Source organism: Thermococcus celericrescens (assembly GCF_001484195.1).
GTDB classification, from domain to species: Archaea; Methanobacteriota_B; Thermococci; order Thermococcales; family Thermococcaceae; genus Thermococcus; species Thermococcus celericrescens.
Genome location: NZ_LLYW01000015.1, coordinates 1 through 48,905, shown reverse-complemented (window position 1 = coordinate 48,905; position 48,905 = coordinate 1). Strand labels below are relative to the sequence as shown.

The 48,905-nt window shown below is 51.2% G+C and carries 44 protein-coding genes and 1 pseudogene; 20 read left to right on the top strand and 25 right to left on the bottom strand.

Features of this window, described 5'->3' with window-relative positions:
* The 7 genes from APY94_RS04655 to APY94_RS04625 all read left to right on the top strand — a co-directional run.
* Window positions 1-791, top strand: a 791-nt coding sequence (locus tag APY94_RS04655) for a DUF4855 domain-containing protein (RefSeq protein WP_083500616.1), incomplete at its 5' end; no start/stop codon positions are given.
* Entirely contained in the window at window positions 776-1,798 is a 1,023-nt protein-coding gene (locus APY94_RS04650; protein ID WP_058938529.1) for a CGP-CTERM sorting domain-containing protein, read from the top strand. The genes APY94_RS04655 and APY94_RS04650, both read left to right, overlap by 16 nt.
* Before the next feature lie 30 nt (window positions 1,799-1,828).
* Window positions 1,829-3,676 carry a CGP-CTERM sorting domain-containing protein gene (locus APY94_RS04645; RefSeq protein WP_058938528.1) on the top strand — a complete coding sequence of 616 codons (1,848 nt, stop codon included), beginning with the start codon at window positions 1,829-1,831 and terminating at the stop codon, window positions 3,674-3,676.
* 87 nt (window positions 3,677-3,763) lie between these two features.
* A complete protein-coding gene (locus tag APY94_RS04640) occupies window positions 3,764-5,263 on the top strand; it encodes a carboxypeptidase M32 (protein WP_058938527.1) in 1,500 nt (499 codons plus the stop codon).
* A gap of 112 nt (window positions 5,264-5,375) precedes the next feature.
* On the top strand, window positions 5,376-10,115 hold the full coding sequence (locus APY94_RS04635) for an NHL repeat-containing protein (protein ID WP_058938526.1): 4,740 nt from the start codon (window positions 5,376-5,378) through the stop codon (window positions 10,113-10,115).
* Between the two features lie 128 nt (window positions 10,116-10,243).
* Entirely contained in the window at window positions 10,244-10,480 is a 237-nt protein-coding gene (locus APY94_RS04630; RefSeq protein WP_058938525.1) for an antitoxin VapB family protein, read from the top strand.
* Window positions 10,453-10,824, top strand: coding sequence for a type II toxin-antitoxin system VapC family toxin (locus tag APY94_RS04625; protein ID WP_058938524.1), 372 nt, complete (start codon window positions 10,453-10,455; stop codon window positions 10,822-10,824). The genes APY94_RS04630 and APY94_RS04625 overlap by 28 nt, the downstream gene beginning before the upstream one ends.
* Window positions 10,825-10,853: 29 nt before the next feature.
* Here the strand turns inward: APY94_RS04625 and APY94_RS04620 are convergent, their stop codons facing one another.
* The 4 genes from APY94_RS04620 to APY94_RS04605 form a co-directional block, all read right to left on the bottom strand.
* Window positions 10,854-11,669, bottom strand: coding sequence for a hypothetical protein (locus tag APY94_RS04620; protein WP_058938523.1), 816 nt, complete (start codon window positions 11,667-11,669; stop codon window positions 10,854-10,856).
* 81 nt (window positions 11,670-11,750) lie between these two features.
* Window positions 11,751-12,419 (bottom strand): prenyltransferase/squalene oxidase repeat-containing protein, encoded by a 669-nt coding sequence (locus APY94_RS04615; protein ID WP_157065472.1) that lies wholly within the window; start codon window positions 12,417-12,419, stop codon window positions 11,751-11,753.
* Between the two features lie 49 nt (window positions 12,420-12,468).
* A complete protein-coding gene (locus APY94_RS04610) occupies window positions 12,469-12,828 on the bottom strand; it encodes an ASCH domain-containing protein (RefSeq protein ID WP_157065471.1) in 360 nt (119 codons plus the stop codon).
* 12 nt (window positions 12,829-12,840) lie between these two features.
* Window positions 12,841-13,953 carry a geranylgeranyl reductase family protein gene (locus APY94_RS04605; RefSeq protein ID WP_058938521.1) on the bottom strand — a complete coding sequence of 371 codons (1,113 nt, stop codon included), beginning with the start codon at window positions 13,951-13,953 and terminating at the stop codon, window positions 12,841-12,843.
* A gap of 61 nt (window positions 13,954-14,014) precedes the next feature.
* Here APY94_RS04605 and pcp point away from each other — a divergent pair, with 61 nt between their 5' ends.
* On the top strand, window positions 14,015-14,617 hold the full coding sequence (pcp, locus tag APY94_RS04600) for a pyroglutamyl-peptidase I (RefSeq protein ID WP_058938520.1): 603 nt from the start codon (window positions 14,015-14,017) through the stop codon (window positions 14,615-14,617).
* A gap of 39 nt (window positions 14,618-14,656) precedes the next feature.
* Window positions 14,657-16,666 carry a DUF460 domain-containing protein gene (locus tag APY94_RS04595; protein WP_058938519.1) on the top strand — a complete coding sequence of 670 codons (2,010 nt, stop codon included), beginning with the start codon at window positions 14,657-14,659 and terminating at the stop codon, window positions 16,664-16,666.
* Between the two features lie 73 nt (window positions 16,667-16,739).
* Here APY94_RS04595 and APY94_RS04590 read toward each other — a convergent pair whose 3' ends face one another.
* From APY94_RS04590 to APY94_RS04580, 3 genes are all read right to left on the bottom strand, one after another.
* Window positions 16,740-18,044, bottom strand: a complete 1,305-nt coding sequence (locus tag APY94_RS04590) for an RNA-guided endonuclease InsQ/TnpB family protein (RefSeq protein ID WP_058938518.1) — start codon at window positions 18,042-18,044, stop codon at window positions 16,740-16,742.
* Window positions 18,045-18,175: 131 nt separating this feature from the next.
* Window positions 18,176-18,484 carry a transcriptional regulator gene (locus APY94_RS04585; RefSeq protein ID WP_058938517.1) on the bottom strand — a complete coding sequence of 103 codons (309 nt, stop codon included), beginning with the start codon at window positions 18,482-18,484 and terminating at the stop codon, window positions 18,176-18,178.
* A 4-nt stretch (window positions 18,485-18,488) separates the two neighbouring features.
* Window positions 18,489-19,103, bottom strand: coding sequence for a hypothetical protein (locus APY94_RS04580; RefSeq protein WP_058938516.1), 615 nt, complete (start codon window positions 19,101-19,103; stop codon window positions 18,489-18,491).
* Window positions 19,104-19,267: 164 nt separating this feature from the next.
* On the opposite strand from APY94_RS04580, the gene APY94_RS04575 reads away from it, so the two are divergent.
* Window positions 19,268-20,026, top strand: a complete 759-nt coding sequence (locus APY94_RS04575; RefSeq protein WP_058938515.1) for a P-loop NTPase family protein — start codon at window positions 19,268-19,270, stop codon at window positions 20,024-20,026.
* Between the two features lie 129 nt (window positions 20,027-20,155).
* On the opposite strand, the gene APY94_RS04570 is transcribed toward APY94_RS04575, so the two are convergent.
* From APY94_RS04570 to APY94_RS04545, 6 genes are all read right to left on the bottom strand, one after another.
* Complete coding sequence (locus tag APY94_RS04570) at window positions 20,156-20,353, bottom strand: TIGR04140 family protein (protein ID WP_058938514.1); 198 nt, start codon at window positions 20,351-20,353, stop codon at window positions 20,156-20,158.
* A complete protein-coding gene (locus APY94_RS04565; RefSeq protein ID WP_058938513.1) occupies window positions 20,340-20,558 on the bottom strand; it encodes a hypothetical protein in 219 nt (72 codons plus the stop codon). Before APY94_RS04565 ends, APY94_RS04570 begins: the two co-directional genes overlap by 14 nt.
* Window positions 20,559-20,631: 73 nt before the next feature.
* Entirely contained in the window at window positions 20,632-21,603 is a 972-nt protein-coding gene (locus tag APY94_RS04560; protein ID WP_058938512.1) for a TIGR00269 family protein, read from the bottom strand.
* A gap of 58 nt (window positions 21,604-21,661) precedes the next feature.
* A complete protein-coding gene (locus tag APY94_RS04555; protein WP_058938511.1) occupies window positions 21,662-22,795 on the bottom strand; it encodes a site-2 protease family protein in 1,134 nt (377 codons plus the stop codon).
* Between the two features lie 50 nt (window positions 22,796-22,845).
* Complete coding sequence (locus APY94_RS04550) at window positions 22,846-23,730, bottom strand: glycosyltransferase (protein ID WP_058938510.1); 885 nt, start codon at window positions 23,728-23,730, stop codon at window positions 22,846-22,848.
* Window positions 23,727-25,010, bottom strand: a complete 1,284-nt coding sequence (locus tag APY94_RS04545; RefSeq protein WP_245610413.1) for a sulfatase-like hydrolase/transferase — start codon at window positions 25,008-25,010, stop codon at window positions 23,727-23,729. Before APY94_RS04545 ends, APY94_RS04550 begins: the two co-directional genes overlap by 4 nt.
* A 95-nt stretch (window positions 25,011-25,105) precedes the next feature.
* Between APY94_RS04545 and APY94_RS04540 the strand changes: the two genes are divergently transcribed.
* The 6 genes from APY94_RS04540 (at window position 25,106) to APY94_RS04515 (ending at window position 30,977) form a co-directional block, all read left to right on the top strand.
* Entirely contained in the window at window positions 25,106-26,188 is a 1,083-nt protein-coding gene (locus tag APY94_RS04540) for a glycosyltransferase family 4 protein (RefSeq protein ID WP_058938508.1), read from the top strand.
* A 94-nt stretch (window positions 26,189-26,282) separates the two neighbouring features.
* Entirely contained in the window at window positions 26,283-27,443 is a 1,161-nt protein-coding gene (locus tag APY94_RS04535; RefSeq protein WP_058938507.1) for a glycosyltransferase, read from the top strand.
* The gene (locus tag APY94_RS04530; RefSeq protein ID WP_058938506.1) at window positions 27,433-27,870 is read left to right on the top strand and encodes an acyltransferase; all 438 of its coding nucleotides are present in this window, start codon (window positions 27,433-27,435) and stop codon (window positions 27,868-27,870) included. The genes APY94_RS04535 and APY94_RS04530 overlap by 11 nt, the downstream gene beginning before the upstream one ends.
* Complete coding sequence (locus APY94_RS04525; protein WP_058938505.1) at window positions 27,867-29,000, top strand: DegT/DnrJ/EryC1/StrS family aminotransferase; 1,134 nt, start codon at window positions 27,867-27,869, stop codon at window positions 28,998-29,000. The genes APY94_RS04530 and APY94_RS04525 overlap by 4 nt, the downstream gene beginning before the upstream one ends.
* Window positions 29,000-30,025, top strand: a complete 1,026-nt coding sequence (locus tag APY94_RS04520; protein ID WP_058938504.1) for an SDR family NAD(P)-dependent oxidoreductase — start codon at window positions 29,000-29,002, stop codon at window positions 30,023-30,025. Before APY94_RS04525 ends, APY94_RS04520 begins: the two co-directional genes overlap by 1 nt.
* The gene (locus APY94_RS04515) at window positions 30,012-30,977 is read left to right on the top strand and encodes a sulfotransferase domain-containing protein (protein WP_058938503.1); all 966 of its coding nucleotides are present in this window, start codon (window positions 30,012-30,014) and stop codon (window positions 30,975-30,977) included. Before APY94_RS04520 ends, APY94_RS04515 begins: the two co-directional genes overlap by 14 nt.
* A gap of 7 nt (window positions 30,978-30,984) precedes the next feature.
* Here APY94_RS04515 and APY94_RS04510 read toward each other — a convergent pair whose 3' ends face one another.
* Window positions 30,985-32,235: a flippase gene (locus APY94_RS04510; RefSeq protein ID WP_058938502.1), complete on the bottom strand. Its 1,251-nt coding sequence runs from the start codon at window positions 32,233-32,235 to the stop codon at window positions 30,985-30,987.
* Between the two features lie 360 nt (window positions 32,236-32,595).
* On the opposite strand from APY94_RS04510, the gene APY94_RS04505 reads away from it, so the two are divergent.
* Window positions 32,596-33,456: a cation diffusion facilitator family transporter gene (locus APY94_RS04505; RefSeq protein WP_058938501.1), complete on the top strand. Its 861-nt coding sequence runs from the start codon at window positions 32,596-32,598 to the stop codon at window positions 33,454-33,456.
* 27 nt (window positions 33,457-33,483) lie between these two features.
* Here APY94_RS04505 and mfnA read toward each other — a convergent pair whose 3' ends face one another.
* From mfnA to APY94_RS04490, 3 genes are read right to left on the bottom strand one after another with little or no spacing between them, the layout of a single operon-like run.
* Window positions 33,484-34,635 (bottom strand): tyrosine decarboxylase MfnA, encoded by a 1,152-nt coding sequence (mfnA, locus tag APY94_RS04500; protein ID WP_058938500.1) that lies wholly within the window; start codon window positions 34,633-34,635, stop codon window positions 33,484-33,486.
* A gap of 37 nt (window positions 34,636-34,672) precedes the next feature.
* Window positions 34,673-35,848, bottom strand: a complete 1,176-nt coding sequence (locus APY94_RS04495; RefSeq protein ID WP_058938499.1) for a cation:proton antiporter — start codon at window positions 35,846-35,848, stop codon at window positions 34,673-34,675.
* A 1-nt stretch (window position 35,849) separates the two neighbouring features.
* Window positions 35,850-36,098 (bottom strand): TIGR00304 family membrane protein, encoded by a 249-nt coding sequence (locus tag APY94_RS04490; protein WP_058938498.1) that lies wholly within the window; start codon window positions 36,096-36,098, stop codon window positions 35,850-35,852.
* Window positions 36,099-36,178: 80 nt separating this feature from the next.
* On the opposite strand from APY94_RS04490, the gene APY94_RS04485 reads away from it, so the two are divergent.
* Both APY94_RS04485 and APY94_RS04480 read left to right on the top strand, forming a co-directional pair.
* Window positions 36,179-36,874: an HAD family hydrolase gene (locus APY94_RS04485; protein ID WP_058938497.1), complete on the top strand. Its 696-nt coding sequence runs from the start codon at window positions 36,179-36,181 to the stop codon at window positions 36,872-36,874.
* The gene (locus tag APY94_RS04480) at window positions 36,846-37,472 is read left to right on the top strand and encodes a diacylglycerol/polyprenol kinase family protein (protein ID WP_058938496.1); all 627 of its coding nucleotides are present in this window, start codon (window positions 36,846-36,848) and stop codon (window positions 37,470-37,472) included. The genes APY94_RS04485 and APY94_RS04480 overlap by 29 nt, the downstream gene beginning before the upstream one ends.
* Before the next feature lie 59 nt (window positions 37,473-37,531).
* Here the strand turns inward: APY94_RS04480 and APY94_RS04475 are convergent, their stop codons facing one another.
* Window positions 37,532-40,963, bottom strand: coding sequence for a CARDB domain-containing protein (locus tag APY94_RS04475; RefSeq protein WP_058938495.1), 3,432 nt, complete (start codon window positions 40,961-40,963; stop codon window positions 37,532-37,534).
* Between the two features lie 129 nt (window positions 40,964-41,092).
* Between APY94_RS04475 and APY94_RS04470 the strand changes: the two are divergent.
* Window positions 41,093-43,058 (top strand): annotated as a pseudogene (locus APY94_RS04470) (alpha-amylase/4-alpha-glucanotransferase domain-containing protein).
* A 3-nt stretch (window positions 43,059-43,061) separates the two neighbouring features.
* Here APY94_RS04470 and APY94_RS04465 read toward each other — a convergent pair.
* The 7 genes from APY94_RS04465 to APY94_RS04435 form a co-directional block, all read right to left on the bottom strand.
* Window positions 43,062-43,604 carry a DUF257 family protein gene (locus APY94_RS04465; protein WP_245610412.1) on the bottom strand — a complete coding sequence of 181 codons (543 nt, stop codon included), beginning with the start codon at window positions 43,602-43,604 and terminating at the stop codon, window positions 43,062-43,064.
* Window positions 43,605-43,639: 35 nt separating this feature from the next.
* Window positions 43,640-44,821: an RNA-guided endonuclease InsQ/TnpB family protein gene (locus APY94_RS04460; protein WP_058938494.1), complete on the bottom strand. Its 1,182-nt coding sequence runs from the start codon at window positions 44,819-44,821 to the stop codon at window positions 43,640-43,642.
* Window positions 44,802-45,410 carry an IS607 family transposase gene (locus APY94_RS04455; protein WP_058938493.1) on the bottom strand — a complete coding sequence of 203 codons (609 nt, stop codon included), beginning with the start codon at window positions 45,408-45,410 and terminating at the stop codon, window positions 44,802-44,804. The genes APY94_RS04460 and APY94_RS04455 overlap by 20 nt, the downstream gene beginning before the upstream one ends.
* A 681-nt stretch (window positions 45,411-46,091) precedes the next feature.
* Entirely contained in the window at window positions 46,092-47,000 is a 909-nt protein-coding gene (gene ttuA, locus APY94_RS04450) for a tRNA-5-methyluridine(54) 2-sulfurtransferase (protein WP_058938531.1), read from the bottom strand.
* 156 nt (window positions 47,001-47,156) lie between these two features.
* Window positions 47,157-47,768: a DUF257 family protein gene (locus APY94_RS04445; protein WP_058938492.1), complete on the bottom strand. Its 612-nt coding sequence runs from the start codon at window positions 47,766-47,768 to the stop codon at window positions 47,157-47,159.
* 2 nt (window positions 47,769-47,770) lie between these two features.
* Window positions 47,771-48,364: a DUF257 family protein gene (locus tag APY94_RS04440; RefSeq protein WP_058938491.1), complete on the bottom strand. Its 594-nt coding sequence runs from the start codon at window positions 48,362-48,364 to the stop codon at window positions 47,771-47,773.
* 110 nt (window positions 48,365-48,474) lie between these two features.
* A partial coding sequence (locus APY94_RS04435; RefSeq protein ID WP_211259699.1) for an FAD-dependent oxidoreductase occupies window positions 48,475-48,905 on the bottom strand: 431 nt, incomplete at its 5' end.

Below are 48,905 nucleotides of genomic sequence, written 5' to 3'. Positions count from 1 at the left end.
GTTATGATGATGGGCTTCGCATGGCTTTGTGGCTCTCATCAAGGGTAGGCAGTATGAATTACTACGTGCCGATTCCGTTCTACAAGTACGGGAGTAAAAAACCGAGGGATAACCCGTCCAAGGGATTCAATAATTCCTACTGGAAGGACTGGATTGACGGTGTCCTTAGTGTCGTTGACAGCAACAGGCTCGGCTTCTACTGGAGCTACGAGAGTTGCCTTCAGGCAACTCCCAATGATGCCGCCGGTGTGTCTGTGGAATTCATTCAAAAGATGTCCAACTACGTTCACAACCACGGACAGGAGCTGATTTGGATTCCTACGATTGGGAACAGGGCTATGAAGTGGATAACGAACTCTGACTATGTTACTATTCCCGCTCTTGCGGAGTATTTTGACCACGTGTTCGTTCAGCCCTACTACTATCAGACTACCAAATTAGACGATGGAAATGATTATACTTTTCAGGATTTGGTATCCCGCGTGGAGTGGATGCTGAACCATGGGCTTTCCATTGAGATGGAAGCCGACAACAGCATAATTGGAGAACCGAGCAACTGTGCGTACTGTAAAAGCACTCAAGGATGGTGGGAGAACGGCACTTTTCATGAAAAAGTCGGCTGTGATGAAACACCCACTCCAGAAACAGAAAGACAGTGCATTAACCGTGCCTGTGACTACTATAAAGCCCTCCTCGAAGTAAGCCCCAGTGCATTCTCAACCAGGGCCTACTACTTCGGTACAGACCTAAGAGTCGTTGACAAGGTGAGGGGAAGATGTCAAGACTGGTAATCCCCATCCTCCTCCTCCTCCTTTTCCTCGCCTCCCCGGTTTCGGCAATCTATAATGTGGACCTCGGCGGTTTTCTCTACGAGGTGAGATACTCGGCCATCTCGAACGGAACGAGCGCCCTGATTAACGTTGATGTTGATAATTACGGCGTTTACTGCGGTATGGACAGTTGCTCGGCCGAAGTTTACCAAGATTATCAGTATTTGCTGTTCTTCAACGGTTCCCGACTTTATCTCCTGAACCTCACTTCCCTTGTGCTCTCAACCCTTCCTTCTTATGCTCCGGCACCTGTAAGTGAAGTGGGTTTCTTTTTCGATGAAATACATTACATAAACGATTCCTGGCATGTTAACATGAATGTTTTTGTCTACTCAAAGGAAATGGGGGATGGCGTGAGTTTAAGCTACATCTACAAACTTGATACAAAAAACTTCTGTGCTGAGAGTGTCAATGTAAGTTTGGCGGAGTCTCCGATAATAAGAAGGTTTTCTCCTCTAAGAGACACTATTAATGGCTGGAGGATTGAAATTCCAGAGAAGTTCAGGGCCAAGTACGTCTTCATCAACGGCACATGGGTTCAGGTTGGCAATAAGACTGAAGTGAGGATACCTCCTTCAGCAGATTTCTTCCTCATTGCAAACTCGAGCGTTGCCAACGGGTCATACTCAGTTCCTTGGCTTCTGTCAAATCAACGCCCAGTAATTGCAAACTGGACCCAGTTTCCGGTTTATTTTGTGCTTAAAAAGGACGGTCAGGTAAAGAACGTTACCATCCTCTACATCAACACCACGAACACGATAAACGGCTACTGGTTCCCGGACAGTGTTAGGATTGTGAACGTGACGATTTGCAAAAGGGCAACCAACACCCCAACCAGCACGACCACTGGGATAGAAACGACCCCAAGAAGCAACGCAACGAAAACCAAAACCAAGGGCATCTGCGGGCCAGGACTCATAGTTCTCGCGACTTCGGTTGTCCTCCTTCTGAGACGCCACCGGAATTAACATTAATTTGTCTATGCAGGAGGGAACTCAATGAACCGTACGTTTAGGCTTGGTCTTTTTCTTGTTCTCCTGCTTTTAATCCTCCACATTCCATCTCAGGAGGTCTCTGCCTCTGCCACTCAAACCTTTCACGCCTATCAAATCACAATTAAGGGATCGAGACCTCACAGTATTGGAATCTTACCATACTTCATTATCACAGTAAAACCTTACTGGCGGGTGAACGGCTCGTCTCCCGGAGATTATCGTCTTCTTTACCGGGCATGCCACTCGTATTACAACATTACGAACTGGACTTTCAAATATGTGAACCTGACAAACCTCCCGGGAGTCACCCACAAACTCGGAAACGTAACCCTTCCCTGGCCAACAAACAGCTTTGATATATTCGCATACAATGGCGCTCCCCTTTTACATTGGCAGGCAAAAAATGGCACAACCTACGACTATCTAACATGCAATTACGCAGTACCCGTGGTTGTCACACACTATACCATGAACTCCCAGTTGGTTGGACACGTGAAAGGCGAATACGTCGTGTTCAACGGCTCAAACACGACCTTCAAAGTTCCGGTGAAAGGGCTTTTAAAATACTACCCAAAACAGCTCCTGAACGACCTTGGGGGAGTAGTGTACTCTGACGTGGTTTACATCTGGAACTCCACAACCGCCTCTTACAAAACCATCCACCGGAAATGCTTCCTCGTTTACCCCCTACATTTGAGCTACTGGAAATCCGACGGAAAAGTTTACGCGGGCGTTAACTTTTCGAAAGGCGTTGAGTTAAAAGCCAACCAGTCAATTCCAATCCTCCTGTACTTGAAGGGAAGGTTAAAACCCCTCGTGGATGTTCTAAGGCTAATCACACCTCAAGGCGACCCCCTCAGAAACCTGAAAAATCCCGTCATCGCAGAAATGCCGCAAACATGGATAACCCCGCTCCCAGCCCGTGAATTTTTCTTTGAGTTTTTTGGAGGCAGGTACTCGCGCTATGTCTCGCTCTCATACTCCATGGTTTCAAACGGTAGTTCCGCAATCCTCGTTGTCACGATGGCAGGGTGGATTCCCTACCGCTACCCCTATCTCGTCGTGAATGGTGTTCCGAGGTTTTTCAACATCTCCCCAACGTGGGGGAACGCTAAGGAACCCTGCTGGTGGCATTACGAGTTCAGGTTTGGCGTCTGGAGAAAGCGTTACGAACTCCTCTGGGAGGAGTTTTCCCCGGTTCTAAACTCTTCAACCTCTTACATTCTTAATGGGACCTGCTGGCGGTTGATTAACAACTTCCACAACTCCAGCGGTTTTGTTGCCAATGGAACCGTTGAGGGGAATTACATGGTTTTCCGGTTTAATGGGACGACCCTCAGGATTCCCCTGAGTGAGCTGGCTGAGTATTACCCTCCAGAGGTGTGGGAGTGGCATCTCGCCGCGGCAAAAGACGGGAAGGGTTATTTAATAATCCCCACGGCAGGGTTCGACTACGGAAACTATTATTATGCGGGCGGGCCCAGTTTCGGGTTAGTCCTCGGTCCAGGGGACTACCTCTTTCCGGTTGATAATTCTTCCGGCGTTTACGCGCTGTATTACGTGAATGGAACTTTAAAGCCTGCTTTCGATTTGCTCAGGCTCATGAGTCCCCAAGGGGATTGGATTAGGAATCTACCTAACTTTAGGATTCTGCCCAACCTGTATTTCAATTCGAGCGTGAGTTTTGGGATTTGTAGGGGTGAAAAGGGGCCTCAAGTGGGGAACGTAACGGTTACGCGAACTTCGGGAACCGGTGCGAAAGAGAGCCACAAAATCTGCGGGCCGGGGCTTGTAACCTTGCTTGCCGTGATCCCGGTGCTCAGGGGGAGGTTAAAAAGACGGGTGGAGTGAATCATTCCAGCTCTCGTTTAGATGGACGTCGAAAAGATTAAAAGAACTGCCTTCGAAAATTCTTCAAAGTGATACGGGGTGATTGCCATGGAGAGCGTCTTCCAAAACGAGATGATTAAGGAGATTCTGACCAGGTACAGGAGGATATGGGCCATAGGACATGCCCAGAGCGTCCTCGGATGGGACATGGAGGTCAACATGCCTGGGGAGGGAATCCTCGAGCGTTCCGTGGCCCAGGGTGAGCTTTCCGTGCTTTCCCAGGAGTTTCTGCTCAAACCGGACTTCGTCGAACTCGTTGAGAAGGCCAAAGGTTTGGAGAACCTCAACGAGTACGAGCACGGTGTTGTTCGCGTTCTGGACAGGAACATACGGATAAGCCGCTCCTTCCCGCCCGAGTTCCTCAGGGAGATGAGCGAGGTCACGAGTCAGGCCACCAAGGCCTGGGAGGAGGCCAAGAAGAAAGATGACTACTCCAAGTTCGAGCCCTGGCTGGACAGGATTATAGACCTCGCCAAGCGCGCCGCCGAGTACCTCGGCTATGAGAACGAGCCCTACGATGCACTGCTCGACCTCTTCGAGGAGGGAACCACCACCAAGGACGTCGAGAAGATGTTCGACAGGCTGGAGAAGGAGCTGAAACCGCTAGTTGAGAAGATAATGGAGGAGGGCAGGGTTCCCCAGAGCCACCCGCTCGAGAACGAGCACTATGAGCAGGCCCAGATGGAGAAGGTGAACCGCTGGATCCTCGAGAAGTTCGGCTTCCCGCTCGGCGTCCGCTCCCGCCTGGACGTCTCTGCCCACCCCTTCACAACAGAGTTTGGAATAAGGGACGTCAGGATAACCACCCGCTACGAGGGCTACGACTTCAGGAGGACGATTCTGAGCACCGTTCACGAGTTCGGGCATGCCCTCTACGAGCTCCAGCAGGACGAGAGGTTTATGTTCAGCCCGATAGTCGGTGGCGTCAGCCTTGGAATCCACGAGAGCCAGAGCCGCTTCTGGGAGAACATCATCGGCCGCTCAAGGGAGTTCGCGGGACTCATTTACCCGGTCCTGAAGGAGAACCTGCCCTTCATGGCAAACTACACTCCGGAGGATGTTTACCTGTACTTCAACTTAGTTAGGCCGGACTTCATAAGGACCGAGGCGGATGTGGTCACCTACAACTTCCACATACTCCTCCGCTTCAAACTCGAGCGCATGATGCTCAACGAGGGCGTTAAAGCCAGAGACCTCCCCGAGCTCTGGAACGACGAGATGGAGAACCTCCTCGGCATAAGGCCCAAGACCTACGCCGAGGGAATACTCCAGGACATCCACTGGGCCCACGGTACGGTCGGCTACTTCCCGACCTACAGCATAGGAACGCTCCTCTCGGCGCAGATATACTACCACATGAAGCGCGACATCCCGGACTTCGAGGAGAAAGTGGCCAACGCGGAGTTCGAGCCGATAAAGGCCTGGCTCCGCGAGAGAATCCACAGACACGGAAGCATCTACCCACCGAAGGAGCTTCTCAGGAAGGCCATCGGCGAGGAGCTGAACCCAGACTACTTCGTAAGATGGGTGAAGGAGAGGTATCTGTGATTGCTCTCCATTTTCTTTCCAGCTTGTTTTACAGGATTCTTAGTGATGCTGGTTGATACCAAGAAATGTATTTAAGCTCTTTTAATTAATATGGTGGGAAGGTGACCTCGCTATGGAGAGAAAACTAGCAAGCTTAGGACTGATTATTTTGTTTGTTATTAGTTTGGGATTAGTACCCGTACTTTTTGAGAATTACACAATGGCCAAGAGCATCACACAAGAAACTGCATACTGGGCTAAAAGCTATGGAGGGGACGGTTTGGATGAGGCTAATGCAGTTGCCGTAGCTCCAAACGGAGATATTATCATAGTAGGATACACCTGGAGTTTCAATGCTGCTTATAATGATGTCTGGGTTCTTCGGCTTGATGAGAACGGAACTGTAAAATGGCAGAAAACCTATGGAGGAAGCGATTGGGAGGGGGCCTATGCAGTTGCCGTAGCTCCAAACGGAGATATCGTTGTGGTTGGCTACACTTACGGCTTCAATACTCGGAATGGCGATATGTGGGTTCTCAGGCTTGACGAGAATGGGACTGTAAAATGGGAGAAAACCTACGGGGAATTCTCTTTTGATCGGGGCTACGGCGTTGTCATAGACGAAAACAGTGGGGATATTCTTATTGCTGGGTATTCCTACAGCACCATTGGAAGTATTGATGCTTGGGTTCTTCGGCTTGATGAGAACGGAACTGTAAAATGGCAGAAAACCTACGGAGGAAGCGATATAGATGGGGCTCGCGCGATTGCTTTGGCTGATAATGGGGACATCATTGTCGCCGGTTTTTACGGGGCAACTGACTGGAGATATAATGGAGCCGATCTCTGGGTTTTCAAACTTGATGGAGATGGAACTCTAAAATGGCAGAAGGTTTATGGGGGAAACGGAAAGGATGAGGCTTACGGTGTTGCCTTGACTGACAACGGGGACGTTATCGTGGCAGGCTATACTGACAGCTTCGGTGCTGGCGGGAAAGATGCCTGGATCCTCGGTCTTAACGGTGATGATGGGAGTGTGAAATGGCAAAAGACCTACGGTGGAAGTGGAGATGACGAGGCCCATGCGGTTGCCATTGAGAATGGGGACGTCATCGTGGTGGGCTACACCGAAAGCTTCGGTGCTGGTAGAGGGGATGTTTGGGTTTTTGGGCTTGACGGCGAAGGGAATGTAACATGGGAAAAAACTTACGGTGGATACTATTCGGATGGAGCTAACTCTATTGCAATAACTCTAAATAGGAACGTTATTGTCGCTGGTTACACCGACAGCTTCGGTGCTGGGGGAGGTGATTGTTGGGCTCTCAATATCCCTCTCGACGGATACCTCCCGCCGGAAGGCATTAGAGACCTGGGCTTCCATACTGGCGATAGCAACGCAATAGTAACCGTTACAAACGTCGCTCCTGCTGACAATACTCCCTCTATTGCCAGTGTAAGCCTCTCAGAAGGAAACAGCAGTGCAATTATCCAAGACACGAACGCCATAGTCAAGACCCAGTACCACTACACAGGGCCTACTGAATTATCTCTTACCCCTCCGACTCCAGAGAACGGTAGCGTTGTAACATCGGGCTACATTTTTGTTAACGTGACCTCCAACAATCTTCTGGAGAGTGCTCTCCTAGAGTGGAACGGTCAGAACCTCACGATGCAGAAGGCCTCCGATACCAGCTGGTATTTGAACGTGACCAGTTTGGCTAACGGGGAATACACTTTCAAGGTTTGGGGCAGGGATTTATCGGAGAAATGGGTTGCCAGTGAGGTTAGAACTGTTACCGTGAACGGGACAATTCACCTATTGCTTGTCCCTCCAACTCCGGCTGACGGCGCTGTGGTGAATACTGACTACGTCATTGTGAACGTTGCTGCCGACCAGCCGTTGGAGACTGCTCTACTTGAGTGGAACGGTAAGAACATTACAATGCAAAAACTTTCAAGTGAGAACTGGTACTTCAACGTGACTAACCTAACGAATGGAGTTCATTCTTTCAAGGTCTGGGGTAACGACTCATTGGGAAACTGGTTTAGCAGTGAAACACGGACAATCACAGTGAATTCAACAGTTTATCTATCTTTTGTTTTCCCGACACCTGAAAATGGTAGCGTAGTGGATATAAATTACGTGTTTGTTAATGTAACCTCCAGCCAACCCCCGAAGACTGCCCTGTTGGAGTGGAACGGTGAGAACATCACGATGAATAAAGCCTCCGACACTAACTGGTACCTAAACGTGACCAACGTGACGAACGGAGTTTACTCCTTTAGGGTTTGGGGCAATGACTCCCTTGGAAACTGGTTCTCCACTGAAATGAGAGCGATTACTGTAAACACTACTGTCCATTTGCTTTTTGTTCCTCCAACTCCAGAGAACGGTAGCGTGGTAGCCACTGATTATGTTTTCGTTAACGTTACCTCCAGTCAGCCCTTGGAGGTTGCTAAACTGGAGTGGGATGGGGAGAACATTACGATGAATGAGACCTCAGACACTAACTGGTACGTGAACGTGACCAATTTAACGAACGGTCATTACACTTTCAAGGTATGGGGTAATGACTCATTAAGAAACTGGTTTGTCAGTGAAGTTAGAACAGTTACGGTGAATTCGACGATCCACTTGTATTTTGTCCAGCCAACTCCCTCTGATGGTGAAGTAGTGAATACTGATAGTGTTTTCGTGAACGTTACTGCTGACCAGCCTTTAGAGGTTGCCAAGCTGGAGTGGAACGGGCAGAATATCACAATGAAGGAAACCTCCAGTGAGAACTGGTATTTAAACATGACCGGCCTTATTAATGGTCATTATACGTTCAGAGTCTGGGGCAAGGATTCCTTAGGGAACTGGTTCACCAGCGAGGCTCGGGGTGTTACAGTAAACAGGACTGTTCACTTGTCATTTGTTAAGCCGACTCCAGATAATGGTGCAGTGATAAACACCGATTATGTTTTCATTAATATGACTTCTGATCAGCCTTTGGAGAGTGCCAAGCTGGAATGGAACGGTCAGAACTTTACAATGCAGAAGATCTCCAGTAAAAACTGGTACTTAAACATGAGCAACGTCATGAACGGAGTTTACACCTTTAGGGTTTGGGGTAATGATTCTCTTGGAAATTGGTTTAGCAGCGAAGTTAGGACTGTTACTGTAAATTCAACTGTCCAGCTTTACTTTGTCCCGCCAACCCCCTCTGACGGTGCAGTGGTGAACGTTGATAGCGTCGTGATAAACGTCACTTCAAGCCAGCCCCTTGAGTCTGCCGTACTGGAGTGGAATAACCAGAACTTCACAATGCACAGAGGGTCTAGCAGGAGTTGGTATCTGAGCATGACGGGTCTTACAAATGGGCACTACACCTTTAGGGTCTGGGGCAATGACTCCCTCGGAAACTGGTTTAGCAGTGAAACACGGACAATTACAGTGAATTCAACAGTCGTTCTCTCCTTTGTCCCTCCGACTCCTGAGAACGGCGCTATTATGGACACCGATAGAGTTCTAATAAACGTGAGCTCAGGTCAGCCTCTAAAGACTGTCCTGCTGGAATGGAACGGACGGAACCTCACCATGCAGAGTGCCTCCGATACGAACTGGTACATTGAGATGACCAACTTAACGAATGGATGCTACACGTTTAGAGCATGGGGAGAGGATCAGCTGGGGAACTGGTTTAGCAGCGAGGTTAGGAGCATTGCTATAAACAGAACGATTTCGCTATCCCTTGTCTCGCCAACCCCCCAGAATAACAGTGCAGTAAACTCAGACTACGTTTTCGTAAACGTTACCTCAGACCAGCCTCTTAAGATCGCCCTACTGGAATGGAACGGACACAACCGTACCATGCACAACACATCACGCACCAATTGGTATTTGAATATAACAGGGCTAACAAACGGCCACTACGAGTTCAGGGCTTGGGGTAGGGATTCCCTAGGAAACTGGTTTAGCACAGAGGTCAGAACCATTACCGTGAATTCAACGGTCGTTCTCTCCTTTGTCCCTCCGACTCCTGAAAACGGTGCGGTGGTTAACACTGACTATGTTCTGGTGAACGTTACCTCCGGTCAGCCTCTAAAGACTATCCTGCTGGAATGGAACGGCCAGAATCTCACCATGGAAATGCTATCGAACACGAGCTGGTATCTAAACGTGACCAATCTGACAAACGGTCGTTATACGTTTAGAGTATGGGGCAGAGATTCCCTCGGGAACTGGTTCACCAGTGGTATTAGAACGATTGCCGTCAACAGGACGATAACCCTGTCCTTCGTTCCTCCGACTCCGGAGGATGGTGACGTATTGAACTCCAACAGCGTTTTCATCAACGTCACGTCCAGCCAGCCTCTGAAGTCTGTTCTACTGGAGTGGGGTAGCAGGAACTTCACTATGAACAACGCTTCGGCCACTAATTGGTACTTGAACATGACGGGATTAAGAAATGGGCGCTACACCCTTAGAGTATGGGGCAGGGATTCCCTTGGAAACTGGTTTAGCACAGAGGTCAGAAGCGTAACGATAAAGGTCAATACCCAGTCCACGTACGATATCTGGATTAAGCTGTCGTGCCTGTGGACCACCTGGTTCCTTGATCACCGTGCCAAGTTCATGGAGCTCTATGAGAACGCAACTGTCTTGGGGGTTGATAACAAAACTCTGCAATTGGCGTTGGAACTCAATGACAACGCTACGGCTTTGATGTTGGGTGCTTGGAGAGCGGATAACTTGGAAGACATCAGGGCGAACCTATGGAACTTCGAGTCGCCCACCAGGCGGATTCCACGTCTCTGGGACATAAGAAAGGCGTTCCTGATGGAGAAAGAAGCCGTGGAAATCCTTAGGCAGGCCCTTCACGCCGCCTAATGCATTTTGCTTTTCAGAATGTAATTTCATTGTCTCCTCTTTTGTTATCTTTAAGAATATCTTGACGACTCTCATTGTAACAATAATGCTTAAATATGATGCATGTATTCAATACATTGGTGATGTTAATGGTAAAGACCATTACGGTTTCCGATGACGTTTACAATGAGCTCCTCCGCATTAAGGGCAACAAGTCCTTCAGCGAGCTCTTTAGGGAGTTTTTGAAGGAAAGAAAAGGCAACGCCGATGCTCTGAGGCACATAGCCGGCATTTTAAGCGAAGAAGAATATAGAGAAGCCAAAAAGAAGATCAGAGAAATTGAGGAGGCGTTTGAAGAATGGGGGCAGTCATTGATACGAACGTGATAATCGAAATAGCAAGAAACAAAGAGCTCCTTGAGAGGCTCCTAGAGCTGGACAACCTGTTCTACATGACCTCCGTAACACGCTTTGAACTCTTAGTGGGATTTCCGAAAAAGGATGAACTGATCTGGTTGGATTCACTCATTGAGCTCCCATTTGACAGGAGATCAGCGGAGGTTGCCGCTTACCTCTACAAAAGGCTGAGAAGTAAAGGAAAGCCGATGAGCTTAAGAGACCTGTTTATCGGCGCTACAGCTCTGGCCAACGATCTACCTTTAATAACGCTTGATAGGGACTTTGAGGCGTTGAGGGACTTTGGTCTCAATGTGAGATTCCTTAGGTATTAAGCGATTGTGTTAACCGAATAGGGGTGTCTTTAAGATTTGCCACTTTCGGTTCTTCCAATTTTAATGCCTAAAAGCGCCCCGATCAAAAGCCCTATCGCAAAAACCACCGGCAACTTCCATGAAACTCTGGATGAGGAGCTTGGTTTCTCTTTCACTGCCCCTGGTTTGTCGCTTTCCCATTTTCCTCCATATAGGCTCGGCGCTATCAGGGCGTAGGCATCGCCGTCGAAGCTCATATCGTCCCCGGGGCTTGCAAGCTCAAGGAACTTCGGGGCTTCCCCAATACTTTTTTCATCTTTCCCTGCGAGATACAGCCATATCAGGGCTATTGCCGTTGAGTAAACGTCGTGGTTCCAGGAGGCGTCGAAGTATGGGCTTTCTATCACTGCGTAGCTCTTCCCGTCGTTGAACTGGAAAACGCTTTTCCTGGGGTATCCCTCCCCAATGAAGCTGATGTAGTTCTCCGGAAGCTCCAGGTAGAGCCTCATGTTCCCCTTGAAGATGCCGGATTCGTTGCTCAGGAGAGGTCTAGTGGAACGTATTAGGAATTTGATCTCCCCTCTTGAGTTTTCTGGTTTGATCTTTACTCTGATGTTTCTCCCCGTTCCTTTCCAGCTCTCGATAACTTTCCAGCCGTTCGTCCAGTATGCTATCTCCTCAACTGTGTAGTTCACCGTTCCTTCAAAGCTCAGTCTCAGCGTTGCGTCTCCGCTATACTGGGTTTTCTCGAACAGTGAAGCTATGAACTCAAGCGTCTCGTTCGGCGGCGCCATGTTCTCCTCTCCGAGGAAGAGGAGGGGTAAAACCACGCTCTCGTAGGATGCTCTCATGTCCCTGTACGGCATCGGGAAGAGGAAACCCGTGAAGAAGTTGTTGAGATACGGAGTTATGGGCCTCTCGCGTGTTAGCCTTTCCCTCAGCCATTCCTACTCCTTAGAAAAGCGGTAGCCGAGCCTCGATAGCGCCGCCACAGCGTAGGCAGTGGCAACTATGCTGGGCGACTCGTTTACCTTGTGAAGTCCGGTTTTCTCCCAGTACAGGTACACCGTGCTCGTCCAGTGGTCTTTGCTCTCGTTCTTCAGGAGGAACTGGGCGGCTTTCTCTACCTCTTTGGAGTCCTGACTCTCTCCCGCTTCTAGGAGGGCCAGAATTCCAAGCCCCGTCCCGGCTGCCTTTGAAAGCTCCCAGTAGAACCACTCCGAGTCAGATTCAGGGTAGTCGTCCGTTATTACCGCGGGAAACGAACCATCTTCTCTCTGCTGGGATTTTACCCACTCAACGAGCTTCTGAAACTCGGAAGAGTTCCGCGGATAGCCGCTTCGCGCGGGGGCTATAACCTTCAGGCAGGTTAGGTAAAAGCTCTCGTTCTCCCTGAAGGTATTCCATCCTGAGAGACCTTCCGTGCTGTCCCATGGGTAGGAGTAGAGAGTTCTCGGCTGGTATTTCTCTGGGGAGTGCTGTACCCACCTCGTTTGTAGCCGGCCGTCGGCAAGAACCGGTGGGAATAAAGCTGAAGTAACAAAAATGAGAAGAACCAGGGAAATCAATTTTCGTTTCGTACCGTTAAAATCCTGTGCGGATATTATTGTGTTCATTCGTGTTTATGTATTTAAACTTAAAAAGTTTTCCTGTTTTCCTAAATTGCTAGGTAACCACCTCACGGGTACTCCCTATCCATGCAACAGGCTCGACCTCTATCGCCGCCACCCCGTACTTCCTCTCCTTCTCCTCCGAATAGAAGCGGCGGTACACCTTAACACCATCCTCGACGCTCCCCACTCCCGGGAGGACGTTCTCAAGGCCCTCCTTCTCCAGCATCTCCCTGAAAGAAGAGTAAACCCTCACGTCCTTCACGACGCACACCAGCTTGTTCTCGAAGACTATCTCGTCTCCCGGCCTAATTCCCTGCCTCTTCTCGTCGTAAAGCCTGCCTTCAATCCTCTTCCTTCCCTCGGCTATCGCCTTCAGGTACTCCTCCTGGAGCCCCATCCTCCACGTCGCCACCCTTTCACCTCCTCAGACGAGGTAGCGAACGATGCTCGGGCTTATCCTTATTAGCTTTGCGAGGAGTTTCGGCCTCCTGAGTATCGCCTTCGCGGTCTTCACGTGGTCGTCAAAGTCGGCCTGCCCTTCTATGACCTCCTTTGCCTCCGCGCTTCCGAGAACCTCAAAGACGCGCTCGATGTTCTCCTGGCTCATTCCCCTGAAAATCTTCCTGAAGCGCAGTCCGAAGCTTATCTGATTCCGTATTTCCCGGCAGAGCCTCTCGTACTCAGCCAGCTTCCCCACCATCAGGGCTTCCCTGAGGGCACGGGCGCAGAGCATCCCGAAGACGATTCCCCCCGCGGTGGTCGGCTTTATCTGCAGCGCCGCGTCCCCGAGCAGTGCCACGTTGCCCCTCACCCAGGGTTTTCTGATTCCGAATCCCACAGAACCGGCCTTGAACTCGACTATGGAGGTGGGCTTGAGCATCCTCACCCTGAGGAAGCGGTTGAGGGCCTCGATGCTCCCGAGGGTTCCGACCCTCGCCAGCCCCTCGTTCACCGGCGCCACCCACATGAAGAAGTCCTCGTTCATGTCCTTGTTCACCCAGACCTCAACGAAATCCTTCCTGAACTCTCCAACGACCTCCATCTCATAGCCGCTCAGGAACTCCGCGTCCGTCCTGGCTCCGATGGCTTTGGCAACGGAGCTGTTAACTCCGTCTGCCCCAACGTAGAAGCTCGCCTCAACCTCGAGGTTCTCCCCCAGGTGCTGGAGTACCGCCTTCCCGTTCCTGAACCCCTTGAAAGTCGTGGCCATGTAGTATTCCACGCCCCTCTGGGCGGCCCTTTCGGCCAGGCTCTTCTCCAGGGCTTTTCTGTCCACCAGGTATGCCTGGGGGGTCTTCCTCTCTATTTCAAAGCTCTGAATCCGTGAGTAGAACACCGCACCGCGGAGTTCGTTTATTACAGCCTCCTCGGGGAGGCCAAGCCTCTCGTAGTTCGCCGCCCCGATGATGCCCGTGCAGGCTTTACCTCCAAACGCACCCTTCTTTTCGACTACTGCAACGCTGAAATCCCTGGCGAGCAGGTTCGCGAGGTAGTTGCCCGAGGGCCCGCCACCAATGATGAGAACATCGTACTTCATCCTCACCCCTCGTTCGAAGTAGTTTTTAAACCCTAAAAACCTAACCTTCCCGGTGATTGAGATGAAGGTTCTCATAACAGGTTTTGAACCCTTTGGGGGAGAGGAGATAAACCCGTCATGGAAGGCGGTTGAGCGGCTTCCGGAGAGCATAGGCGGGGCGAGGCTGATAAAACACAGGCTGCCGGTGACCTTCAGGGGAGTCAGGGAGATTCTGCCGAGGCTCATCGTGGAGGAGCGCCCCGATGTGGTTATCATGACGGGTCAGGCTGGGGGACGGCCCAACGTGACCGTTGAAAGGGTTGCGATAAACGTGATGGACAGCAAGATGCCGGACAACGAGGGCTTTGCCCCCGAGGACGAGCCGGTCTTTGAGGGCGCCCCGGCCGCGTACTTTGCGACCCTACCGGTGAAGGCCATCGTTGCTGCCCTCAGGAGGGAGAACATCCCTGCGGCGGTCTCCAACACGGCCGGAACGTACGTCTGCAACGCCGCCATGTTCACGGCGCTCCACACGATAGCCGTTGCAGGGATGGAAACTAAAGCTGGCTTCATCCACGTGCCCTTTATCCACGAGCAGGCCCTGGAAAAGCCGAGGCCCTCTATGGCCCTGGAAACCATAACGCGGGCATTTGAGGTCGCCGTTAGGACCTCGCTTGAGGTCTGAAACCTTTTTAAATCCTCTTTCCTACCCCCTACAAAGCCCATGAGGGTGAGGCCTATTCTAATCCTCGGCATTGATGTGATAAGTGAGAATCCGAAGAAGTTCGCGGTGGTGAGCTGGTTCAACGGCAGGCTGGAGAGAAAGGGTGAGTTCACACTCTACAGGCTGATCCGGTTCATCCAGTCGAAGCGGCCCGAGATGGTCGCCGTTGACAGCGTCACCGAGCTGGGCGAGGACTTGAGGAAGTTCCTCCGCGCCCTTCCATCCGGAACGAAGCTCGTTCAGGTGACCGGACGGCCCGGAGAGCAGCGCTCCCTCCAGAGCCTCGCGAAGGAGCACGGCATAAGGGCAGGAGATCGCTTCGACCCCTACGAGGAGGCCAGGCTCTCCGCACTCCTTGCGAGCAGGGGGGTCGGCTACGAGGTTCTCGCCTTCGAGGACGAGGTTATAATCAAGGTCACCCGGGGAAGGAGCCACGGTAAAGGTGGCTGGAGCCAGGACCGCTACAGAAAGCGCGTTCACAACCTCGTCAGGGATAAGGTGAGGGAGATAGAGGACAGGCTCAGAAGGGCGGATATACCCTTCGACCTCGAAACGGAGGAGAGGGACTACGGCCTGGCCAGGGGGGAGTTCCGAGTCTACGCGGCCAGGGAGGAGCTGGCGGGGCTGATAAGGCCCGCGCGCGGCGGGGACGTTGAGGTGAAGATTCAGCCGGTTGAGAGGGCTGAGCTCGGCTTCGCTCCCTTGAAGGGTGAGGAGGCGATACGGGAGAGGAGGAGCATCATAGTCGGCATAGACCCGGGGATAACGGTCGGTATAGCGGCTATAGACCTGAACGGGAGGATAGTGGCCCTCCACAGCCAGAGAAACATGCCCATCGGCGAGGTCTTTCGCTTCATCAGCGAGGTCGGTCACCCGGTCATAGTGGCCACCGACGTCTCCCCCGCCCCGGGCTTCGTGGAGAAGATAGCACGCTCCTTCAAGGCAAACCTATTCGTTCCCAGGGAGAGCCTCCGCGTTCAGGACAAGAACGAACTGCTGAGGGACCTCGGAATAACCGTTGAGGATGACCACCAGCGCGATGCTCTGGCCGCCGCCTACAAGGCCTACCTCCGGCTGAAGCCGAAGCTGGAACACGTGGATGCCAGGCTGCGGGAGGCCGGCCTGACAAAGAAGTCCGACGAGGTAAAGGCCCTCGTTATACAGGGCTACAACCTTGGAGAGGCCATGCAGAAGGTAGCGCTCCGCGAGAGGCCGAGGGCGGAGGAGAAGCCCGAAGAGGTCATGAGGCAGGGCCCGGACGTTGAGCAGTACCTCAGGAGAATCCGCGAGCTTGAGAGGAGGATCGAGTTCCTGGAGAGGGAGAACCAGGAGCTGAAGGGGATTATCCGTGAGCAGAGGAAGACGATAGGCAGACTCGAGCGGAAGCTCGTCGATTACGATGAGGAGATCAGGCGGAAGATTCTCAGGGAGCGCGAGCTGGAGGCGAAGGTCAAGCGCATAGAGATGCTTGAACGGGAGCTGAGGGAGGCCAAATCCGTCATAGAGCGTCTGAGCAGGGACCTGGTGCAGGTAAAGCGCATGAACGTTGTGGAGATTAGGGGGAGTGCGGTCCCCCTCAAGGTTATGGAGGTTCTGAGCTGGCGCGAGCTTGAGAGGATAGAGCGCGACATCGGGATCAGGCGCGGGGATATACTCTTCGTGGTGAACCCAGCTGGGGCGGGGAAGGCGATCGCCGAGGAGCTGGTCGAGAAGGGCATCCTGGCCCTCATAACGGAGAAACCGGTTCCGGAGCCGGTGGCGGAGGTGCTCCGCGAGGCCCACGTGCCCTTCTTCACCTCGGAGGAGCTTGACGTCAAGCGCGTCGATGAGTTCGCGGTTGTGGAGCGCGAGACCCTGGAGAGGGCCATTGACGGGCTCTTGGAGAAGTGGAGGCTGGAGGACGAGGAGAGGGAGGTCGAGCGGATGCTCCGCCTGGTTGAGGAGTACCGTCTCGAGCGGAAGAAGGAGCTGAAAAGGAAGGCTGAAGAGGAGGGTCACCGAAAGGTTTAACTGCTTGGAACCGGCTGGAGGGTGGTGATGACCTCTTCCCCGTCCTGAAGGGGGGTTTCCGCCGAGGAAACCCCTAACCTAAGGGCGGAGAGGTTTGAGGGGTCTCATTCAGACCCACTAGAAAGCGGGTTTTCAACCCCTCCGGCTCGGCCTTGAGCCAGTTACCCCTACCCACCGTTAAACCCGGCAGGCTCGGGGTTATGGTTTTTACTGCCTTCTTCAAAATATTAAACGCTCCAACTAAGTCAGCGTTCATTACAACGCCCTCCCTGCGGCACTTAAACAAACCCCTGAAAATCCTACCATTCGAATGGCGTTGGCCGCAGAGAGGGCAAGATTGAGAAGTGAAAGCCTCATTAACAACAATGACAGTGATACCATACTCTTCGGCAACCTCTTTTAAGCGTTTAATAACATAATTGAACCGCCAGACGTGGGAGAGAATGAAATTCTGCCTCCTGCCTTTCTCAGAGTTTCTGGCAATCCCCTTCGGATAGCCAACCACGATTCTGGAAACACTTAACTGGTAGAGTTTTTCAAGGGTCTGTCTAACAGCAGTATTAATGTAGTGCTTCGCCTGAAGTTTGGCATTCTCGTGCATTCTTTTGAGCTTCCTGCTCTTTTTGGAACCACTCCTGTTGAGTTTGGATTGATACTCGGCTATTCTCCTCCGCCAGTAAAAATCAATGCTCTTTAAGGGTCTCCCGTTCACGAGGAAGTTTTCCCCGTTTTCAACGTAGATTGCCATAAGGTTGTTCACTCCCAAGTCAATTCCCGCCGATAGGTTTCCCGAGGGTTGTCTCGGAACTCTCACCCACTCACCATTGATTAGTTTTTCTTCCACGGTAAAGCTAACGTGAGCATACCACTTCTTCCTAACGTTGTCATAAGTTATCTCCAAGCGCCCCTGCTTGCCTTTAAGATGAATTTTTCCTTTAAACTGGATTCTCAGTCTCCCAAACTTTCCGAGGCGTCTCAACTCGATGACATTCCCGTCAATCTTGTATTGGTCGTTCCGGAGTAGTATAATGAAGATTTTCCTCCCGTTCTCTTCTCTAACAAAACCCGGAGGTTTTGGCTTGAACCATTCTGGTAATTCTCCACTCTTTTTCTTCTTGTTGAGGGCGAAGAATGAGCGCCAGCTTTCGGCGTTCTTCCTCGCCAACTGCTGGACTGTTGAGCCACCAATCCAGTTTTTGAACTCGTGATAGGCTTCCTTTTCCGTCCCGTTAAAATCAATCTTACCGAATTCTTTGAATTGTTTTAAACGCTGGTAATTGAGCTTGTTCCAGATTATTGCTGAAGCGTGAGCTAATTCGAAAAGAGCCTTTTCTTGTTCCGTTGAGGGCTGGAGTTTTACTGTTACTGAGCGCTTCATTTCAAAGCATAGTATGACTCTTAGGCTTTAAAAGAGTGTTGCTTTCCCGATTAAGGGCCAGTTGGGTGGTCGTTCTCGCCCTAAAGGGCGAGGCTTGCAAAAGAAAAATGTCACGAAGAAGGGCTATCCGTTCAGTCCTCCGCGGGAATGAGTGATAGCGCTTCCTTCAGGGCCCTCAGATACTCTCCGGTTTCCTTCGCTCCCTTCTCCGTTATTCTAACGGCTGTCCTCGGTCTGTCCGCTATCACCTTGTAGACCTCAATGTAGCCGGCCTTTTCAAGGGCCTTAAGGTGTGAGTCAAGATTGCCTGGTGTTACCTCCAGGACCTCCAGGAGATCCCTAAAGAGCACCCTCCCTCGGGGGAGCAGATACAGCATCACCCCTAACCTAACCGGATTTCCGAGTGTGTTGTTCCTGCTCAGCTCCCGCAGAGCCTCCATGCTATCACCGCTCTATTGCCCTGAAGGCCGAGTGGAGGTACCACATCACGGTAAGGGTGAACCCCAGCCCCACAACGAAGCCTGCCCATGCCATAGCGCCCGTTTCCATCCCCATTGCAACAGGTATCCCGATGGCGGGGATAAGAAAAGCGGGAATTATTTCACGCTCGGCCCCACCGTATTTGGCAAAAACCAGCCACATTGCGAATACAGAGAATGCTATGAAGCTTAGAAACCCCATGGCCAGGCTCGCTTCGGCGTTCACCCCGAGGTGCATCCTTGGAACAATGCCCCATCCCAGGATTATCCCCGTTATCCAGGAAAGAGCTACTAAGATCCCTCCGAGGGTCGATGCTTCCGCTTCTCTTCCGGTAACCCTTCCCAGTTTTTGAAGACGCTTCCACACCCTTCCGGTGAATCCCATTGCTACCACAAAAGCCGCCGGCCAGTAGATCAGGTTAAACTGCCACGGGAGGTCGAAGACTCCTATGATGGCGTAGTAGAGCAGCATCACCGAGAGCCAGGCTCCAAAGTTCATCGCCCCGTACATCTTCCCCGCCGCTATCAGCTTGCCCTCGACCCTCTCGAGCACTTCCCTAAGTTCCTTAACTTCTTCCACGCTTATCACCAAGTGGGGATACGACATTCACCTATTTATACCCCGGACTTTCTCTGAATTTCAGAACACGATGCTCAATTGTCCCTGTACCGATTTTCCTTAAAACAGTTAGAGGAGCTTAGAGTTAAATACTTTGATGCATGAATATCTTGTTGGTGGTTGAGGTGGAGATACTTAGCACAGGTATTCCCATCCTCGATGAGGCACTTGGGGGAGGCCTCTTGGAGGACAGCAATCTGCTGATAACCTATGACACATACTCCCGCGGCTGGGCCCTTGGGTTTGAGATACTGAGGCGGAGAATGGAGATGGGCGATTTTGGTGTCATTTTGGACTCAGTACTCCCCATAACGCCCCTCAGAATGAAGCTTGGGGCGATAAACTTTAACCTTAATGAACTTGGGGGAAAGGGGGACCTCGCGGTCATTGACATATTCTCGTCCTTCTACAGCCTCAAGTACTCCGAGGGCTACGTTTACACGGATCTAACAATAGACGTGAGCACGTTCCTTCCCAAGTACAACCAGCTCTACAGGAGGGTCCTGAGGGAGAGAATCGGGGACAAGAGGCCTGTGGGGATTGACGTCACGGTTGACGGGATGGCCTTCCTCCTCGGCGAGAAGAACTTCATAAGGGTCTTTCAGCGTCTCATGGCCCTCAAGGAGCGCGCCAGACTCTTTGAGAACAGGAAAAGGCCCCTCAACATATTCCTCCTCAACAGATGTCGTGCCTCCGAGGAGCTGGTATCTTGGATGGCCCTTTACAGCCAGTACCTCATAGAGTTCCAGCCGACGGAGAACCCCGGCGTCGAGAGAATGTTCGTAAGGACCTCTCCGCTGCCGGATTTTGCCCCAACGGCGGAGGGCTACGTCTTCCGCCTCGTTAATGGGAGAGTAGAAATAGAGAAGCCCGGAAAGGTCTAATTTCTGCTTTTCCTTTATTTGATCCTCTGAACTGTGAGTCCTGCTAAATTTGCCGAGGAGTGCAAAACGAACGCCGGGACTATGCCTCCCAACGCAAAGAAATAACCCATCAAAAGTTTGCTCCCCAAACTAACCTCCCGCCCTCGCCAGGCGGAGCGTCTCCATGAAGCGCTCGATTTCCCTTTCGTTTCCCTCTATCAGAACCCTGCTGAGGGGTATGCCGTTTCTCTCGATTTTCCCGAGAACCGTCAGCTTAACCTCTGCCCCGCTCTTTTCCATGATTTCCTCGAGCTCTTCGAGCGGAATCGGCGTTTCAATAGTCCTCAAGGAGGAACCTCCAGAGTGGGATTATTTCTACGCCATCCACGCTCTTTTCGACGTCCCAGGTTATCAGCCTGGCCCTTTTAATCCCGAACTCGCACATGGCCTTTTTGAGGGCCCTTACCTCTCTGCCGAAGGTTTCGGGGTCTGAAACGTCGTAGCTCACTTGGATTAGCTCTTCACTCAACGAGAACCTTTGCGAGTTCCTCATTCATGTTAACCAATAACTAATGGCAGTTTATAAACTTTGTTAAGTGCTACTTAACAGCTTTAAAAACCAAAATTCATTTAACCCTGAAGGTCAGCCCCCTCTCCCTTGCCCTCTTCTCCACCTGGAGGCGGAACTGGCAGGCCTTGCATATCTCTCCCGTCGTCGGCTGGCCGCAGATTTTGCACCTGTTCAGCTCGCTCGTCCTTTTGGTGTACGTCCTCGCTATGAGGGGGAATAGCTTGTCGTAGCTCCTCAGTATCTGATACTTCGTCCCCGGATGCCTCTCCTCCATCTCGTTGATCCAGTCCCGAATTTCGGCCCTGAATGCCTCAACGGTGTAGGGGCACTCGCTGAAATCAACCTCTATGTTGTTGAGGACCGCGTAGAGAACTATCTCCTTCTCGGGAATCTCACGGAGCGGCTTTATCCTGGGGACCAGCTCTGGGTGTATCTCCTCATAGTAGGGACCGGTCCTTCCGAGGCGTGCCACATCACCGCGCAGTATGTTCATGATGAACATCTGAACCTCGTCGTCGAGGTTGTGCCCCACGGCCAATCTGTCGGCGCCCACGTCCTTAGCCGCGTAGTTTAGGAGCCAGCGCCTCCAGACGCCGCAGTAGGAGCACGCCCCAACTCTCTCGCCCTTTTCAAAGCTCCCCATTATCTCAACGGTCTCGTCCAGGGTGAAGCCCATGTACTCCTTGAATGAATAGACCCTGTGCTCTATGCCCAGCTTCTCGGCGTTCCTCCTGGCCATCTCGACACTGGGAGGCCTGTATCCGGCTATTCCTTCGTCAATCGTTACGGCCACGAGCTCGAAGGGGAACCTCTCGCGCAGCTTCGCCAGGAGGTGCATGAGGACGACGCTGTCCTTTCCGCCGCTCACGCCCACGGCTATCCTCTCACCCTTCTCTATGAGGCGGTACCTTTTGACGGTCTCCTTGAACTTCTTCTCCACGAGTTCGTTGAAGTGCTTTCTGCAGTAGTACCTACCCGTGTAGCGAGCGTGATAGACTGCCTCGCGGTTACACTTGGAGCACTTCATCCACTCACCGGACTGGAATTGGGACGTCCCTTAAAAAGGTTGAGGGCTGCAGCCGGGCTCACCCTGCGAGGTTCATTATTGCCGGGAGAATGTTGAGAGCCAGCAGGAAGAGGCCCACCCCTATGGTGAAGTACCTGACCGGCTTCGCGACGCTCTCCGGCAGGTAGCGTTTGAACACGTCGTCGAGCATCCTCCCGCCGTCCAGCGGGACGAGCGGGAAGAGGTTCATAAGTCCGATGCCTATGTTGAGCACGTATATCCAGTAGAATGTGAAGAACAGCGGCAGCACCAGCCAGTCGGCTCCAACCTTTGAGACCACGTTCTGCGCGGGGTAGATCCCTATGTAGCCCTTCTCCGGGTTATCCGGATGCGTCCCGAGCTTCAGCGGGAGGTTCAGCTCCTGACCTCCCCTGAGGACCGTGAGCGTGACGGTCTGGCCTGGCTTCGTCCCGTTCATGAAGTTTATGAAGTTTTCCATGTCCCTTATCTGAAGGCCGTCCATGGCGACTATAACGTCCCCCTTCTGAAGGATTCCGTGGGCCGGGCCGTCCTCCAGCACGCCGGACACGAGGATTCCGGATGGCTGAAGAACGGGTGAGATGGCGAAGTTGAGGATCAAAACAGCCAGGAGCGCCGTTGCAACGTTGGCGAGTGAGCCGGCTCCGTAAACCCTCAGCCTGGTGCGCAGGGAGGCCCTCTCAAGCGCCTCCTCGTCCGGCTCGACGAAGGCGCCGGGTATGACTGCGAGGAGAACCAGACCCACAGATTTCAGCGGCAGGTTCTCGGCCCTCGCCACTATTCCGTGACTCAGCTCGTGGACCACCATGACGACAGCGAGGGCTATCAGGCCGTACCAGAGGGGTATGGTTATCCCGGGGATGACGAGCTGAACCCCCGCCTGCTCACCACCCGTTTGGATGGTCTGCAGGGCGGTTCTGAGGAGGGCATAGAAGACGTAGACCATGCCCATAAAGCCGAGGGCGATTCCGACATCCGCGTAGACCTTCCAGAAGCGTCTGCTCCTACTTGCGAGACCGTCGATGAACCCGAGGAGCCGCTTTGTGCGCCACATGGCGATGAAGAGGTCAACCGTTAGGCCCTCCTCCCTCTCTTCCCGTCTTCCGAAGAGGGCGTAGAGGATAACCCAGAAGGCAGCGATTCCAATGATGACTGCGATGAGGGCGGTGTTCATTTGGGTCACCTAATGGGACTTTTCTATGGGGGTTTAAAAAGTAATCGGGCTCAGAGCCTGCCAAGGAACTTGAGGATGTATATCTTTGTCCGCACATCGAGGATAGAGCTCAGAATGTCGACGGAGTTCCCCCTCATCGTCGGGTTGAGGCGAAACGCCCTCAGGATCTCCGCTGCACCGCTCCTATCGCCTCCAAAGAGCTTGAGAATCCCTATCTGGAGGAGGTGGTAGCTCAGAACCCGCGGGTCATGTCTTATGTCCCCGTGCTCCTCTATCATTCTGTACCTCCCTGCCAGGTACTTGGCGAAGGAGAACTGGCCGGAGTGGATTGAGTAGTCCACCAGCGGCTCGTCTATCGCCCCAAAAAGGCATATCTTCGACATCCTCAGCCACATGTCCCAGTCCTCACACGTCGGAAAGTTCTCCCTAAAAAGCCCCGCCTTCTTGAAACACTCGCGCTTCACCATTATGGTGGACGTGCCTGTTATGTTGTCTTTCAGCAGGTGGCGGTAAACGTTCCCGCTCGCACGGGGGTGCTTTACCCCCAGGATTTTTCCCCGCTCCAGGTAGTAGTATGTGAACGCCGTGTATATCAGGCCGTAGTTATTTGGGAGCTCCTTGAAGGCCTCCATCTGGAGTTCGAGCTTGTCCTCCCGCCAGCGGTCGTCGTCATCGATGAACGCTATGAACTCCCCTCTGGCCTTCATCACTCCCAGGTTGCGGGCGTTCGCTATCCCCTTTCCTTTCTGGGGGATGTATCTCAGGCGCCCGTCCTCGAAGGACCTGACGAGTTCTCTCGTCGATTCGCTTCGCGCACCGTCTATTACGAGAACCTCGAAGTCGTTGAATTCTTGGCTTAAAACGCTTTCAATGGCCCGTGTTAGGAGCTTGTTTCGGTTGTATGTAGGAATAACGACGGAAACGGCCGGCCTCACTTGGCCACCCCCTTGCCTGCGAAAAGGCTTATATGTTTGACGATGAGCTTTTTGGCGATGTTCCTGAACTTTTCTTCGTTCTCCGCGTTTACCTCTTCAAAGCGCCAGTCATCAACGCTGAAGATCGCAGTGCCCTCTCTGTGGTAGATCTTTATCCTGTACTTCTCAATCTCTTGGACAAGCTCCGTTTTATCCTCCGTCAAGTTGGGATAAGGATAGTGGGTACCAAAACTCTCCACTATAGCATACTCTGATGTAAGATTGAACTCATTGCCTTGAACAGTGCTTGAAATCATAGGTTTTATCCTAGCAAGGCTGATATATCCATTTTCCTCATGGGGAGGTTCTTTATTGGGCAATCTGATAAGGAAAGGGACTCTTAAAAGTTCGTCATGGAGAAAAACACCGTGCCCAAGTTTTCCTCCGTATTCCCCGAGCAGCTGACCGTGGTCGCTGGTCACTATGGTTATGGAGTTCTCGAGTATCCCCTTCTCCTGAAGGATGTTGAGCATCTCCACGAGTCTCTTTTCAAGGTATTTAACCTGTTCGGGATACCCTTTCCTCCACTTCTCCACCAGCTCAGGCTCTTGCCCAAGGAGTCTGTTGACCACGGGGGCATCTGTGAATCCTTCAAAAAGGGAGTACGGTTCGTGGACTTCCATCAGGTTGATGAAGATGTAGGATGGGGCTTTAAAGTTGAGTTCCTTGAGGAGTTTGTTCGTAACTTTTGCACCCTTATCCTTTGGCCATCCCTCTCCGTATCTGCTTATGATTCTCCAGAGGACTTTGAAGGGCAGGACAAACTTCTTTTCCTTCATCAGGGCTTTGACAAGTTCCAGCCCATTTTTGGGCTGATACTTCTTGAGAACCCGGCTGAGCTTCTCTCTGTCCTGATCCTCGATAAGGGGTTTCAGTGTGTCGTGAAATTCGGAAAAGCCCTTTATACCAAAGTCTGGCCCGATAAAGAAGTTTGCAGTGAAGAGGTATGTTGTATATCCAAGGGAATCTAGAATCTCGTGCAGGTACGTTCCATCTTCCTTAAACTTCACATCAGGAACTTTTCTTCTCTTGCCCTCGTGCACCCCGTGGTATATAGGATACAGACCGGTAAACATTGACGCATGACTCGGGATAGTCCATGGTGAGGGAGCTATTGCGTTCTCGTATCCTGTGAATCCAAAGTCCCTAATCAGCTTGTGCTCTATCCCGCTGGAGTAGTCCTTTCTGAGGGTATCGAGGACTATGAGAATTACGTTTGGCTTGTCCATGTATGTTCCCACCTAGTAGCTATATGTTTTATTTAAATATTTGTCTTGCCAGGACTATGAAAAGACTTAAATTATAGGGGACTCTCCAATATCAGTGGGGAGATTGTGTGAAACGGATTGTGATGACTCTTAGTAATCCATTCAAGCCAGATCCTCGGGTCTACAAAGAGGCATCCAGTCTTGTGAAAGCTGGGTATGATGTTACTATAATCGCCTGGGATAGGGAGGGAAAATACCCCAAGATAGAGACTATAAACGGGATAAAGATCCTTAGGATTCACATTAGATCCTGCTATGGGCTTCCACTATGCTTTATTGCCGGTTTATTCCTATTTTACTTACGCTCTCTGTTTTTGTTAATGAAAATGGACTTCGATATTATACATACACATGACTTTGATACTGCAGTCCTGGGAGTTATCGTAAAAAAAATCAAGAATAATGTGTGGGTATATGACGTACACGATCTGTATGAAAGCATGGTCAAGCTGGTCGCGGGTGGGAAACTTGCTAAAATTGTGGGATATTTGGATTCATATTTTCAAAAAAACGCAGATTTGATATTTACTGCTAGTCAGAAAGTTAAACAGGTTGTCCAGAGAAACAATAAGGACGTTTTTGTTATCTTAAACACAGTTAACCCGAGCTATCTCAAAAATCTCCCGAAGTATCCTACTTTTACAATTTTTTACGGAGGAGTACTGTCGGGAAACCGATTTCTTCTGGAGATGCTTAAGATTACGGAACGCCTTGGCATAACTTACAGGATTGCAGGAAAGGGATGGGTTGATGTTGAAGAGATTTTGAAGAAACAGCTGGGAAAGAATTTCTTAGGATTTATACCCCATGAGCAAATATTCGTTGAACTTGAGAAAGCACATCTAACCTTTGCAATCTACGATCCACGTTTTGAAAACATCAGGTTGAGTCTTCCAAATAAGGTGTTCGAGGCTGCCAGTGTTAAGACTCCTATTCTAGTATCCCGGGGAACAGCACTGGCTGAGCTTGTTGAAAGCATGAAAATTGGATGGTCTGTAAAATATGATGAGAAGGATGTTGAAAGTAGGGTGTCCTTTTTGTTAATGAATCCAAAATATCTAAAAAAAGCAGGACATAGGGGTCATAAAATCTATTTAAAGAAGTATACGTGGAATTTTGTTGAGCAGATTTTGTTTAGAGTTTATCCTTAGAAGGGGGAAATAGTATGACGTGAAATTCTTGAAACATATATTTTATAATAAATTCCAGACTAAACTGTCTTATAATGATTTAGGGGTGCTGGAAATGGTATCTACTCCTAGAAAACACCAGAGAAAGGTTAAAATATGCCTTTGGGGTAACAGGGGTTCGTTTTATGAGACCCATATTAGACTTCTTAAATCGTGCAGGGATTACTCTGTAGTTTCAATAGGTTCCTCTGATGCCAAGGGGGTTGATATAGAACTGTTTGAATCGTCTGATGGGAAAAATATCCTGCGGACATTCATAGGACTACTTGGAAGGCTGTTTAGGGTTCCATTCCTCTTTTCAAAGCTCGATGCTTGGTGCGATGTGCATATTGTGCATTATTTAAATATCTGGTATCTTTTTTCATTGGCAGTGTTACCTCTTAAGAAGCCTGTGGTGTATGTTCCGTATGGTACTGACTGGAAATTAAGAGAAAAAACAGGGAGAAAGAAGCCACTTATTTATCGACTAATATTTAAGTTTATAGTAAAAAGAAAACTTTCTATGGTTTTGTTTGAATTCCATTTTAATTCAAAATATTTTGCTGAAATGTGGGGGGTGCGTAATTCTCGAAAGATGTTCTTAACGATTATTTTTCCAATTAGGGATGCTTTTTATTCTTACAAGATAAACACTATCCGGAAAAGCCCAAGATACACTTTAATTTTCTCCCCAAGGACGTTGCTACCTTTTTATAACCACCATCTGTTAGTGGAGGTATTGAGCAGGTCAGAGTTCAAAGAACAACTTGTATTGCTCTTCATTGATACATCCAATTTAAAGACAGTATATGCTCAGCATGTTGTCTCTAAAGCTAAAGAATACGGTATTAAGACCTCAGTTATTCCACGATTTTTATCTGCTGAGGAAATGGCTAGGATGTTTCTTTTATCTGATTTTAACGTTAATATCCCTACGGATGACCAGTTTGGAATGTCTATAATGGAAGGGGCATTGCTTTGTAGTGTCCCAGTCTTAAATAAAAATATATGGTCCTACTGTGATATTATGAGTTATAAAAATGCAATATTTGTTGATCCCTACTCTCCAGATGAAGCTGCAAGGACCCTCACTAATGCGCTTTCCGATAAAAAATTTCGAAGAAAAATGTGTAGGGTTAACAGAAAGGTTTTTGAAAACCGCAGGGAATCAATAGTAATAGATAACCTAAGAGCTGTAATCAACAGGGTACTGGATGGTGGTTCTGATGTCCACTAAGTTTATAGAATGGAAACCTCCCAAAATACAACATGGTAAATTAACTCGTTGGAACTGGATGGTTCAGTATCCTGAGGGCCTTAAACTGGGCAAATATACAGATATTGGAGCATTTACCTACATAAATGCCAAATATGGTGTCACAATTGAAGATTACGTCCAAATAGGCTCTCACTGTTCGATTTATTCTGAATCGACCATAGATGGGAAGACTGGCCAGGTTATTATCAAAAGAAATGCTAGGATTGGAAGTCATAGTGTGGTAATGCCTGGAGTTACAATCGGAGAAAACTCGATAATTGGTGCGTTCAGCTTTGTGAACAAGGATATTCCACCAAACGTCATAGTATTTGGTGTTCCAGTGAAAGTCTACCGGAGACTGACTGATGAGGAAATAGAGAAACTGATGGAGGGGATTAGTAAATGAAAATCCCCCTATTTAAAATCTATTGGGATAAGAATGACATAGCTGCTGTTGAAAAAGTGATTCGTTCTGGGATGCAATGGTGTATTGGGGAACAAGTAATAGAACTTGAAAGAAGAATCTGTGAGTATATTGGGACTAAGTACTGTGTGACATTCAATTCTGGTGGCTCAGCACTTCATGCACTTATGCTAACCTACAAGTTTGGACCTGGAGATGAAATAATTGTTCCCTCGTTTACGTTCATCGCTACTGCTTATTCCCCTCTGTATGTAGGAGCAAGGCCGGTCTTTGCTGATATTGAAGAGAAAACTATGGGTTTGGATCCAGAGGATGTCAAGGAGAGGATAACTCCTAAAACAAGAGCAATACTGGCAGTTCATTATGGTGGGATGCCATGTAAAATACGGGAGCTCAGGGAGATAGCTGAGGATTATAACCTTATATTGATTGAAGACGCCGCCGAGGCCTTTGGAGCCAGAGTAAAAGATAGACACGTTGGTACCTTTGGGGATGCTGCCATTTTCAGCTTCTGCCAGAATAAGATTTTCACGACAAGCGAGGGTGGGGCAGTGGTTACAAATGACAAAAATATATACAAACGGCTAAAACTTATTGCTTCTTATGGCAGGATTACCGAGAAAGACTACTTCACTTCTAGAGCAACGGTTGATTATGTGGAAGTTGGGTATAACTGGAGACTCTCAACCATTTTAGCTGCACTGGGATTGTCGCAGCTAGAGAAAGTCGACAGGCTAATTGAATTGAGAAGAAAAAATGCACATTTATTAAACAACGCTCTCAGGAAATTAAAAGGACTTTATGTGCTGGATGAACCTGAGGACTATTTTGCCGTTTACCAGCTGTATACACTAAGAGTTCTGGATGGAAACAAAACAAGGGACGCACTTATGGAATATCTATCAAATAGGGGGGTATCCACTAGGGTTTACTTTGAGCCAGTACATAAGTACACAGTATTTAGAAGTTTAGGATATCATAATGTTGATCTCCCTGTAACGGAAGAGATTTCCTCTCAAGTTTTGAGCTTACCAATGTATCCCCATATGACCAAGGGAGAAATAGATTACATAATCTCATCGATTAAAGACTTCTTTGAGGGTGAAAACTGATGGAAGAAAACGTATTCAAAAATAAGAATGTTCTTGTCACGGGTGGTACAGGTAGCATTGGTAGGGAGATAGTTAGGCAACTCCTGAGGACTGAGGTTAACAAGGTTGTGGTGATGAGCAGAGATGAAATTAAACACTTCATCATGAGAAAAGAGATACTAGACGATCGCTTGGAATTTGTGGTCGGTGATGTGAGAGACTTTCAAAGTGCCAGTAATGTATTTAAACTATATGACATTAATATCGTGTTCCATGCTGCCGCAATGAAACATGTGGTTATCTCAGAGGAGTTCCCTTTCGAGGCAGTGAAAACAAACATTATAGGAACTCAGAATCTTGTAGAATTGGCCCTCCATCATGGAACTGAAAAATTCGTTACAATAAGCACTGATAAAGCTGCAAACCCTACCACAGTCATGGGGGCTACAAAGTTCATTGCTGAAAGGATAACGTTGAATGCAAACAAGCTTGCCAAGAATGAAAGTGCATTTATGGTAGTGCGATTTGGAAATGTTGCCAACTCAAGGGGTTCAGTAATCCCTATTTTTATTACTACCTTAGTTAACAAAAAAACATTGTTTGTCTCTGACCCTGAGGTTACACGGTTCATTATGAGGATTTCAGATGCTGTACGGCTTGTCTTTAAGGCTACTGAGCTAGCGAAAGGGGGTGAGTTATTCATACTGAAAATGAATGCCTTTAAACTGGGAGATTTAGTAGAGGTTATGAGAAGAGACATTGCCCCATTAGTCGGTATTGATCCTGGAGAGGTCACTGTGAAACTTATTGGCCTATCTCCGGGGGAGAAATTGCATGAGGACTTAATAAACGAAGTGGAAAGTCATTATATAGAGGACCTAGGAAACATGTATAGAATTAAAATTGGTGAACCCTCCTTGGGCGAAGTTCATTCCAATGTTGTAAAATATAGTTCAAAAGAGGCGCCGAAACTGTCACGAAAAGAATTAAGGGATATAGTTTTGGAATACCTCAGAATAGGGGGTCAGCATAATGGAGAGCAATAAGTCTCTTCCAAATTTTTTCATAGTTGGGGAGCCCAGAAGTGGCACGACTTCCCTATATCACTATCTCAGACAGCATCCTGAGATATTCATGAGTGAGATAAAGGAGCCAAATTATTTTTGTACGGATCTCCACAGGGAAACCTTAGAATTTTTCAAAAACGAGAGGGAACTGCTAGTTCGCTTTCCTTATCATGACTATCTCCGCTATATTAGCTTATTTCAAAATGCTACTGGATATAAGGTAATTGGAGAAGCATCTGTGATATATCTATACTCCAGAGTAGCTGCTAAAAATATCTACGAGTTTAATCCTGAGTCAAAAATACTTGCTGTTTTCAGAGAACCTGTTAACTTTTTGTATTCTCTGCATCATGTATTCCTTCGGGAACTTCATGAGAATATCAAAGATTTTAAAAAAGCACTTGAGATAGAGCCTTTTAGGAAACAAGGAAAATACATACCCAAATATGTCCTGTTCCCATCGATGTTATATTACTCGGAGTGGCCAAAATATGCGGAGCAGTTAAGCAGGTATTACAAATATTTTGATGAGTCTCAAATAAAAGTTGTAATATTTGATGACTTGAAATCTAACCCCGAAAGAGTCTATCATGAGATTCTGCAATTCTTGAATGTTAACAATAGCAATTTCAGGCCTAACTTTGAGATACACAATCCAAACTCCACTTACAGAACAACCCTTTTACGGAAAGTCCTGTTTGAAGTATCTAAAACACGCATTAGGGATATAATGCCCCACAAATTTAGAAAATTTGTATGGAATGAAATTATAGTCCCATTAAATAAGCTCAACACAAAACCAGTTTCCCGCAAACCCTTGCCGGAGGAATTCAGACTCAAACTTATGAAGCGCTTTAAACCAGAAGTCAAAAAGCTCTCTGACTTAATCGGCAGAGATTTAGAGACCCAGTGGGGGTATGAAAATGTATAGATTCGATTCATGATTGTCTAAGAATCCATTGATATTTTATTAGTAAATACCCATTTAATAGGCATCCAATTCCCTGACTCACCACTGTCGCTACTGCCGCACCACTTGCTCCATAATTCAAGATAAGGAAATAATTAAGGACGACATTTAGCAACGCTGTAAACCCGGCTATCTTCGTAAATGTCAGCTCCCTTCCAGTTGCGTTCATGAAGCTTCCAAAGAGGGAATTGAGAAACATAAAGGGCAACGCAAACGCGAGAACCTTAAGGACGGGAACACTATTTCCAAACTCCTTCCCAAAAACTGTTAGTATGCCAAAATTGGCTAGGAGGTAGTATCCAACCGTCCCGGCAATACCCAAAATGACTAAAGTTTGAAAGCTCTTCCTGAAGAGAACTTGGAGAGCATCCCTGTTTTCTTTCCACAGACGAGCCATCGATGGCAAAGTCGTCGGTATGACTATGTTCGGAACTAGCATAGCAACCTGAATCCATATGTAGGCTGCCCTGTATATTCCAGTTTCATAATCCCCTCTCATCAGGCTGAGCATCACCATGTCCGTGCGATAGTAAATGAGCGTGAAAAGCCCTATGAGCCAGAATGGATAAGATTTCTTTAGCAGAAAAATCCATTTATCCGGTTTAAATCTAACTCTCACAACATCAACAAATTTCATTCCAAATTTTATTCTCAAAAGCTCTCTCAGGAAATATCCGGCTAAGAGAGCTATGACGAACAGGGATAATGACATGAAATAGTAAAGCACAGCACCTCCGATGAAGAAAGCCCAGAGCCGTTCAACGGTTCTAGCGATGGCCTCGTACTTGGTGACTTCGTGGGCATACATAACTCTGACAAAAATCAGAGAGATCCACGTCAGCATCGCCTCGGCTCCAGCCAGGATTATAAGGAGTTTCATCCATTCTGGCTTCGGGATGAAGAGGGTGAGCCCGGCAATTACAAGGAAATTAACCACTGCCAGAACTATCTTGAAGCCGAGGACATCTGGGAGGAGTTCGTCCAACCGGTTCCTCTCTCTTGCAACTTCTCTCATAAAATAATACCCGACACCCAAATCGGAGAATATCCCCAAGAGGCCGACGTAGTAGAATATAAACGAATACTGTCCCAATCCTTCCGGTCCGAGGGTTCTGCTCAGGATGACTATTATACCGTACGCTAGTATCTTTGAAATAATCTCTGCCCCGAACAGCCAGCCCGCGTTTTTGATGAGTCTCAGCTTCAGGCTTTCCCCCATACGCACCCAACCTAAAACCGTGTACGGGTTGATAAGGATTGTCCTACGGCAACCGTTTTAAGCCCCTCTTCCAATCTCCCCCTGCGATGATGAGTGATGGGCGAACCGATTGATGAGGACGGAAAGGTGATCTCTGAGCAACCCTTTTAAGGCCCATCTTCAACCTTTTCCCGGGATGATGAGTTCAGCCTTGCCTGAGGCTCGTGATGATGGAGTGACGGACTGACCGCTCAGCTCATTTTTATGTCCCTTGAATTAGTTTAGCCTAACAAAATTGGAAAACCTAATAAAGTTAAATATCCGAATGGGGACGGTAAGGCTTAAATATTGTGTGCATATGCACAAAATTGTGGTGATACTGTGGAAGAGATATACAGGCCCATCTGGGTCAGCATCCTTGGCAACGTTCTCCTTTCCTTGCTCAAGCTAGCCGTGGGTTTCATGTATTCCAGCATCGCCCTGATATCCGACGGCGTCCACTCCTTAAGCGACGTTATCACGAGCGTCATCGGCTACGCGGGCATTAGAATATCCTCAAAACCGCCCGACAAAAGCCATCCCTTTGGCCATTCCCGTTTTGAGCCCCTGGTGGCCTTCCTGATTGGGGAGGCTCTTATAATAGTGACATACGAGATAGGCCGTGATGCCGTTTACAGGATAATTGAGGGTGGAGCCACAGAAGTCAACTCCATAATGCTCGGCGTCACCCTGCTCTCGATACTCTCTAAGGAGCTCATGTTCCGCTATTCTGTCCACATCGGCAGGAAGATCAACAGCCAGATACTCGTCGCCGATGCCTACCACCACAGGAGCGATGCACTGAGCAGCGTTGCGGTTCTAATAGGTCTCGGTGCCCAGGAACTTGGTTTTATGTACGGTGATTCAATCGCGGGTCTCGTCGTCTCGGTCTTCCTCCTGAAGGTCTCGCTGGACATAATCCTTGAGAACGTCCGCTATCTGACGGGACAGGCCCCGCCCTTTGAGGTCTGCGAGGAGATAAAGAAGACCGCCTTAAGCGTCCCGAACGTTCTCGGCGTCCATGATTTGAGGGCTCACTACGTCGGCAGCAAACTGCACGTTGAGCTCCACATAGAGGTCTCCCCAGGGCTAAGCCTCAAAGAGGCCCACGACGTCAGCGAGGAGGTGAAGAGGGTTATAGAGAGCCTCCCCGAGGTTGAGGTCGCCTTCGTTCACGTGGACATAAAGGGGGTTACGGAGTAGCTCGGATCTCTGTCATGGATCGCGTTATCATGCCCTGACTGCCTCCCTCAGGTCCATCAAAAACGCCTCCAGATGCTCCCTTCTAACGTGGGGCATCATGACGATCCTGATGTATCCCCTGTGGGCGCTCACGCCCCAGCCGCGCTTCTTAAGCTCCTCCTCGACCTCTTCTAGGTTCTTTGCCCCGAAGGAAACGATGTTGAGAACGGGCTCGCGGATGAGATGGACCCCTGGGATCCTCTTGAGCTCGCCCGCGAACCACCTGCTCAGCTCCATGGCCCGCTTGACGATCTCAGCGTAGCCCTCGAATCCGAGGTGCTTTATCATCGCCCACACTGCCAGCGCCTGTGCTCCGGGTCTCGTACCAGTTATCGTCGCCTGCCAGACCTTGCCGCCGGCGAGGTACGGCGCGGGAACGCTTATCGCCTCCAGGAACCGCTTCTCGCGGAATATTATCCCTCCCGCCGGGATGGGAACCATCCCCATCTTGTGGGGGTCTATGGTTATGCTCTTGACGCCCCTCAGCCTGAAATCGAAATCGGGGATATCGTAGCCCAGAGCTTTGGCGAAGGGAATGACAAAACCCCCGAAGGCGGCATCCACGTGAAGCGGGAGGCCATAGTCGAGGGCCAGGTCACTTAAAGCTGGAATGTCGTCCACCACACCCAGCCCAGTGGTTCCGGCGATGCCGACGATTCCTATGGTGTTGTCAGTGATTTTAGCCTCGACGTCCTTAACATCGACCGAATAGTCCTCCCGCAGGTCCGCCCAGACGAGCCGGACCTTCAGCATCTCGCTCGCCTTGAGGAAGGAGAAGTGGGCGCTTCTGGGAAGTATGAGCTCGGGGTTCTCCACATCAGCCAGGTTGCGGAACGCCCTCACGGCGAGAATGTTGGCCTCAGTTCCCCCTGAGACTATGTTCCCGTAGCCCCTTTCGAGGCCGAGAAGGCTGGACAGCATTGCTATTACCTCTCTCTCCACCCACTGGCTTCCAACGTGCAGCCCGGGGTCGCCCAGATTCCTGTCGATGTAACGCCGCACCACCTCCGCGGCGAAGGGATGTGGATGGGTGCACATCGAGCCGAGAATCCTGCCTGAATCAAAGGTCAGGTCCTCTGACGTCTTCTCCTCCAGCTCCGCCAGAACTTCCTCTTCGCTCGCTCCTTTCTTCGGGAACATGGTCTCACCAGCCTGTGCCTAGTTTTATCCCTCAAATTTAAGCCTTTACCCTCTTTAGGTAGCCCTTGAAGAACACCGGTGTTGTCAGCGCGGTGAGCATGGAGACCGCTATGACGCTCGCGAAGAGAACCTGGTCTATGAGGCCCGCGGAGAGGCCGAACGTGAGTATGGCCAGCTCGAGACTTCCCCTGCCGCCCATTCCAATACCTATCGTTATCGAGTCCCTCCAGTTCAGACCAAAGAGCCTCGCACCGAGACCGCAGCCGATGAGCTTGCCCATCACCGCCGCGAGGTAGAGCGCCGCTATGAGGATCAGGCTTATGTCGGCCAGGGGCGGGTTGAACATCAGTCCAACGTAGATGAAGAACAGGGGTATAAAGAACTCGGTGAGAACGACCTGGAGGTCGTTTATGAGTTCGTTGAGCTTTATCCTCGTCACGACGAGCGGGTCCTTCCTCTCGCGGAGGCGGCTTATGGTGAGGCCCGCGAGGTAGGCGCCTATTATCTGGTTGAGGCCCGCCCACTGGGCTATTATGGCTAGGGTGAAGGTCAGGATGAGCGTGAAGGTGAAGAACACGTTGAGGTTCCTGACGATGGAGTAGAACCACCTGGCCCTCTTGAAGATGTACTCGGATACCAGAAGCGTTGCAGCTATGAATGCGAATATCTTGACCGTCAGTATTCCAAAGGAAGCCGCGTCGAGCCCCCCTCCCGCCAGAGCGGTGATTATACCTATGAGGTAAACCGCCATTATGTCGTCGGCAAAGGCGGCCCCCATGAGTATCGATGAGACCTCCCTCCTCACACGTTCCTTCACGAGTACGCCGCTGGTTACCTCTATTGCGGTGTTTCCGAGGGTCACTCCGATGAATATTGCGGCAGTGGTTCCTTTCCCCGCCACCTCGACGGTGAGGAAGCCCAGGGCGAAGGAGAACGCCACGCCAAGGGCCGCAACGACCACCGCCTTCTTGGTGTTCTGGGCTATGGCGGAGAAGTTGCTGGTGAGTCCCATGTAGAGCATCATCATTATCAGCCCGAACTCCGCGAGAACCCCCAGTTCTTCCGTCGGTTCGATCACTCCGAGGACGAAGGGCCCCAGGAATATTCCCGTGAGGACGTGGGCTATTATCGGGTGTATTTCCACCCTCTCAAAGAGCCACTCTATGCTCTTTGCTGTGACGAGAAGAATCGCGAGCGCCGCCAGGAAGTCCACGTCAGTCCCCCCTCGCCAGCAGGGCCGCAAGCAGCCAGAGCGCCATGAGTATTATCGCCAGTACGGCCGCGATTCCAGCGGCCCCCCTGCTTGTTCCGAATATTATCGGAATGGGGCCTATCATTATCACCCCGCCCCCCTCAACGTCCGCCTCTCCGCCGAGGGCAGAAACGAGGGTCCCAATGAAAACTAACAGGAAGCCGAGGAATATAAGGGCCATCCCGCTCAGTATCAGCGTTTTCCCGTCCATACGGTATGGGCTTCCCTTTCACCTTTTAAAACTTAGCGCCAAACCCAAAGGATTAAAACGACCCGTGGGGATTCTTTAATATGCTTGTGCTCGTTGACCTCGACGACACGCTCTGCAACACCTGGGAGGCCGGCAGGTACAGCGTTCTCCGCCTGATACCCTATCTCATCAGACGGAGAAAGTTCAGGGCGTTCTTCTACATTCTTACGGCCCGCTACAGGGAGCTGGAGCAGTCAAGGGAATTCCACACCCTCGACTTCGATAAGCTCGTCGAGAGGGTGATGAGCAAGGTCTACGCCAAAATCAGCCCGGACGAGCTGGACGAGATAACAGAACTGGTTGATAGGGTGTTCTTCTCCAATCTGAAGCTTTACCCGGACGCCGTTCCCTTTCTGCGGGGTCTCAAGGCCATGGGTGCGAGGCTCGTTCTCATTACGGACTCCTCTACCAAGTGGCAGAGGAAGAAGCTCGAGTACCTCGGTATAAAGGACTATTTCGACGCACTGATAATAAGCGGTGAAACCGGCCACAGCAAGCTCGAACCCCACAATTTCAGGCTTGCCCGCAGGCTCTTTCCCGATGACGAGGTCTACATGGTCGGGGACAGGGACGACACCGACATGCGCGGGGGGAAGGAGATTGGGGCGACGACGATACTGGTTCAGAGGGGCTACTTCAGTGGGAGGCTCGCCAGGCACGCCGACTACGTGGTTAAGGACCTCATCGAAGCCCTGGAGGTGATAAAGCGTGAGCATGAAAAGCGAGCTGAAGCGTAAGTCCCTCCACATGACGGGTCTGCTCGTTCCGCTCTCCTACCACCTGTTCGGCAGGGAGCTTACCCTCACGCTCATAGGCATCTCGTTCTTCCTCTTCGTCGTCCTCGAGCCCTTCAGGATAATAGAGGAGCTCAGGGACAACATAAAGAGGAGGCTCAGGATATACGTCGATGAGGACGTCATCGGAAGGGTTGAGGTTCTGGAAAAGCACATAGACGAGATAACCCGCTCCCACGAGCGCTACCGCGTCGCGGCTCACATCTACTTCGCCGCGGCCTCGTTCATAGTGGTGTACTTCTTCCCGATGGAGGTGGCGGTAGGTGCCATCACCGTCGCGACCGTCGGAGACGCCCTGGCGGCCATAGTGGGCAAGTCCCTCGGAAGGCACCGCTTCTCCAACGGCAAGAGCTTCGAGGGCAGCCTTGCCTACTTCCTCGCCGGGATTGCCATACTCTGGCCCCTCGTTGGCCTCCCCCTGGCCCTGGTGGGCTCCATAGCTGGAACCGTGGCGGAGTTCTACAACCTACCGCCCGACGACAACTTCTCCAACCAGCTGGCGGTGGCGCTGACCGTTTATCTGGCGGGGTTGCTCATCTGAGCTTTTGTTTGTATAGCGGCATCACAGAAGAGTGGAAAATGGAAAATCGAAAAGAAAGGTCACTCTATGTTGACCGTCGCAAACTGGGTGAATGTATCTGCGTCGCCCCACTCCTGTCCTGGGTCGGTGCCCTTGACGGCATCCTGGAGCGGCAGTGAGTCAACGGCTGAATCGCCGGCACCCTGTCCGGTGACGTAGGCGACCACGTTTATCTCCCCGGGCTTGACGCCGAGGGCTTCCCATGGAATCGCTATCTCGAGGGTCTGGAGACCGTCTTTCTGGTTGCCAGTGTATGCGTAGAATCCGATCCACTTGAGGTCCTCGTACTTCCATCCGGTTCCGTTCCACAGGGCGAGCTGGGCGCTGGTTATGGTGCTGGTTCCGGGGTCTCCAAAGAACTCCCCGTTCCAGAAGAAGTAGAGCTGCGCATCTATTCCCCGGCTGAAGCTCACCTTTCTGCTCCAGCTGTCCTGGCCATCCGTGTATCCGCCGGCCCTGTAGTCGAGGGATATGCTGTAGGAAACCCTCCACGAGGCGCTGTTCTCTGTGGTTAGGGCTATGTAGAGGAACTGGTCGTCGTGATCGACGTAGAGGGCCTTGAGGTTCGCGCCATCTTGGCCGTAGCCGGTCTCATCGACCGCCACCGGCTGGACGCTCCAGTCATCGAGGTTTCCGTCTATGGTCTTGGTGAGGTTCTTGGAGAGCTCCTTGAGGTACTCGAGCCTTTCAAGGTTGCCCTCCTCGACGATTTTCTTCAGCTCCTCCATCTCATGCACTACCTTTTTCAGTCCAGTGTACGCGCGGAATATCTTAATGGATGCTCCCAGGGCAGCGTTTCCGTTATCGATGTTCTCCTTCCCCTCGTTGTAGAGCTTGAGGAGGTCGTTCACGGTGTTCTCGTATTCCTCGACCTTCTTCTCTATCTCCTCCGGCAGGGTGGTGTTCCGGAAGTATTCGTCGAGTTCGAGATAGCGCCCGTAGTCGTTCTTGAAGTGCCACATTCCGTAATACTTGTTGAGGGACACGAAACCTCTCCAGAATTCCTGCATCTGCATTTTCCTGCGGACGGAAGTGTAGTCCACATCGTTTGCCTTCTCGACCATGCCGTTGGTCTCGATGCAGATGTAGTAGTCGAGGTATCCGTCCATAACCTCCTCCTCGGTGGGCTTGTCGCTGAGGACATCAACGGCGTCGCTGATGTCGTCGTCGCTGAACGCTTCTCCGAAGTTCCAGACTCCGCCTCCCCAGCTCAGGCCGGTTGCGACCTGGAAGTTAAAGCTGCTTGCGCCTTCGAAGACGCCCAGCGGAACTCTGACCTCGATGGTGTTCGCTGAGAGGTTAACCCCAACGACGGCCCCGTTCACCGTGACTATGTCGTTGTTCGGGTCTATGAAGTACAGCATGGACTCAACGCTGTTGCCCGCGGCATTTACTGCGGTGTCCCCGCTGCATCCCGAGCACTTGAGGTTCACCGCCATCTGGATGTCCCATTCTATAACCGAGCTCATGTCCATACTGCCGGCAAAACCTCCGGCTTTTCCACCGTCCTTGTAATCGATCGGGACGGCTATGAACGTTGCTCCGTTTGCCCCCAGCTTCATGTTGCTCATGTTCCTGAACCTGAAGAGGAAGTAAACGTAGTGGTCGTCCTTCGTCACCGCCACCTCAGTGAGGTCGGCATGGCTTGAGGTGTAGTTGGTTTCCTCAAGGTAATTGTCGTTGTCCGTTCTCTGGTCGTTCTCGGCGTCCCTCCAGATGAACGTTCCGTTGATTACGGTGTACGTGTCATTGAGCAGGTTCGCCGACGGCCAGTCGTTCGGGTTGCCGTCAACTTCTATTTTTCCAACCCACACCACATCAACGTCCATTGTGACGACGTTGTTGTCCTCGTTGGCCTCCGTGATAAGGTTGCCCTCGTCCACCGTAACCTTCAGCGTGTACCTGCCCGTTTCGTTTGGTTTCCATGTGAAAGTGAGCTCCCTCTCCTCGCCGGCACCGATGTCGATGGTCCAGTTGGAGATGAGCGTATCGTTGACGTAGGCCCTGACCTCGGCATCGGCGGCCGGAAGGGAACCGAGGTTTTTCACGGTGACGCGGTATTCGGTCGTTCTGTTGAGTCCCGCGATACCGGGGCCGGTTATGCTGGCGGTGAGTTCGGGCACAGGAATGAACATCTCGAAGTCCGCCATCTCGGTGATGACGTCCGTGTCGCTCCATTCGTCTGCGTTGTCCGCGGCGGCACCTTCCTGCGGGAGGACGTCAACGGCAGAGCCGCCTCCACCGGTTACCCATGCGGCGACCGCGAATTTGCTGGGCATTCCTCCGATGGCTGACCATGGTACTGCGACTTCGAGGGTTTTAAGGCCCGTTGAACTGTCCCCGGTGTAGTTATACTTTCCACCCATATCGGTCAGGCTCGGCCAGCTCCAGCCGCCCTCGTATGGGTTGAGCTGCGCGGCGGTTATTGATGCGCTCCCGTCGTCCCACCAGAAGTAAACTTCATAGTCCAGCGCGTATCCATTGGAGAACTCTATGCCCCTTCCCCATGCGTCTCCTCCTGTCGTGTAGCCGTTTCCTGTCCCGGGATCGATGTCAATTCCGAAACCGTACGCCATTCCTCCGTTCTTGGTGTTGTTGGTCTCAATGGCAAGGTAGAGGTACTGGTCATCCCAGGAGACGTAGAACTTGCTGAGGTTGCCCACGTCAAGGCCCGTACCCGTGGTGTCCTCGGCCGCCAGTTCGTTCTCGCTCCAGTCGCTGAGATTGCCATCTATTGTCTTGGGGGCGACGTAGATGACCGGGAGGTTGGTGAAGGTGTCGGTGTCACCCCACTCGTTTCCGATGTCAGTGTAGTCTATGGCCGGATCAACGGGGAGGCTGTCCACCGCCGAACCCCCGCTTCCAGTGACCCACGCCATTACCGCTATCTTCTCAGGCTTCCCGCCGAGGGCGCTCCAAGGTATCTTTATCTCGACCGTCTGGAGACCTGTTGAAGTGTTCCCTGTGTAAGCGAAGCTCCCGCCGACGCCGGAGATGCCCTTGTAATCCCAGCCTCCACCGGTCCAGATGTTGAAGTTATCTGTTCCCATTCCGCTGCTCTGACCCCACCAGAAGTAAATCTCATAGTCAAGAGCAAAGCCGTTGGAGAACTCGACGCTCCTTCCCCATGAATCTCCACCGGAAACGTAGCCGTTTCCTGTTCCAGGGTCTACGTCTATTCCTATTCCATAGGCAACATCCCAGCTCTGGGTGTTGTTCGTCTTAACCGCTATGTACAGGTACTCGTTATCCCATGAAACGTGGAGTCTGTCGAGGTTGGCTCCTTCAAGTCCAGTATCTTTGCCTACCGCAACCAAATCGCTCGGAGTCCAGTCGCTTAGGCTGCCGTCTATGATTTTAGTGCCGTACATGGCGCTGACGAGGCCGCTAAACATGGGCACTAAACCAAGCAACAGAACGAAGGTTAACACAACTGCCGCCGTTTTCTTCACATTATCCACCTCCAGTGGGGATAAATCCCCAGGGGTGTACGGTAGTCACCCGTAGTGAGTATTACGAGAAAAAGGTTTATATGCCTTTCTTTCCATATCACTGGTAGTGATAACACATCTGGTGGGTGGTTGGCAATGGTGAACTTTATCTTTGGCATTCATAACCATCAGCCCCTCGGAAACTTCGGCTGGGTCTTCGAGAGCGCCTACGATAGATCCTACAGGCCTTTCATGGAGATTCTGGAGGAATACCCGAACATGAAGGCCGCGGTTCATATAAGCGGTCCCCTCCTCGAATGGCTCGATGCCAACAGGCCTGAGTACATGGACCTCCTCCGCTCCCTGGTGAAGAAGGGGCAGCTGGAGATAGTCGTGGCAGGATTCTACGAGCCCGTCCTGGCCGCCATTCCGAAGGAGGACAGAATTGAACAGATAACCCTTCTGAAGGACTTCGCGAAGAAACTCGGCTACGACGCCAGGGGCGTCTGGCTCACCGAGCGCGTCTGGCAGCCCGAACTCGTCAAGAGCCTCCGCGAGGCTGGAATCGAGTACGTCATCGTCGATGACTACCACTTCATGAGTGCCGGCCTGAGCAAGGAGGAGCTGTACTGGCCGTACTACACCGAGGACGGCGGGGAGGTCATTGCGGTCTTCCCGATAGACGAGAAGCTCCGCTACCTCATCCCGTTCCGCCCCGTTGAGAAGACCGTTGAGTACCTCCACAGCCTTGACAACGGTGACGAGAGCAGGGTCGCGGTCTTCCACGACGACGGTGAGAAGTTCGGTGTCTGGCCGGGGACGTACGAGTGGGTCTACAAGAAGGGCTGGCTCAGGGAGTTCTTTGACAGGATTTCGAGTGATGAGAGGATAAATCTAACGCTTTACTCCGAGTACCTTGCGAGGTTCAAGCCCCGCGGGCTGGTTTACCTGCCCATTGCCTCCTACTTCGAGATGAGCGAGTGGTCCCTCCCTGCAAAGCAGGCGAAGCTCTTCGTGGAGTTCGTTGAAAAGCTCAAGGGGCACGGCCAGTTCGAGAGGTACCGCGTCTTTGTGAGGGGTGGGATATGGAAGAACTTCTTCTTCAAGTACCCTGAGAGCAACTACATGCACAAGAGGATGCTCATGGTGAGCAAGCTCGTCAGGGACAACCCCGAGGCGAGGAGGTTCGTCCTCAAGGCCCAGTGCAACGACGCCTACTGGCACGGCGTCTTTGGAGGTGTTTACCTCCCGCACCTCCGCAGAGCCGTCTGGGAGAACATAATAAGGGCCAACGGCTTCGCCTCCACGGGCAGCTTCGTCCGCGACATAGACTTCGACGGCCGCGATGAGGTATTCATCGAGGACGAGAACTTCTACGCCGTCTTTAAGCCCGCCTACGGTGGTGCCCTCTTTGAGCTCTCCTCACGCCGGAGGGCCGTCAACTACAACGACGTGCTGGCGAGGCGCTGGGAGCACTACCACGAGGTTCCGGAGGCCGCCACCCCGGAGGGAGGAAGACGGGGAGGGCGTGGCAAGCATACACGAGGTTGGCAGGAGGATTCCGGACGAGATACGGCGCGAGCTTGCCTACGATGGCCACCTGAGGGCCATCCTGCAGGACCACTTCCTTGACCCAGAGACGGCACTCGAGGAGTATCGCCTCAACAGGCACATCGAGCTTGGGGACTTCGTGACGGGTGCCTACGACTACAGCCTTTTTGAAGGCGGCGTCACCCTCGAGAGGGACGGAACTGTCTCCGGAAGGCCGGCGAGGGTGGAGAAGACCTTCCACCTGGCAGAGGATGGCTTCGTCGTTGACTACACCGTGAGGAGTGAGTCAGTAGCCCTCTTCGGTGTCGAGCTCAACGTCGCGGTTCACAGCGTCATGGAGGAGCCGGCGGAGTTTGAGGCTGAGAAGTTCGAGGTGAACGACCCCTACGGCATCGGAAGGGTGGCGGTGGAGCTCGACAAAAAAGCGAGGGTGTGGAAGTATCCAATAAAGACCCTCAGCCAGAGCGAAGCCGGCTGGGACTTCGTGCAGCAGGGCGTCAGTTACACGGTCCTCCTGCCGGTTGAGGGGGAGCTGAGGTTCAGGCTCCGCTTTAGGGAGCTCTGACCTTCATATTTTTATCGTCATTCCCTCGAGTTTCGGGTCCACCGACTTCAGCACCCTGAATTCGGTCGCCCTGTCCTTTCTTGAGATCTGGATAACCGTGGTTGCGAGGTCTTCCAGGAGCCTGACGACCGGCTGCCTCATGCCGTCTATAACGTTGGCCTTCAGGAACTGGACGGACAGCCTCCTCTCATCGCCAACGTATTTGGATATGGCGCTGATTATGACCTGAACGTTCTTCGGCGAGAACTCCGATGCCACGAAGAGCTTCTCAAGACCCACCACAGCCGTTAAGGTTGGTCCTCCTGATTCGAGAAGCTTGGTGTAGGTCTCCATGAACTTCTTTGCGAGAATCACCGGCTCGGAGATGTCCCTTATCCATCCGACGACTTCCCCGGTTTCTATTGTGCCGCCTATCTTGATGACCTTCACGCTGTCCAGAACCCCGTCATCCAGACCGGCGAGCCGCGCCTTGGCCTTTAGGATGTGGAGTGAGTCCAGGATGTCGATGACCGCAACCTTGTACCCCCTGCTCCTGCCCCAGCTCACCACTTGGTAGAAGCCGAAGTACTGATCCGTTCTGGTCAGCCATAACTTTTGTAAAGTTCGTAAACATCGTTACGGCTGACCTTCCCCACTCCCATCTTCATCGTGGGGCTTTCGGGGGGAACGGTAACTCCCCACATCTTCAAGGCTCTCAAGCGAATATTCCAACTCCCAACCACATCTCTATCGGCCTCAAAACCACATTTCGGACACTTTAAAACCCTGTGTCCCTTCGGGCTTAGCTTCTCCCCACATATCGGACACAGGGAGGACGTGAAAGCGGGATTAACGAAAACAACCCTAACACCCTTCAGCTTAGCCTTGTATTCGATAATTGACTGGAGCTTCCTGAAACTCCAGCGGTGAAGCCTGCCATTCATCTCAGCCGAATACCTAATCGAATTCCTGATTTCCGTCAAATCCTCCAGAGCAATACCACCGTATTTTTCAGCCAGTTCAACAATCTTGTTGGCCAATTTGTGATACAAATCGTTTAGCCTGTTCCTCTCCCTCTGCCCATACTTTTCGAGAAGTTCTTTCCTATTTTTGCCAGCCCTAAGCTTTTTCTGAATCTTTCTCCGCTTTACAAAGTAGCCAGTCCTAATCTTCCTCTCGTGTGTGATAATCTGGATAAACTCACCGTTTGGAAGGCTCAACGTAACATTATTCTCATTCAAGTCCACGCCAACAAAAGTTTTAGGCTCTCTCACTTCAACCTCTCTGGAGAACACAACGTTGATGAAAACGCCTTTTGGAGTTCTCACCAACCACGCTTGACCGATTTTCCAGCCCTTAAACTTCTCGTGGTATTTTGCAGGATAAAACTCCAGCCTAACCCTCCTGCTTGGAGTGGAGAGCTTGATTATCCCGGCCTCAAGGTCGAGTTTGAAGAGGTGGTCGTCGAGCATAATGACTTCCTTCTTAAAAACGGGCTTGCCCTTAGCTTTCCCCTTCTTTTTCCTCTTTCTGTAACTCTTGAATATTGCAGTGGCCATTTGGCAGGCTGTGTAGTGGTAATGGCTCGGCAGTTCTGAATACTCCTTTCGAAGGCTCTTGTATGTTTCCTTTTTGAGCCTGTAAAAGCTCGTAATGCTGTTCTCAAAAGCATAGTTAATGAGATAGTTTACAATCTCTCGATAGGTAGAGAAGAGGTCATCTAACCCTTCAGATGTTTCTTTCAGCTTGAATTTTGCGGTGAGTTTAATCGTCTCTGAGGACATTCTTTACCGCCTCGACGAGGCGTTTTTTCTTGTGAGAGCGCATGCCATAAAGCTTTCCAGCGAAGGAAGTTACAATAGCCAACAAGTCCTCGACGAGTTCTTTTTCTGGTGTTTTCTCTTCATCGTCAAAGATTACTTCAATCTCAACACCGTGAGAGTTGAAGTATTGTTCGAGGTATCCAAAACCAAAGCGGGTGAGCCTGTCCTTGCAGGTTATCACGACTTTGGTTACCTCTCCGCTCTCCACGAGTTTGAAGAGCTGTTTTAGGCCTTTTCTGTTCTCGTTTAAGCCTGAGGAAATGTCAGTGATGGTTTTAGCTACTTGGTAACCTTTGGCAGAGCAGTAGCTTTTGAGGTATTCGACTTGTCTTTCAAGGTCTTCCTTCTGGTCTCTGCTTGAAACTCTGGCGTAAATGACTACTTTATCGGGGATTTTACCCTCAAGAAGTCTCTTTATTTCGCTTTCTGGAATGCGGTATTCTTTGCCTATTTTGTATGCCTTGATCTCGCCTGCTTTGATTTTCCTTAAGAGTGTTGGCTTGCTGATGCCTAAGAGTTCTGAGGCTTTTCCTGTCCGATAAAGCTTCATAGTGAACTCCACCAAAACAAATAATGACTCAAAAATATTTAAACTTTACGCTCTTAACTATTTATGAAACAGCCCGCTGTCCGTCCTCTCCATGAGGACTATCTCGCCCATCCTTAGTGATTCCCAGAGGTTCATCATGAGGCCGTCAGGTACGCTCATTTTTATCACCTCGCTACTTGTGGTGTCGAGGATGTAAGAAAATATTCCAGCTGGCTTTAAATATTCTTTCGTCTTACTTTTTCCTTCTGAAGGCCTCGCCCTTTGGGGTGGGGATGCAGTAAACCTCCAACAGCTCCTAAACAGTCGAAACTCTTTTAAACTTCGGGGTGTAGTAAGGCCTCGTAGAGGCCACTCAAAAGAACCTGATGAGATGAGGGGTTTCATCGTGTCCTCCCATTCTGGGAGGAAGACGCCGGTAGGCGTCCTTGATGGGCTGCTCGTTTGGGCAGTCAAGGACTGGAGTTTGGCCTTTAAGGCAATAACCCCAAGTCCCCTTTGGGGATTAGGGGTAATGGGCCGAAGACCCGGCCTTCGGGCCGAGCCGAAACCGGCGACGGGAGTAGGAGATGAGTGCCCGTAAACCTTCCCGCCACTGGCGAGGGGTTAGGCAAACCCTCGCACTTCACGGCGGAGAGGAGGTCAGTCCCCTCTCTCGAAAGCCGTCCTTCGAAAGGGGAGGAGTCAGAGTCTGAAGTTTATCGGCTCCTCCCTGTGCCAGAACCTGCAGAAAGAACAGACTTCACCGCTCGATGGCATGCCGCAGACCCCGCACTCCCTGAGGTCGGCCTCCTGGAGCTCCCCTTCAAAGAGTCCCTTCTTCCTGAGGTAGCCCTTCACGAAGTTTATCTTCGTTCCCGGCCTCTTCTCCTCCATCTCGTTGAGTATGCCCTTGACCTCTATCGTCGTGGCCCCGACGGCGTGGGGGCATTCCTCGATGTGGTACTCTATGCCGTTGGCGAGAGCGTAGGCGACCACCTCCCTCTCGGTCAGCTCGTAGAGAGGCTTTATCTTCTTCACGAGCTTTCCGTTGAACTGCGCCGAGGTTACCGGTCCCTGTTTGGCCAGGTACTGCGTGTTCCAGTTCAGGATGTTTGCCAGGATGAAGCCCGCCTCGTCGTCGAGGTTGTGGCCGGTCGCCACCGCGTCGAAGCCGTTGTCGTAGGCGAACTTGTTGAAGATGTAGCGCTTGGTCAGGCCGCAGTAGGAACAGGTCGGTCTGCGCGTTCTCACTTCCCCGATGCCCTTTCCCAGGAGTTCCCTAACGCGGACGATGTGGAGGGGAACGCCGAGCTTCTCGCACTGCCTCTTGGCGTACTCCTCGCTCTTCTCGGAGTACTCGCCGATGCCCAGGTTGATGTGGAGGCACTCGATGTCGTAGCCGAGCTTCTTGAGGACGTGGGCTGTAACGGCCGAGTCCTTTCCCCCGCTCACCACGACCAGAATCCTCTCGCCGGGTTTTATCAACTTGTAACGCTCTATCGTGCGCTTGACCTTTCTCTCGAAGTACTCGGTGAAGTGTTCGGGGCACAGGTACATCTTCGGGTAGTGGAGTTTTATAAACGCCGGCCTCTCGCAGAACTTGCACCTCATGGGCATGTCATCCTCACCTGATTACCTTGAGGGTCGGGACCTTAAAGGTTCTTCCATTTAATAAGGTCCCGAAGGGGTCACCGGAAATCAGCCGACCGTAGGGATTTTTGAATGGTATAAAAGATAACCCGAACCGTGGGATTGGGGTAATGGAGGTCAAAGTTCAAGCGTCAGTCCTTCCTCATCGGCGTGGGGGGATTTGAGTACGGTGATACTTCCACTGTCGTCGATTCTGAGCACCCTGATAAATGCTTCCTCAAGTATCGCAACGTACCGCCTCTCGGCCAGGTCGACGTTGACGAAGTAAAAGGTCTTCCTCACGGGGTTTCCGAGGAAGGCGTAGCCCAGATTGGAGAGGCTGAGGATGAACCTTGGACTGTTGCCGTGGAGCGGAATCAGCTTTTCGGGGTTCATGAGGATGGAGACCGTCTTGGGGTTCTCCCGGTAGTATTCCCTCACGCTCCGCGAGAGGCGGTTGAGGAATATTCCCGGGTCTTTGTGGGGGTCGACCTCCAAGACCACCTCCCCCCAATCGGACGTTCCGCCGACTTTAATCCTTCGTATTTTTCCGGGGATTTTCACTTTTGATAGTCTCAACCATCTGATTATCGACATGCTCGAGTCCAGAACGTCAACGATAAGAAGCCTCCCCCATCCGTAAACCTCGCCGATGGTGTGAAAAACCCGCGGATATGCCGAGAGGGATGTGTGCTCTATGAGGACGCTCTCGCCCCACTCAATATCCCGGAGGTAGTCAGCGAGCCTCATTCCTACCAGCCTCCCGGCGTTTTTTTGAACTTCAGGCCGCTTCTCATAATTTCCATCACGTAGTCGGAGTCCTCTTCCAGGCCCTTCGTGAGGTAGGGGGATGCTATGTCAACGTTCAGGAAAAGAAAGTTCATCTTATCCACAATGCTGAGGTACCTCCTGGTTATCGTCTCGAAGTATCTCTCAAGTTTTTGAGGGTCTTCGAGGAAGGTGAATGTGAACTTTTCCATTCCGAGAACCACCGTGTGGTTCCGGCTCTTCTCCGGAACCTTCCGCGCCAGTTTGGAGTAGAGTGCGAGGTGGTACTCGAAGTCATCGACGACGTCGATATTCCCCAAGACGTGCCCCACGTTCATGACTCCTTTTATCTTTATCACAGGCACAGTGTCAACAGTTATTGCCTGACCGCTGAACCTCAGGTTTTGGACGAACCCGTGCAGGGTGTCCCCGATGTCGACTACCAGCGGGAAGATTCCCGTGTTTTCCCAGCCGTCGAGTATCTCCTTGAGGATCCACTCTGGATGATCGGTTGAGTGGTACTCTACGAGGACTACGGCATCTCTCATCGAGAGCAGTTTTTCGATTGCATTTACCATGGTTACCCCCAGATTCTGTTTTTGGCATTCTCCTAAATATACCTTATCCAGTTTGGGGGATATCTGCCTTTCGTGCAAAGGTGACGGTTTTAGAAGAAAAAGGTAATGGACTAGAGGGCCTCGATCTTGGCCTTCCAGTTCCCGGGTTTCCTGAAGTCCTTCTCCGTGAAAATGCCCTCCTTCTTGAGTATCCCCCTCGCGGCGAGCAATCCGGTGGCGGCCGCGTTCACTATGTCCCTGCTCAGGCCGGCACCGTCGCCGGCAGCGAAGATTCCCTCTATGCTCGTCTCAAGGTTCTCGTCCACCTCGACCTTCATGGCGTAGTACTTTATCTCGGGTGCGTAGAGCAGGGTGTGGTCGCTCGCAACGCCCGGAAGAACGCGGTCGAGCTTTTCAAGTCCCTCTATGATGTTGGTCACAACGCGGTGCGGCAGGGCCATCGCTATGTCCCCCGGCGTGACGTGCCTCAGGGTCGGCTCGACGTCGCTCCTCTTTATGCGCGCCCATGTGCTCCTCCTCCCCCTCCTGAGGTCACCGAGGC

Excerpts from the sequence above, each read along its gene's own strand:
- pcp (WP_058938520.1), top strand. The coding sequence starts at position 14,015 with ATGAAGGTTCTCATAACAGGTTTTGAACCCTTTGGGGGAGAGGAGATA.
- APY94_RS04515 (WP_058938503.1), top strand. The coding sequence starts at position 30,012 with ATGGAGAGCAATAAGTCTCTTCCAAATTTTTTCATAGTTGGGGAGCCC.
- APY94_RS04555 (WP_058938511.1), bottom strand. The coding sequence starts at position 22,795 with ATGAACACCGCCCTCATCGCAGTCATCATTGGAATCGCTGCCTTCTGG.
- APY94_RS04615 (WP_157065472.1), bottom strand. The coding sequence starts at position 12,419 with ATGAACACAATAATATCCGCACAGGATTTTAACGGTACGAAACGAAAA.
- APY94_RS04585 (WP_058938517.1), bottom strand. The coding sequence starts at position 18,484 with ATGGAGGCTCTGCGGGAGCTGAGCAGGAACAACACACTCGGAAATCCG.
- APY94_RS04645 (WP_058938528.1), top strand. The coding sequence starts at position 1,829 with ATGAACCGTACGTTTAGGCTTGGTCTTTTTCTTGTTCTCCTGCTTTTA.
- APY94_RS04520 (WP_058938504.1), top strand. The coding sequence starts at position 29,000 with ATGGAAGAAAACGTATTCAAAAATAAGAATGTTCTTGTCACGGGTGGT.
- APY94_RS04560 (WP_058938512.1), bottom strand. The coding sequence starts at position 21,603 with ATGAAGTGCTCCAAGTGTAACCGCGAGGCAGTCTATCACGCTCGCTAC.
- APY94_RS04510 (WP_058938502.1), bottom strand. The coding sequence starts at position 32,235 with ATGGGGGAAAGCCTGAAGCTGAGACTCATCAAAAACGCGGGCTGGCTG.
- APY94_RS04630 (WP_058938525.1), top strand. The coding sequence starts at position 10,244 with ATGGTAAAGACCATTACGGTTTCCGATGACGTTTACAATGAGCTCCTC.
- APY94_RS04525 (WP_058938505.1), top strand. The coding sequence starts at position 27,867 with ATGAAAATCCCCCTATTTAAAATCTATTGGGATAAGAATGACATAGCT.
- APY94_RS04640 (WP_058938527.1), top strand. The coding sequence starts at position 3,764 with ATGGAGAGCGTCTTCCAAAACGAGATGATTAAGGAGATTCTGACCAGG.
- APY94_RS04625 (WP_058938524.1), top strand. The coding sequence starts at position 10,453 with ATGGGGGCAGTCATTGATACGAACGTGATAATCGAAATAGCAAGAAAC.
- APY94_RS04605 (WP_058938521.1), bottom strand. The coding sequence starts at position 13,953 with ATGAAGTACGATGTTCTCATCATTGGTGGCGGGCCCTCGGGCAACTAC.
- APY94_RS04620 (WP_058938523.1), bottom strand. The coding sequence starts at position 11,669 with ATGCCGTACAGGGACATGAGAGCATCCTACGAGAGCGTGGTTTTACCC.
- APY94_RS04595 (WP_058938519.1), top strand. The coding sequence starts at position 14,657 with ATGAGGGTGAGGCCTATTCTAATCCTCGGCATTGATGTGATAAGTGAG.
- APY94_RS04635 (WP_058938526.1), top strand. The coding sequence starts at position 5,376 with ATGGAGAGAAAACTAGCAAGCTTAGGACTGATTATTTTGTTTGTTATT.
- APY94_RS04485 (WP_058938497.1), top strand. The coding sequence starts at position 36,179 with ATGCTTGTGCTCGTTGACCTCGACGACACGCTCTGCAACACCTGGGAG.
- mfnA (WP_058938500.1), bottom strand. The coding sequence starts at position 34,635 with ATGTTCCCGAAGAAAGGAGCGAGCGAAGAGGAAGTTCTGGCGGAGCTG.
- APY94_RS04650 (WP_058938529.1), top strand. The coding sequence starts at position 776 with ATGTCAAGACTGGTAATCCCCATCCTCCTCCTCCTCCTTTTCCTCGCC.
- APY94_RS04590 (WP_058938518.1), bottom strand. The coding sequence starts at position 18,044 with ATGAAGCGCTCAGTAACAGTAAAACTCCAGCCCTCAACGGAACAAGAA.
- APY94_RS04535 (WP_058938507.1), top strand. The coding sequence starts at position 26,283 with ATGGTATCTACTCCTAGAAAACACCAGAGAAAGGTTAAAATATGCCTT.
- APY94_RS04490 (WP_058938498.1), bottom strand. The coding sequence starts at position 36,098 with ATGGACGGGAAAACGCTGATACTGAGCGGGATGGCCCTTATATTCCTC.
- APY94_RS04530 (WP_058938506.1), top strand. The coding sequence starts at position 27,433 with ATGTCCACTAAGTTTATAGAATGGAAACCTCCCAAAATACAACATGGT.
- APY94_RS04565 (WP_058938513.1), bottom strand. The coding sequence starts at position 20,558 with ATGAGGAACTCGCAAAGGTTCTCGTTGAGTGAAGAGCTAATCCAAGTG.
- APY94_RS04460 (WP_058938494.1), bottom strand. The coding sequence starts at position 44,821 with ATGTCCTCAGAGACGATTAAACTCACCGCAAAATTCAAGCTGAAAGAA.
- ttuA (WP_058938531.1), bottom strand. The coding sequence starts at position 47,000 with ATGAGGTGCAAGTTCTGCGAGAGGCCGGCGTTTATAAAACTCCACTAC.
- APY94_RS04445 (WP_058938492.1), bottom strand. The coding sequence starts at position 47,768 with ATGAGGCTCGCTGACTACCTCCGGGATATTGAGTGGGGCGAGAGCGTC.
- APY94_RS04440 (WP_058938491.1), bottom strand. The coding sequence starts at position 48,364 with ATGGTAAATGCAATCGAAAAACTGCTCTCGATGAGAGATGCCGTAGTC.
- APY94_RS04455 (WP_058938493.1), bottom strand. The coding sequence starts at position 45,410 with ATGAAGCTTTATCGGACAGGAAAAGCCTCAGAACTCTTAGGCATCAGC.